This window comes from Fictibacillus enclensis, from assembly GCF_030123385.1.
GTDB classification, from domain to species: Bacteria; Bacillota; Bacilli; order Bacillales; family Fictibacillaceae; genus Fictibacillus_C; species Fictibacillus_C enclensis.
The window spans coordinates 4,889,167-4,946,837 of the sequence record NZ_CP126109.1 but is presented as its reverse complement, the minus strand read 5'-3'; the positions used below and the strand labels follow the sequence as shown (position 1 = coordinate 4,946,837).

General features: G+C 46.2%; 47 protein-coding genes, 1 pseudogene and 1 riboswitch (2 of these 49 only partly in view). Of the genes and pseudogenes, 41 read left to right on the top strand and 7 right to left on the bottom strand.

The features are described from left to right. The 3 genes and pseudogenes from QNH15_RS25385 to QNH15_RS25375 all read left to right on the top strand — a co-directional run. On the top strand, nt 1-429 hold the end of the coding sequence (locus tag QNH15_RS25385; protein WP_283891545.1) for an HD domain-containing protein. Its footprint begins 858 nt before the window's first position; 429 of the gene's 1,287 nt are visible here — the last part of the coding sequence; its start codon lies beyond the left edge, outside the window; its stop codon occupies nt 427-429. 27 nt (nt 430-456) lie between these two features. Beyond that, nucleotides 457-963: a YwgA family protein gene (locus tag QNH15_RS25380; RefSeq protein WP_283891543.1), complete on the top strand. Its 507-nt coding sequence runs from the start codon at nt 457-459 to the stop codon at nt 961-963. Between the two features lie 455 nt (nt 964-1,418). Beyond that, a pseudogene (locus tag QNH15_RS25375) lies at nt 1,419-5,756 on the top strand (S8 family serine peptidase). Nucleotides 5,757-5,896: 140 nt separating this feature from the next. On the opposite strand, the gene QNH15_RS25370 reads toward QNH15_RS25375, so the two are convergent. After that, on the bottom strand, nt 5,897-7,210 hold the full coding sequence (locus QNH15_RS25370) for an NCS2 family permease (protein ID WP_283891541.1): 1,314 nt from the start codon (nt 7,208-7,210) through the stop codon (nt 5,897-5,899). A gap of 210 nt (nt 7,211-7,420) precedes the next feature. Between QNH15_RS25370 and QNH15_RS25365 the strand changes: the two genes are divergently transcribed. After that, on the top strand, nt 7,421-7,948 hold the full coding sequence (locus tag QNH15_RS25365) for a YwhD family protein (RefSeq protein WP_283895761.1): 528 nt from the start codon (nt 7,421-7,423) through the stop codon (nt 7,946-7,948). 659 nt (nt 7,949-8,607) lie between these two features. Here the strand turns inward: QNH15_RS25365 and QNH15_RS25360 are convergent. Continuing rightward, the gene (locus QNH15_RS25360) at nt 8,608-10,674 is read right to left on the bottom strand and encodes a transglycosylase domain-containing protein (RefSeq protein WP_283891539.1); all 2,067 of its coding nucleotides are present in this window, start codon (nt 10,672-10,674) and stop codon (nt 8,608-8,610) included. A 125-nt stretch (nt 10,675-10,799) separates the two neighbouring features. Between QNH15_RS25360 and QNH15_RS25355 the strand changes: the two genes are divergently transcribed. The 9 genes from QNH15_RS25355 to QNH15_RS25315 all read left to right on the top strand — a co-directional run bounded on the left by QNH15_RS25355 (nt 10,800) and on the right by QNH15_RS25315 (nt 20,767). Beyond that, entirely contained in the window at nt 10,800-12,089 is a 1,290-nt protein-coding gene (locus QNH15_RS25355) for an amidohydrolase (RefSeq protein WP_283891537.1), read from the top strand. A 512-nt stretch (nt 12,090-12,601) separates the two neighbouring features. Further along, nucleotides 12,602-13,537, top strand: coding sequence for a ketopantoate reductase family protein (locus tag QNH15_RS25350; protein WP_283891535.1), 936 nt, complete (start codon nt 12,602-12,604; stop codon nt 13,535-13,537). Nucleotides 13,538-13,668: 131 nt separating this feature from the next. Next, a complete protein-coding gene (speE, locus tag QNH15_RS25345; protein WP_061973392.1) occupies nt 13,669-14,496 on the top strand; it encodes a polyamine aminopropyltransferase in 828 nt (275 codons plus the stop codon). 163 nt (nt 14,497-14,659) lie between these two features. Continuing rightward, on the top strand, nt 14,660-15,538 hold the full coding sequence (gene speB / locus QNH15_RS25340) for an agmatinase (protein WP_283891534.1): 879 nt from the start codon (nt 14,660-14,662) through the stop codon (nt 15,536-15,538). Nucleotides 15,539-15,669: 131 nt separating this feature from the next. Further along, a complete protein-coding gene (locus QNH15_RS25335; RefSeq protein ID WP_283891533.1) occupies nt 15,670-17,424 on the top strand; it encodes a PAS domain-containing sensor histidine kinase in 1,755 nt (584 codons plus the stop codon). A gap of 172 nt (nt 17,425-17,596) precedes the next feature. Then, nucleotides 17,597-18,040 carry a YwiB family protein gene (locus tag QNH15_RS25330; protein ID WP_283891532.1) on the top strand — a complete coding sequence of 148 codons (444 nt, stop codon included), beginning with the start codon at nt 17,597-17,599 and terminating at the stop codon, nt 18,038-18,040. After that, nucleotides 18,037-19,707, top strand: coding sequence for an arginine--tRNA ligase (gene argS / locus QNH15_RS25325; RefSeq protein ID WP_283891531.1), 1,671 nt, complete (start codon nt 18,037-18,039; stop codon nt 19,705-19,707). The genes QNH15_RS25330 and argS overlap by 4 nt, the downstream gene beginning before the upstream one ends. A 114-nt stretch (nt 19,708-19,821) precedes the next feature. Beyond that, on the top strand, nt 19,822-19,992 hold the full coding sequence (locus QNH15_RS25320) for a XapX domain-containing protein (RefSeq protein WP_061973405.1): 171 nt from the start codon (nt 19,822-19,824) through the stop codon (nt 19,990-19,992). Between the two features lie 19 nt (nt 19,993-20,011). Beyond that, nucleotides 20,012-20,767 (top strand): alpha/beta fold hydrolase, encoded by a 756-nt coding sequence (locus QNH15_RS25315; RefSeq protein WP_283891530.1) that lies wholly within the window; start codon nt 20,012-20,014, stop codon nt 20,765-20,767. On the opposite strand, the gene uvsE is transcribed toward QNH15_RS25315, so the two are convergent. Then, on the bottom strand, nt 20,760-21,713 hold the full coding sequence (gene uvsE, locus QNH15_RS25310; protein ID WP_283891528.1) for a UV DNA damage repair endonuclease UvsE: 954 nt from the start codon (nt 21,711-21,713) through the stop codon (nt 20,760-20,762). The two genes, QNH15_RS25315 and uvsE, sit on opposite strands and share 8 nt — an antisense overlap. 65 nt (nt 21,714-21,778) lie before the next feature. After that, nucleotides 21,779-22,969: a cardiolipin synthase gene (gene cls, locus QNH15_RS25305; RefSeq protein ID WP_283891526.1), complete on the bottom strand. Its 1,191-nt coding sequence runs from the start codon at nt 22,967-22,969 to the stop codon at nt 21,779-21,781. Nucleotides 22,970-23,179: 210 nt separating this feature from the next. Between cls and QNH15_RS25300 the strand changes: the two genes are divergently transcribed. From QNH15_RS25300 to pyrG, 10 genes are all read left to right on the top strand, one after another. Further along, nucleotides 23,180-25,321, top strand: coding sequence for a heterodisulfide reductase-related iron-sulfur binding cluster (locus tag QNH15_RS25300; RefSeq protein WP_283895760.1), 2,142 nt, complete (start codon nt 23,180-23,182; stop codon nt 25,319-25,321). A gap of 367 nt (nt 25,322-25,688) precedes the next feature. Then, nucleotides 25,689-26,870, top strand: a complete 1,182-nt coding sequence (locus tag QNH15_RS25295; protein ID WP_283891524.1) for an acetyl-CoA C-acetyltransferase — start codon at nt 25,689-25,691, stop codon at nt 26,868-26,870. Between the two features lie 19 nt (nt 26,871-26,889). Next, entirely contained in the window at nt 26,890-27,741 is an 852-nt protein-coding gene (locus QNH15_RS25290; protein ID WP_283891522.1) for a 3-hydroxybutyryl-CoA dehydrogenase, read from the top strand. A 31-nt stretch (nt 27,742-27,772) separates the two neighbouring features. After that, on the top strand, nt 27,773-28,915 hold the full coding sequence (locus QNH15_RS25285) for an acyl-CoA dehydrogenase (RefSeq protein ID WP_283891520.1): 1,143 nt from the start codon (nt 27,773-27,775) through the stop codon (nt 28,913-28,915). An 18-nt stretch (nt 28,916-28,933) separates the two neighbouring features. Continuing rightward, entirely contained in the window at nt 28,934-30,076 is a 1,143-nt protein-coding gene (locus tag QNH15_RS25280) for an acyl-CoA dehydrogenase (RefSeq protein ID WP_283891518.1), read from the top strand. A gap of 10 nt (nt 30,077-30,086) precedes the next feature. Continuing rightward, nucleotides 30,087-31,040 (top strand): methylmalonyl Co-A mutase-associated GTPase MeaB, encoded by a 954-nt coding sequence (gene meaB / locus QNH15_RS25275; RefSeq protein WP_283891517.1) that lies wholly within the window; start codon nt 30,087-30,089, stop codon nt 31,038-31,040. 5 nt (nt 31,041-31,045) lie between these two features. Further along, nucleotides 31,046-31,678, top strand: a complete 633-nt coding sequence (locus QNH15_RS25270) for a TetR/AcrR family transcriptional regulator (RefSeq protein ID WP_283891515.1) — start codon at nt 31,046-31,048, stop codon at nt 31,676-31,678. A gap of 34 nt (nt 31,679-31,712) precedes the next feature. Next, nucleotides 31,713-34,973: a fused isobutyryl-CoA mutase/GTPase IcmF gene (gene icmF, locus QNH15_RS25265; RefSeq protein ID WP_283891513.1), complete on the top strand. Its 3,261-nt coding sequence runs from the start codon at nt 31,713-31,715 to the stop codon at nt 34,971-34,973. A gap of 198 nt (nt 34,974-35,171) precedes the next feature. Continuing rightward, complete coding sequence (gene rpoE, locus QNH15_RS25260; RefSeq protein ID WP_283891512.1) at nt 35,172-35,756, top strand: DNA-directed RNA polymerase subunit delta; 585 nt, start codon at nt 35,172-35,174, stop codon at nt 35,754-35,756. Between the two features lie 266 nt (nt 35,757-36,022). After that, nucleotides 36,023-37,624 carry a CTP synthase gene (gene pyrG, locus QNH15_RS25255; protein WP_283891510.1) on the top strand — a complete coding sequence of 534 codons (1,602 nt, stop codon included), beginning with the start codon at nt 36,023-36,025 and terminating at the stop codon, nt 37,622-37,624. 320 nt (nt 37,625-37,944) lie between these two features. Here pyrG and QNH15_RS25250 read toward each other — a convergent pair whose 3' ends face one another. Further along, nucleotides 37,945-38,472, bottom strand: coding sequence for a DUF2529 family protein (locus tag QNH15_RS25250; RefSeq protein ID WP_283891508.1), 528 nt, complete (start codon nt 38,470-38,472; stop codon nt 37,945-37,947). A 148-nt stretch (nt 38,473-38,620) separates the two neighbouring features. Between QNH15_RS25250 and QNH15_RS25245 the strand changes: the two genes are divergently transcribed. The 9 genes from QNH15_RS25245 to QNH15_RS25205 all read left to right on the top strand — a co-directional run bounded on the left by QNH15_RS25245 (nt 38,621) and on the right by QNH15_RS25205 (nt 47,102). Continuing rightward, the gene (locus tag QNH15_RS25245; RefSeq protein WP_129478789.1) at nt 38,621-38,989 is read left to right on the top strand and encodes a response regulator; all 369 of its coding nucleotides are present in this window, start codon (nt 38,621-38,623) and stop codon (nt 38,987-38,989) included. Between the two features lie 208 nt (nt 38,990-39,197). After that, complete coding sequence (gene fba / locus QNH15_RS25240; protein ID WP_283891505.1) at nt 39,198-40,061, top strand: class II fructose-1,6-bisphosphate aldolase; 864 nt, start codon at nt 39,198-39,200, stop codon at nt 40,059-40,061. 201 nt (nt 40,062-40,262) lie between these two features. After that, nucleotides 40,263-40,913, top strand: coding sequence for a fructose-6-phosphate aldolase (fsa, locus tag QNH15_RS25235; RefSeq protein WP_061973444.1), 651 nt, complete (start codon nt 40,263-40,265; stop codon nt 40,911-40,913). Nucleotides 40,914-41,068: 155 nt separating this feature from the next. Continuing rightward, the gene (murA, locus tag QNH15_RS25230; RefSeq protein ID WP_283891503.1) at nt 41,069-42,361 is read left to right on the top strand and encodes a UDP-N-acetylglucosamine 1-carboxyvinyltransferase; all 1,293 of its coding nucleotides are present in this window, start codon (nt 41,069-41,071) and stop codon (nt 42,359-42,361) included. Nucleotides 42,362-42,839: 478 nt separating this feature from the next. Continuing rightward, on the top strand, nt 42,840-43,808 hold the full coding sequence (gene glpX, locus QNH15_RS25225) for a class II fructose-bisphosphatase (protein ID WP_061973448.1): 969 nt from the start codon (nt 42,840-42,842) through the stop codon (nt 43,806-43,808). Nucleotides 43,809-44,115: 307 nt separating this feature from the next. After that, a complete protein-coding gene (gene rho / locus QNH15_RS25220) occupies nt 44,116-45,405 on the top strand; it encodes a transcription termination factor Rho (RefSeq protein ID WP_283891502.1) in 1,290 nt (429 codons plus the stop codon). Nucleotides 45,406-45,517: 112 nt separating this feature from the next. Next, a complete protein-coding gene (locus QNH15_RS25215; RefSeq protein ID WP_061973452.1) occupies nt 45,518-45,763 on the top strand; it encodes a type B 50S ribosomal protein L31 in 246 nt (81 codons plus the stop codon). A gap of 151 nt (nt 45,764-45,914) precedes the next feature. Continuing rightward, nucleotides 45,915-46,532 (top strand): thymidine kinase, encoded by a 618-nt coding sequence (locus QNH15_RS25210; RefSeq protein WP_061973454.1) that lies wholly within the window; start codon nt 45,915-45,917, stop codon nt 46,530-46,532. 114 nt (nt 46,533-46,646) lie between these two features. Further along, nucleotides 46,647-47,102 carry a hypothetical protein gene (locus QNH15_RS25205; protein WP_283891500.1) on the top strand — a complete coding sequence of 152 codons (456 nt, stop codon included), beginning with the start codon at nt 46,647-46,649 and terminating at the stop codon, nt 47,100-47,102. An 89-nt stretch (nt 47,103-47,191) separates the two neighbouring features. Here the strand turns inward: QNH15_RS25205 and QNH15_RS25200 are convergent, their stop codons facing one another. Then, entirely contained in the window at nt 47,192-48,526 is a 1,335-nt protein-coding gene (locus QNH15_RS25200) for an FAD-dependent oxidoreductase (protein WP_283891498.1), read from the bottom strand. A gap of 174 nt (nt 48,527-48,700) precedes the next feature. Here QNH15_RS25200 and QNH15_RS25195 point away from each other — a divergent pair, with 174 nt between their 5' ends. From QNH15_RS25195 to QNH15_RS25155, 9 genes are all read left to right on the top strand, one after another. After that, nucleotides 48,701-49,030 carry a hypothetical protein gene (locus QNH15_RS25195; RefSeq protein ID WP_283891497.1) on the top strand — a complete coding sequence of 110 codons (330 nt, stop codon included), beginning with the start codon at nt 48,701-48,703 and terminating at the stop codon, nt 49,028-49,030. 60 nt (nt 49,031-49,090) lie between these two features. Further along, a complete protein-coding gene (locus QNH15_RS25190; protein WP_283891495.1) occupies nt 49,091-49,741 on the top strand; it encodes an MOSC domain-containing protein in 651 nt (216 codons plus the stop codon). 113 nt (nt 49,742-49,854) lie between these two features. Then, nucleotides 49,855-50,928, top strand: coding sequence for a peptide chain release factor 1 (gene prfA, locus QNH15_RS25185; protein ID WP_283891494.1), 1,074 nt, complete (start codon nt 49,855-49,857; stop codon nt 50,926-50,928). A gap of 1 nt (nt 50,929) precedes the next feature. Further along, entirely contained in the window at nt 50,930-51,808 is an 879-nt protein-coding gene (prmC, locus tag QNH15_RS25180; RefSeq protein WP_283891493.1) for a peptide chain release factor N(5)-glutamine methyltransferase, read from the top strand. Nucleotides 51,809-51,850: 42 nt separating this feature from the next. After that, nucleotides 51,851-51,946, top strand: a riboswitch (SAM riboswitch). Nucleotides 51,947-52,028: 82 nt separating this feature from the next. After that, complete coding sequence (locus tag QNH15_RS25175; protein WP_283891492.1) at nt 52,029-53,081, top strand: LLM class flavin-dependent oxidoreductase; 1,053 nt, start codon at nt 52,029-52,031, stop codon at nt 53,079-53,081. A 21-nt stretch (nt 53,082-53,102) separates the two neighbouring features. Continuing rightward, nucleotides 53,103-54,053 (top strand): ATP-grasp domain-containing protein, encoded by a 951-nt coding sequence (locus QNH15_RS25170; RefSeq protein ID WP_283891491.1) that lies wholly within the window; start codon nt 53,103-53,105, stop codon nt 54,051-54,053. Nucleotides 54,054-54,319: 266 nt separating this feature from the next. Next, on the top strand, nt 54,320-54,994 hold the full coding sequence (gene spoIIR, locus QNH15_RS25165; protein WP_283891489.1) for a stage II sporulation protein R: 675 nt from the start codon (nt 54,320-54,322) through the stop codon (nt 54,992-54,994). A gap of 67 nt (nt 54,995-55,061) precedes the next feature. After that, entirely contained in the window at nt 55,062-55,505 is a 444-nt protein-coding gene (locus tag QNH15_RS25160) for a GNAT family N-acetyltransferase (protein ID WP_283891487.1), read from the top strand. A 106-nt stretch (nt 55,506-55,611) separates the two neighbouring features. After that, the gene (locus tag QNH15_RS25155) at nt 55,612-56,664 is read left to right on the top strand and encodes an L-threonylcarbamoyladenylate synthase (RefSeq protein ID WP_283891485.1); all 1,053 of its coding nucleotides are present in this window, start codon (nt 55,612-55,614) and stop codon (nt 56,662-56,664) included. Nucleotides 56,665-56,790: 126 nt separating this feature from the next. Here the strand turns inward: QNH15_RS25155 and QNH15_RS25150 are convergent, their stop codons facing one another. Beyond that, nucleotides 56,791-57,671, bottom strand: the 3' portion of a protein-coding gene (locus QNH15_RS25150) for an IS1182 family transposase (protein WP_283889030.1). It continues 469 nt past the right edge of the window; the window shows 881 of its 1,350 coding nt (coding positions 470-1,350); the start codon falls outside the window, past its right edge; the stop codon is at nt 56,791-56,793.

Genomic DNA, 57,671 nt, shown 5'->3' with positions numbered 1-57,671 from the left:
GGAGTCATGCAGTATTATTTCCAGATATGGCTGGAGGAGGAAGACGGCATTCTTCGTGATTTGTGCAGACGATTCCTTGACCGAAAGCTTTTCAAATACTCGGAGATGGTTTCTGTCTCGGAAGTTCTTAAGCTGTCCGACTATCTGGAAGAGGCAGGAATTGACCCAAAATACTACCTTGTGATCGACTCTTCCTCCGATTTGCCATATGACTTTTACCGTCCGGGGGAAAAAGAGGAAAGGCTGCCTATTAACCTTTTAAAAGCCAATGGTGAAGTACGTGAACTTTCCAGGGAATCGGATGTGGTGGAAGCCATTTCCGGAAAAAGAAGAACCGACCACAAGCTGTATTATCCGGCAGATCTGATTGAGCAAATAAATGACAGCCAATTAAAGAAAAAAATAAAACACATACTGAAAAAAGGATGATAAGGATTTACGTTAGGGGGAAAAAATGTGTTTGATGATCATTTAAAGGTCATAACCGTTATTAAGGAAGCAGGAGAAGTCGTTGGCCGAAAAAAGCTGCAAAAAATGATTTATATTGCCAAGAAGCTTAACTTTCCTTTTCAGGAAAAGTACGAGTTTCATTTTTACGGACCCTATTCCGAGGAGCTGACACTGCGCGTGGAGGAGCTCTGCAATCTGGGCTATCTTTTAGAGAAAAAAGAAAAGGTGAGCGGCTATTCGCAATACCGCTATTCCCTGAATGAAGAGGGAGAAGGCTTTTTGGCCAGCTACGGAACATCCATACCGAAGCTCGGTGAATGCATCAGGACGATGAACGAACAGTCTTCCCGGTTCCTGGAATTGGTTTCTACAATTCTGTTCTTTTACCATTTGCCTGTAGAGGAAGTCACAGAGAAGATTCATACGTTAAAAGCCAAGCAAAGATATACGAAAGAGGAAATTCAGGAAGGCTACAAGTTTATCAGCCAACTCGAAGGTTGTATCATGCAATAGCTCTTTATTCCTTTTGACGATCGTAAAATCAACTGACTTTCATGAGAGAAGGTCAGTTTTTTTGTGCGTAATAAGCGAAAAGAAATGGTCCATAGTACCCGAACGATGCAGAGCAATACCTTAGACATGGATAGAAGGGTATAAGAGCCTTTTAGAATTGGAAAATGGTACATTTATACCTGGGAAAATGAGCGGTAAGTTTGATGCGGAAATTCATAATTATTTTACATTTTTTCTCTGAAAGTCAGAAACTGCCTATGAAAAAGTGCCTATAACCCCAGTCATCCCTTTTACTTATTTTTACAAAAATGGTAACTTACAAGTAGCTTCCATATTTTTCTTCCCTTATTATTAAACTAACTTCCAGACTCTTGCGCAAAAAGTGATTAGCAGAGGAGGGTAGTTTTTTTATTGTTTAGGTTCGGTGGTAAATACGAAGGGAGGACGTTTTACGAATGAAAGTCAAACATCTTCGCTTATTCAGTATCATCATGTGCCTAAGTCTGCTGATTCCTTTGATGCTTCCAAAACAGGCGGCTGTGTCCGCGGAGACGAAGCCTTATGTCTCCGTGAACAAGAGTAAAGCCTCTGGGGGAGTTAAAGTCAGCAGCAAACTGAAAAAACAGTTCGACGATCAGGATCAGGTGACGTTCCTGATCAAGTTCAAAGAGCAGGCGGATACACAAAAAGCTGCAAAAGAAGCTCAAAAGCTTGCGAAGAAGCAAAAGCTTAGCGCCTTTAAGACAGAACTGAACAAACGATCTGCGGTGGTCTCTTTGTTGAGAGCGACAGCGGACCAAACACAAAGCGGCGTTAAAGAATACTTAACGAAGCAAAAGAAGGAAGGGAACGCGAAAAACATCCGCTCCTATTTCATCGTGAACGCCATGGCGGTTACAGCAACCAAAGAAGTCATGGAGAAAGTCGCGTCTTTTCCCGAAGTTGACAAAGTCCTTCCAAATGAAATCAGACAGATTCAGCCGGTCAAGGAAACGGATGCCAAGCCGATTCCTACTGTAGACGCTGCAAAAGCAGCTAAAAAGAGTGAAAAGCAAAAAGAAACAAAAGCTGATACAGCTTCAGTGGAATGGAACATTGACCGGGTTGGAGCACCACAGGTTTGGGCAATGGGCATCGATGGTGCAGGCACAGTGGTGGCCAACATTGATACCGGTGTGCAATGGGACCATCCGGCATTAAAAGAAAAATACCGTGGCTATAATGCAGCCGACGGCTCGGTTAACCATGAATATAACTGGTTTGATGCGACAGCCGGACGCGCTGCACCTTATGATGATGACAACCACGGAACACATACCATGGGCACTATGGTCGGCAGTGAAGGCAACAATCAAATTGGTGTCGCTCCTGGCGCCAAATGGATTGCGGTAAAAGCGTTCACTCCGGCAGGCGGAACGGATGCAGACCTGCTCGAAGCAGGACAATGGATTATTGCTCCGACGGATGCTCAAGGAAACCCTCATCCAGAAAAAGCGCCGGATGTGGTCAACAACTCCTGGGGAGGCGGCCCTGGAATTGATGACTGGTATCGACAAATGGTACAAAACTGGCGTGCAGCCGAAATTTTCCCCGAATTTTCTGCAGGTAATACAACATTAACGAACCCAGGGGGCCCTGGATCTGTGGCCAACCCTGCAAACTACCCTGAATCCTTTGCCACAGGGGCAATAGATATCAACAATAAACTCGCTTCCTTCTCTTTGCGCGGACCATCTCCATACGGCGGCATCATGAAGCCGGAAATTTCAGCACCGGGTGTGAATATCCGTTCTTCTGTTCCTGGCGGGAACTATGAAGGTGGATGGAATGGAACATCCATGGCCGGACCGCATGTGTAAGCAGCTGTAGCGCTTCTAAGGCAGGTAAATGCCAGTCTTTCGGTAGCTGACATTGAACAAATACTTAAAGAAACAGCTGTTCCTTTAACAGACAATGATTATCCTGAAAGCCCGAACAATGGATATGGACACGGACTTCTGAACGTGTTTGATGCTGTATCATCCATTATCAGCGGGCTCGGTAAAGTAAAAGGAACCGTATTAAAAGAGGGAGTGGATTCGGAAGCACCAACCTACACGCATGAAGCACCTCAAGAAACATATGCGGGCATGGATCTTCCGCTCACCATCACAGCAAAAGACAACATCAGCATTTCCTCTGTCACTCTTCAATATCAGGATGGTGACGGGAATTGGCAGTCTGTTGAAGCGGATCGAACGGGCGGGAATTATGAGGAAGGCACCTATACCGCGATCCTTCCTGGTGATGCGATTGCTGTCCCATCCCTGACATACCGATGGAAAATTGTTGACTATGGCCAGCATGAAGTCACAACAGATTCCTATAACGTAAATGTACTACCTGGAATCAGCGTTGGATATTCGACTGATTTTGAATCAGAACCTGTGGGCTGGACGTTTTCCGGTACCCTTAACACCTGGGAGTGGGGAACACCAACTTCAGGACCTGGTAATGCTGCGTCAGGCACAAAGGTATACGGAACCAACCTTGACGGCAATTACGACAACAGCGCAAACATGGCGCTGAAAATGCCGCCGATCGACCTTGGAGACGGTCCGGCATACCTACAGTTCAAACACTGGTATGAAATTGAAAACAACTATGACTATGCTCAAGTTTTTGTTTCAACCGATCAGCAAAACTGGACAGAAAAAGCACGTTTTACAAACAAGAGCAATGCATGGATCAACGGACAGGTGGACCTGTCGGAGTATGCCAATCAGCGCATCTATGTTGCCTTTAATCTGAAAACGGATGGCAGTGTAGTCAAGCCGGGCTGGTACCTGGATGACGTTAAACTCGCTGCAGCTCCAACTACACTGAAAGATACAGGCAAACAGAAAACAGATGCAGATGTGAAGGCATCAGCGAAAGAAAAAGTGGATCCAAGCAAAATTCAGCCTGTAAACACGCTGAAAATTAAGAAAGCGGAAGGAAAAGGGCTGGTGGCTGCACCGAACGGCCTTCCGATTCCAGCTGTTGTCAGTGTACTGGAAACCGGACGTTCAACAACAACCAACCCTGCAAACGGCACCTATTCTCTGACCCATGCAGCAGGTGACTACACCCTTGTTGCCGAGTCCTACGGCTACCGTTCGGCTCAGCAAAATGTCACCATTCCAGCGGATGGAGAAGTGGTAAAGTATTTCGTACTCGAAGAGATTCCTAAAGGTACGATCTCCGGAACGGTAACCAATGAACAAACTGGTGCACCGATTAAGGGTGCCACGGTTTATGTGATGGAAGATGCTGCTGTTCAGCCAGTAAAAACGGATGAAAACGGCAATTACAGCTTAACAGCCTATGAAGGAGCCTATACCCTTAAAGTTATGGCTGCTGGATATTACGGAGAAGATACCCAGGTAACCGTTAAGGGGAATGAAACGACAGACAAAGATTTTACGCTTAAACCGTTTATTACCGCACCTGGCGGAGAAATTGCCTATGATGATGGCACAGCAGAAAACGCTCATGCCTTCTATGACGCTGGTAACGGCTGGGCGGTTAAAATGCCACTGCCTGCGGGCAAAGACCAAGCTGTAGTAACAGGCGGTAAATTCCGCTTCTGGGATACGGAATGGCCGGTACCGGGCGGAAACAAAGCGCAAGTGGCTGTTTATGATGCGAGCGGCCCTGATGGCGCACCTGGTAAAAAGCTTGCCGGTCCGATCAATTTCACTGCACAAAGAAATGGTGACTGGTCGACGGTTGATCTTTCCAGCTACGGCATTCAGGTGACGGGCGACTTCTATATGGTCTACTTCCAGGTGGACCCGAATCCAAATGCGCCTGGTCTTGGTACCGATGAAGACGGAACAAATGCTGGACGAAGCTGGCAATATGTTGGCGGAGCATGGTCCCCATCCCCGGCCGATGAAGGAAACTACATGATCCGTGCCCTGGTGGACTATGAAGTCACTGCTCCGGTGATTACTTCTCCTGCAGACGGCAGCTTTACCAATCAAGAGACTGTAAAAGTAGAAGGGCAAACCGTCCCTGGAGTTAATGTCCACATTTTGAAGGACGGTAAGAAAGCGGCTGAATCAACAGCTGGTGAGGACGGCAAATTTGCAGCTGATGTGACTCTTTCCAACGGTGAAAATGTGCTGACTGCCAAAGTTGTAACGGACCGCGGAAGCACGGATGAATCCGCTCCGGTAAAAGTAACACTGGACCAGAAGAAGCCGGTGCTGACCATCGACAGCCCTGCAAATGGATTAAAGACAAATAAAGAAACGGTTACCGTAAAAGGGAAGGTCACAGAGGAAAACCTTGATTCTGTGAAAGTAAACGGAAAGAAAGTAACCGTGAAAGATGATGGAACCTATTCTTATCGCATGATGCTTGACCTTGGTGAAAATGTAATCAAGGTAAAAGCGACAGATAAAGCGGGCAATGCAGTAACCAAAAAGGTCACTGTCTACGCTCAGTATGAAGAGCTTGTCCTCGAGAATGTAAAGCCGGATAAAAATAAGAGTCTGAAGGTCGGCCAATCCGTTAAAATCGAGTTTGACAGCTCTGAAGATCTGGAGGCGACATTTGTGATCCACATGCCTTTGACAAACACAAAGGCAGCTACAAGCAACGCCACTGAGCTTCCAATGCGCGAAACGTCCCCTGGCCACTATGAGGGGTACTACACAGCGACGTCCAACGTAAGGGCGACGGGAGCAACGGTGGAAGTCAGAGCGCAAGACGATTACGGCAACACGGCAAGTGAGATAGCGAAAGGAAAACTGAATATCAACTAGCATTTTTGCATTTTTGCATAAAAAGAAAGCCTGCTGAATGGTGATCAGCAGGCTTCTTTTTATGTTTGCGGCCGGCAAAGGGACTGCGTGGGAAGCGCTCCAGCGCTTGTCGGGGCTGAACGGCTGTTTTAGCTTTTTTCTTAATGCGGTAAAAATGCGAGCTGATAGAAAAACAAAACAGCAAATAAATAAACGAGGAATGGAACTTCACGCCATTTTCCGCGGGCAATTTTTAGCAGCGGGTAAGAAATGAAGCCAAACGCAATTCCGGTTGCGATACTTGATGTCAGCGGCATGGTCAAAATAATGATAAACGCTGGGAACGCTTCGTCCAGCTGCTCCCAATTAATTTTACCAAGCGCTCCGAGCATCAGGCTGCCAACAATAATCAATGTCGGTGCTGTGATGGCTGAAAGGCCGGAAATGGCACTAACAAGCGGCGAGAAAAAGGCGGCAATTATAAACAGTACAGCAACGGTTACCGAAGTTAATCCAGTACGGCCGCCGACTGCTACACCTGAAGTTGATTCAATATAGGCACTTGTCGGGCTTGTCCCGAGCGCGGCCCCTACTGTTGTTGCTACAGAATCGGCAAGAAGTGCTTCACGTGCTTTGGGCATTTTGTTATTTTTCATCAAACCAGCCTGTTCAGCGACACCTACCATCGTTCCTGTCGTATCAAAAATGGTAACGAGAAGGAAGGAGAAAACCACTGCAAACAGTCCATACTGAAACACATCGGCAAAAGCGGTCATCGGGTTGCCGAAGATAAATAATTCTTTCGGCATTGCAGGGACAGACATAAAACCATTAAATTTTAACTGATGCGTAAAATATGCAATAATTCCAGTAATGATCATTCCGAAGAAAAGAGCGCCGTTCACATTGAGTGCCATCAGAATGAGCGTAATCGCCAAACCTGCCAAAGCAAGCATGACAGATGGTGAATGAAGGTCACCGAGCGCCACCAGATTTTCCTTATGGGCGGTAATGATACCGGTCATTCGCATGCCGATAAACGCGATAAAAAGGCCGATTCCTGCGGTAATCCCGTATTTTAAATTAGCGGGAATGGCTTCAATCAATTTTTCGCGAAACGGTGTCAGCGACAAAATAACAAAGATAATTCCGGCGACAAAAACCGCTCCAAAAGCCGTCTGATAGGAAATGTTGGTGTGCGTTCCTACCACGGAAAAAGCGAAATAGGCATTCAGCCCCATACCGGGAGCAATGGCGATCGGCAGGTTGGCGAACAGGGCCATCCACAATGTTCCGACCACAGTAGCGATGATGGTTGCCATAAAGACTGTATTAAACGGAACACCCGCTGAATGAAGCACGATCGGATTGACGACAACGATATAGACCATGGTCAAAAAAGTTGTGATCCCGGCAATCACTTCTTGCTTTGCGGTCGTTCCGCGTTCTTTTAGTTTAAAGAAAGAAGAAAACATGGAAGTACCTCCAAAAATACGAACGATTTTTAAATACTTAATTATAATATTCGTTTTTAGGTTTCGATGCAACCCATTTATACTCGTTATCCTTATGTATTCTTACCCCTTTTAAGGTCTGTGATACCAGACGGGAAAGGCTCATGGACTTAAAATGGAGAGATTTGTGGTAAAATAAAAACAGAACTGATGTGACTCGGGAGGTTTATGATGAAAGATATTTTCGGATCTAATCCAGATAAAAATAAAAAAGGAATGGGCTTTACCATTTTAAGCGGCGATTCCACCAGCGGTCATGGCGGCTATGGTGTAGGTGCATTAAGCCTGGACCATATGACTCCGGTTATCGTCGATCCTGTAGATGGAGACGCCTATGTTGATATGGGTGCCATGCATGCCAGAAGTGATATTGAAAAGCGGATTAAATTTACGCCTGACCGCTCCAATACACCAAACCCGCGTCCATACTGGCTCGTTTGGGTAACAATCAACAGAAATGAAGAAGGCCCATACTACTATGGTGTGACCGCTTGTGAAATGCAGATTGATGCGGAGGCGCGCCGGGGCTATAAAAGCCTGCCGGAGCACGTGAACCGCATGGATAAATCGTTGAAAGGCTATGTGATCGTGGACGATATGGATGACAAGTCCAAAAGATTGCTTGGAGAATTTCTAAAGAACCACGATGAAGCTATGTTCAACCGCTCTTCTGCCGAAGTTAGGAAATTATTGCCATAAAATTGGAAGAGTTATGAACTCTTTTTGAACATTTTATAAATAACTTGTGACAATTCTCGTTCATACAGTAAACTGAAGCTAGCATTGCACACACAATGTTGCTAGGACAATAAGCAGCCCGGGAGCTCTTCGTGAGCACCCGGGCTGTTTATTTTGTGTTTGCATTTTATGAAAAATCTGTTTCCTCATCCCTTGTTGCTCGTAAGTGGTTAATTTCCGTTCCAGGATGCTCGCTTTTACCGGCGCGAGCGCCTACTTTCGCAGGGCGGGCGCTGAGCCCATCAGGCGCAAGCGCCTTCTTGGTCTCACCTGTCCCGCTTTTCCCGTAGGACAAGGAACACTTCGGCAGCGAGCCATCGCACGCAGAAAATGTGAAGTTCATTTTCGAGGAGTCTCGCACCTTGCACTCCAATCAACTGTTCAATGTAGTTATTTACGTTTTTTTTAGCGGTCTGATAGAAAAAAGTTTTGAAAATGACGTGATATGCAAGTAAGTCGTGTTGAACCGCAACTATTTTGGCCAGTACCGCAAGTAAATCGTGTCGAACCGCAACTATTTTGGCCAGTACCGGCAAGTAAATCGTGTCGAACCGCAACTAATTGGGCCAACACCGCAACTAATCAGCCCCGCACCGTATTAATCACTCGAACTCCACCCCTTAATGCCACCAAGGGAAGACTTTCTGGAACCAGCCTTTTCGTTTATGATCGAGTCCGTCTGAGCCCATGGGAAGGTCGCCGGCATGTTCATTGCAGTATTCGGTGGGTTCTGTTCCCTTAATATAGTACGTTTTTCTTTTGATCGGGCAATTTTTCGTCGCAAGCTTCCCGTTTTTCGGGTTGACCATCACCCCTACTACCCCTTTTGGCTTCTTGAACGCCATGGCGGGTTCATCCTTTAAGGCATCTTCCATATAATGCACCCAAATTTTCTTCGAATAGCTGCCGTCATTGATCCGGTTGATCTCTTTCCCCTGGTCGTATCCAATCCATACACCTGTCGTCAACTGTGGCGTAAACCCGACCATCCAGCTGTCGGTCGGTGTGGAGCCCGATTTTCCCGCAGCCGGGCGGGTTAAATATTGATCGATGCTCGCGCCGGTAACCTTGGCGTAATCATTCAGCTTTTCATCAAACATGCCTTTCATCAGATCGGTCATAACGAATGCCGCTTTTTTGTCGAGCACTTGTTTTTGTTTGTAATGATGCTCATAAAGAACGCGGCCTTTGTTGTCGGTAATTTCCTTGATAAAAACAGGTTCCACCCTTTTGCCGCCATTCGCAAAAAGATTGTACGCATTGGTCATTTCCATCACGCTTACGTTTTTTGTGCCAAGCGCAAGGGACGGCACACTGGCCAGCGGGCTTTTGATGCCAAACTGGCGTGCTGCCTTGACCAGCTTTTTCGGCCCGAGAAAAAGGTTGGTTTTTACCGCATAGATGTTGTCCGATAGAGCGAGTGCCTCAGACAAGGTAATAAAGTCGTAGGCATACAGGTTATTGTAGTTTTTCGGTTTATAATCCTGCTGCCCGTCTCCCATGGCAAAAGAGGTGGGCTCACTTTTAATGGCAGTCGACGGTGTATAGCCGTTTTTCAGCGCCGTATAGTACAAAAATGGCTTAAACGTAGAGCCGGGGGCGCGTTTTGCCTGGATGGCCCGGTCAAACGGGCTTTCGGCATAATTCCTTCCTCCCACCAGCGCTTTCACATCACCATTTCTAGGATCCATGGACACCAGAGCCGTTTGGATTGAGGAATCTGGATCGATCCTCTCTTCAATCTCCTTTTCTGCGGCCTTTTGCATGGAGACATCGAGCGTTGTATAGATGTGAAGGCCGCCAAGCTCAATCTGCTTGGGGTCCATTTTTAACTCTTTTTTCAGGACTTTCATCACTTCGGCTTGGAAGTACGGCGCAATTTTAGGCTTTTGCACCTCTTTTTCGGCCACTATGGTAAGCGGCGCAGCGGCAGCTTCCTGTACTTCTTTTTTGGACAGGTAGCGATTGTTCTCCATCGCCTTTAAAATGATCGCCTGCCGCTCTTTGGCCCGGTCCTCATGATAAAGCGGTGAGTAATAGCCGGGACCTTTTGGCACTCCGGCCAGCATGGCAGCCTCGGAAATACTGAGGTGGCTCGCATCCTTTCCAAAATAAAAGGCGGAGGCGCTCTGGATTCCATAGGTGCCATGACCGTAATAGATGGTATTTAAATAGCCTTCAAGGATTTGATTCTTGGAATAATTCATCTCCAGCCGGATGGTATAAAACGCCTCCATCCCTTTTCGGAGCCAGGTCTTCTCATGTGTTAAAAAGAGATTCCGTGCGAATTGCTGGGTGATGGTGCTTGCTCCCTGTACTTTTGCTCCTGCCCTCAGGTCCGCCAAAAGGGCTGCCGCAATCCGCTTAAAATCAAATCCGTGATGTTCATAAAAATTTTTGTCTTCAATGGAAAGCGTGGCTTCAATCAAAGCAGGACTCATCTTATTCAGCGGCACCCATGTCCGTTTTTGCCCGGAGTTGCTGATTTCCCCGATTTCTTCCCCGCTGCTCGAATGAATCACAGTGGTTTGCGGTACGAGCAAAGGCGGAGGCCCCATCCATTTAGCCAAAAGAAGTACACCCGTCAGACAAACAGCCATGGCTGCGCACAAAATGGCAGCCAGTTTGCCCGCCAATTTTACTTTTTGTAATCTGCTGTACTCCTTCCAGTGTTTAAGCCAGGACACGGAAACCCCCTCCTTATCATTATCTGTTTCTAGTATGGGATAACGAGAGCTCTTCTAAACGTGGAAAGAGGGGGAAATGTTATACTAGTTCCATAACGAACGAAGGAAAGCAGGAGGGTTATACATTGATTCTGAAGAATGCGCGCTATTTAATAGAAAACAACGGAACGTGGAGCGAACGGCAGGAGGATTTGCTCATCGAAGGAAATACGATTCAAGACATCGGAAATCTTGAACCGTTATATGACCAGCATGAAGTATGGGACGTGAAAGATTATTTGATCCTCCCAGGCCTTGTCAACGGGCATCAGCATACGCCGATGTCGCTTCTTCGCTGTTATAGTGATGATCTTCCGTTAATGGAGTGGCTGAATAAAAAAATGCTCCCTGCGGAAATGAAAATGACAAGTGAGGACCGGTATTGGGGCGCAATGCTGTCCATGGCTGAAATGATAAAAAGCGGAACTACGGCATATGCGGACATGTACATCGATATGGATACCCTTGCAGCCGCTGTGCAGGAAACAGGCATTCGCGCTTCTCTTTCCCGGGGCATGATCGCCATGGATTCCAATTACAGTGACCGCATCGAGGAGTCTCGCAATCTTGTGAAGAAATGGCACGGACAGGTCGAAGGAAGAATCACCGTCATGATTGCGCCTCATTCTCCTTATATGTGTCCGCCGGACTTTCTGCGGGATGCAGTAGTACTGGCAAAAGAACAAAACGTACCACTGCACACCCACCTCGCAGAAACGGCAGATGAGCGGAACATGATCCAGGAGCGCCATGGCATGAGTCCGGTCCAATATTTGCAGAAGGCTGGCTTTTTTGAAAACACCCGTGTCAACCTCGCTCATGGTGTGCATTTTACAGAAGACGACCTGTCCATACTGGAAGGGCTCACAGGCGGAGTTATTCATAATCCGGTGAGCAATGCAAAGCTCGCCTGCGGCACAGCGGATCTTGTGGAGCTCACCAAAAGAGGAATCAAAGTGGGCCTCGGAACAGATGGACCGGGCAGTGCGAGTACACTGGACATGTTTATGGAGATGAAAGCTGCCGCCTGGATGCAGAAGCTGCTGCAGGAAGATGCTTCCGCACTGAACGCCCATGAAATATTGACGATGGCGACGAGAAATGGAGCAGAAATTCTTGGAATCGGGCAAGAAACCGGAAGCATTGAGGTTGGTAAAAAAGCAGACCTGCTGTTTATGAACATGAACCAGCCACACCTTGTGCCAGCCCACCAGGATCCTTCCCTTTTGGTGTATGCGGCGGCAGGACAGGATGTGGATTCGGTCATGATAGATGGAAAATTGATCATGAAGCATCGTGAACTGTTGACAATGGATGAAGAAAAAGTGATGTTTGAAGCGAAGCGCCGTGCGGAAGACCTGATCAGCCGCATATAAAACGGACCTCCGCCGGTAAATTTTGAAAAAAATAGTATGATTATAGCAGAAATGCAGCAAAATAATACCGCTGGCATGCAGGCCAGCGGCGGGCAATAGTCGGTTTTCCCCAGGATGTCGGCTACCATTTTAACAAAACGAAAAAAGATAGACCGTTTTCGTGAGTTGGGGCTCGAGGGCGGTCTATTTTTTATGCGACAAAACAGAAACGATCAGCGACGCAAAAGCGACGGCAAACATCAGCGCTTCAAATATCGTCAGAGGCATCACCCCCTTTCGTGCAAAGCCTGTACACGATTGGTTGCAGCTTGCTAAAGAGAGTGCGCCGACCACCCAAAGGACCCTTTACTATTGTCTTCCCATTATGCCAACTTGTTAGGGGTTGCATTCAACTTCCAAAAAGATTGGAAAAAAGACGGCTGCCTGCAGGGCGGTTCTTTTGGGTATCGCAGGTTTCTTGCGTTACTATGAAAGAGAGAAATTTCTGACTATAACAAAGGCAGGGTGATGATATGAATATTGTAATGTTTGGAGCAGGAGCGCTTGGAGCTTATTATGGTGGCCGATGGGCCGAGGCGGGGCAAAACGTCTCTTTTTTGGTACGGGAAAAAAGGAAAAAGCAAATTGAGGAGCAAGGGCTTATCATCCATAGTGTAGCCGGGGATTATCAACTGGACCACCCCAAGCTGATCGTAGATCCAGACGAGGCAGAAGCATGTGATCTTCTGGTGCTTTCGGTGAAAGGCTATCATTTAAATGATACACTTCCCGTTTTAAAAAAGTTTGTTGCCAGGGGAGCGCGTGTACTGCCATTATTGAACGGGATCGAACACATTTACAGATTGCAGGAGGAGCTCGGTGAAGAGGCGGTGCTTGGCGGATTGGCATTTATCATTGCTACCCTTGATGAAAAAGGGCATGTCGTACATACGAGTGAGTCGCATGACATTGTTTACGGGCCGCTCCATCCATCTCAGGAAAATCTGTGCACAGAACTGGAGCAGGTGATGCAAAACAGCAACATGAAGGGGAACCTGAGCCCCACGATCAGTAAAAGTCTTTGGCAAAAATATATGTTCATCACTGCTTTTTCAGGAGTAACAACGGCAGCCAACCTGCCGATCGGAAGAATAAGAGAACAGGAGGATACGCTGCTGCTGTTCCGTTCGGTGCTTCATGAAATGGCAACCCTGGCAAACACGTTTGATATCGATTTAAGGGATGAGGATATCGAGGAAACGATGAGCCGGGTGAGTGGTCTCTCCTTTGAAGCAACTTCCTCCATGCATCAGGACAGGAGAAAGGGCTTGAATCTTGAAGTCGACCATCTACAGGGAGGAGCGCTCCGTCTGGCCAAACAAAGCGGGCTCAGCCTTCCGCATATCGAAACACTGCACGCACTGATCAAGCCCTTTGAATCAGGCAATCTCACAACAGGAACAAAGTAGGCGGCCTTTCATAGGCTCATACAGGGTTTAGCATAAATTGCGTGTGGAATAACAAAAAAGTAAATGCTATAATCGTAATGTTTGTTAAAAGAACAACGATGCCTGGCATTTCAGATAGAGGAGTGATGACTGTGGAACTATGGTTCACGGAAAAACAGACGAAAAACTTTGGAATTACTGCTAAGATCAAACGTACATATGTGACGGAGCAAACAGAATTCCAAAAGCTTGATATGGTAGAAACAGAAGAATTCGGCAACATGCTTATTCTGGACGGCATGGTTATGACCACCCAGAAAGATGAGTTTGTTTATCATGAAATGGTTGCCCATGTACCTTTGTTCACCCATCCAAACCCAAGACAGGTGTTGGTTGTTGGTGGCGGAGACGGCGGCGTAATCCGCGAAGTATTGAAGCATCCTTCTGTTGAAAAAGCGACACTTGTTGAAATCGATGGAAAAGTGATCGAGTATTCCAAGCAATATCTTCCTGAAATTGCGGGTGAGCTGGAAAACTCCCGTGTGGAAGTTAAAGTGGATGACGGTTTCATGCATATCGCAATGAGTGAAAATCAATACGATGTCATCATGGTTGATTCCACCGAGCCCGTAGGACCTGCAGCAAAGCTGTTTGAAAAAGGATTTTATGAAGGAATCTCCAAAGCGTTGAAAGAGGACGGAATTTTCGTAGCGCAAACGGACAACCCTTGGTTTACGCCTGAACTGATCTCTAAAGTATTCAAAGACGTAAGCGAGATTTTCCCGATTACCCGTCTTTATACTGCGAACATCCCAACGTATCCAAGCGGCCTTTGGACATTTACGATTGGTTCAAAGCAATACGATCCACTTGAAGTTAACGAAGAACGTTTCCATGACATCGAAACGAAGTACTGGACAAAAGAACTTCACAAAGCAGCCTTCGCGCTTCCGAAGTTCGTTGCAGATCTTATTAAATAATTATTTTTTTAAAAGATTGTTGCCTTAGAAAATAATCTTCATTGAACAGTTGATTGGAGTGGAAGGTGCGAGACTCCTGCGGAAAGCGAGCAACCTGGAACGAAAATCAACGACTCACAAGAGCAACAAAGGTCTGCAGAATGAGAAAGGGGCATATCACGCCATGAGATTTGACGAAGCCTATTCCGGCAACGTATTTATTTTAAGCAAACCCCATTTTGAAACAGCTGATGCTGTACTTTATGGAATGCCTATGGATTGGACGGTATCGTTCCGACCTGGTTCACGCTTTGGTCCGGCAAGAATCCGCGAAGCTTCCCTTGGGCTTGAAGAGTATAGTCCTTATGCGGACAAGCATTTGGAAGAAGTGAACTATTTTGATGCAGGCGATATTCCGCTTCCATTTGGAAATCCGCAGCGAAGCCTGGACCTTATTGAGGAATACATCACAACCCTGCTGGATGCCGGAAAATTTCCTCTGGGAATGGGCGGGGAACACCTTGTATCCTGGCCGATTTTTAAAGCATTGAACAAAAAATATGATGATTTTGCTATCATCCATATTGATGCCCATGCGGACCTTCGTGAGCATTATGAAGGCGAGCCGCTTTCTCACTCCACTCCGATCCGCAAGGCGTGCGGCCTGATCGGAGCTGAGAATGTTTATTCGTTTGGCATTCGTTCCGGGATGAGAGAAGAATTCCAGTTTGCCAAAGAGTCAGGCATGCACATGTACAAGTTTGATGTGGCAGAGCCGTTACGTAAGGTATTGCCAACACTTGCGGGCCGCAATGTTTATGTAACCATCGACATTGATGTCCTCGATCCCGCTCATGCACCGGGAACAGGAACAGCAGAAGCAGGTGGAATTTCGTCAAAAGAACTTCTTGAAGCCATTCAGCTGATTTCTGAATCCGATGTAAAGGTCATTGGAGCGGATCTGGTAGAAGTCGCTCCGATTTATGATCCTTCCGAGCAAACCCCAATCGCAGCCAGCAAATTTCTCCGTGAAATCCTGCTGGGATGGGTGGATAAAAAGTAACGTTTTGATAAAAGACGAAAAACCCGATGACCGGGATTTCGTCTTTTTTTGTCGAAAAAAGTTACAGATTTGTGTCAATTTTGGTATAGTTAAACCAAATGAACGTTTTGGCCGTGGAAAGGAGTGGGGGAATGGAAAACAAGCTTATACAATCACCAATGCCATTTATGGATCAATTGTCCGATGCCGTGTTGTTATTAACCAGGGACTATTTGATACAGGAAATGAATATGGCTGCCCAGCAACTGACCGGAAAATCCAATACAGAGATGGAAGGCCTCCCCATTTCGAAACTCCTTCCAGATTTTAATGATCAATTACAGGAACAGCGGGCTGTTGTTCCGGAAAATTTGCAGCAGGTGGTGGTCAAACTTGATGAGCTTGGTATGGACGGCGACTATCTGGTTTGCATTCTCAAACCCTGCATGCAGGATGACGATCTGGAAACCCAGTGCGATCCCCAAAAAGATTTGCTTGTCAGCCTGACCCATATCGTGCCCGATTTTATCGGGATAAAGGATGGAAAGGGCAAATTTGTCTATGCCAATAAATTTGCAGGAGAACTGTTTGGCTACTCCCATGTCGGATTTATCGGAAAAACAGATGCCGACCTTGGACGATTGATTCCCTGCTTTAAACCTGTATTTGACTATTGCATTCAAACCGACGAAACCGTGTGGCAGGAAGGGAAATTGAAGCGGTGTCTCGAAAAAATCCCGATGCCATCAGGTGACCGGGTATTTGACGTGTACAAAATACCAATGTTTACTGAGGAAGGAAAACGGAAAAATCTGCTGGTCTTTGGCCGGGAAATCACAGACCAGGTTTCTTCCCATGAAAAACTGCTGGAAAGCGAATCGCGATACAGATTGCTCGCAGAGAATTCGACAGACATGATTTCCACGCATACGATTGATGGAAATATGCAGTATGTTTCCCCTGCCTGCCAAGAGTTGGTGGGATATACACCACAGGAACTGTTGAAGAAGAAAGCGTTCGCCCTCTTTCATCCGGATGATATACGCCGTTCACTGGAAGCTCATAAGCAGCTGCTTGATGGCAAAGAGATTGGAAACTATCAATTAAGGCTGAAACATAAAAATGGTGAATTCCGATGGGTGGAAGCTGCCTGCCGCGGAATCAAGGATGAGAAAACAGGAGAAGTGATTGAAATCATCGCGGTTACCCGTGACATTTCAGAGCGGCTGGAAGCGGAGGAACTGTTAAGAAACTCTGATAAGCTTTCCATCGTTGGCCAGCTGGCGGCTTCGGTCGCCCATGAGATCCGTAATCCGCTCACCGCGTTGAAAGGATTCATACAGCTTTTCCAATCAAAAGGCATCGTGGACTGTGACAAATACTATGGGATTATGCTCGATGAACTGAATCGTATAGAACAAATTATTTCGGAGCTTTTGATTCTTGCCAAACCCCAGTCAAAGACAGTGGAGAATAAAGACATCAAAGAGTTAATCCATTACGTTGTCGCACTGCTCGACCGCCAGGCGCTCATTCATAACGTTCATATTGTGTGCGAATTGGAGGAAAAGCTGTCCCTCGTTCAGTGTGTGGAAAATGAGCTGAAGCAGGTTTTCATCAATCTTGTAAAAAACGCCATAGAAGCCATGCCGGACGGAGGCATTATTCACATCGACTGTGTGCAAAAAGGAGCAGACATCGAAGTGACAATCCAGGACCAGGGATGCGGCATACCGCCGGAGAGCCTAGAAAAGCTCGGTGAACCGTTTTATTCCACTAAGGAAAAAGGAACAGGGCTCGGGTTAATGACCAGCTTTAAGATCATCCAGGAGCATCACGGAAAAATTGATATTGAAAGCCATTCGGGCAAAGGGACGACCGTCAGAATCATACTTCCGGCTGCTTAATGCACTTTTCGTAAGAGAAGTGCGTTTTTTCTTTTTAAATGGCAGGGTAAGGTTGAAGAATTAGGGAAGAATCCTTTATAATAGTTGAGTTATATATAATGAAGCGTGAGGCAGAGGCTGTTGTAAGCGTTCTGTTCGAAATAGATTTTAAAATAAAAAGGACGGATCCGATATGGATGGACAAGGTGCAGGTATTGCGGTCAATTTAACACTGGAAACCGTCATACAGCATGCGCACGAAAAAGACGTACATACAGGAGAGGCTGAAGGGACGCTGTATAAAAAAGGAGACAGCACCTATCTCAGGTATTCCGAAGTTATAGAGGGCGCTGGATCGGTCAACAATGTGATTAAAATGAATCATGAAGGCATTGTGATTCTGAGAAGCGGCAGTGTAACCATGCGGCAGAAGTTTCTGATCGGTCAGACCACCCAGGGAATGTATGATACGCCTTATGGACAGCTGTGGATGGAGACCACCACACACCAGATGAATTTTCGCTGGAACCAGCAGGCAAAAAAAGGTGACTTAACCCTGAATTACGGACTTGTATTACAGGGAGAGGATACAGGAAGATATACAATAAAGATAAAATTTCAGGAGGCAGAAGCATGAACGTTGTAGATCAGGTAAAGCTCCTTTTAAAGAAGGAGATTGAGGAAGCGGTAATAAAAGCCGGATTGGCCGAAAGAGAGCAGCTTCCTGAAGTTGTTTTGGAGACGCCAAAGGATAAATCACACGGGGACTATGCGACCAATATGGCCATGCAGCTGGCGCGCATCGCAAAAAAAGCGCCTAGAGTGATTGCGGAAGAAATTCTTCAAAACTTCGATAAAAGCAAAGCGTCCATCAGTAAGCTGGAAATTGCGGGACCTGGATTCATCAACTTTTATATGGACAATGCCTATTTAACTGAATTGATCCCTGCAATCCTTGGAGCAGGAGAGAATTACGGAAGAACAGATTACGGGCAAGGCAAAAAGGTACAGGTCGAGTTTGTATCGGCGAATCCGACGGGCAACCTTCACCTTGGCCATGCGCGTGGAGCGGCTGTAGGTGATTCTCTGTGCAATATTCTTGATACTGCCGGTTTTGAAGTTTCCCGTGAATTTTATATCAATGATGCAGGAAACCAGATCAATAACCTGGCCTATTCCATCGAAGCGAGATATTTTCAGGCCCTGGGGCAGGAAAAGGAAATGCCTCAGGATGGTTATTTTGGAAAAGACATCATTGAATTTGGGAAGGACCTGGTTGCAGAATTCGGAGATAAGTGGGCAACTGCGGACGAGAAGGAACGGTTTAATTTCTTCCGCAAGTATGGTCTCGAAAAAGAGCTGGAGAAAATCAAAATCGACCTCGGTGAATTTCGGGTGAACTTTGATGTCTGGTATTCTGAAACCTCTTTGTACGAGTCCGGCAAAATTGACAAAGCACTCACAAAGCTGAAAGAAGCAGGTGTGGTCTATGAAAAAGACGGTGCAACCTGGTTCAGAACGACCGATTTCGGAGATGACAAAGACCGTGTATTGATTAAGAATGATGGATCTTATACCTACTTAACGCCTGATATTTCGTACCATCAGGACAAGCTTGACCGCGGATTCGAAAAATTGATCAATATTTGGGGAGCCGACCACCATGGCTATATTCCGCGTATGAAAGCAGCGATTGAAGCGCTCGGGTATAACCGTGAACAGCTTGAAGTATTGATCATTCAGCTTGTATCCCTCTTCCAAAACGGGGAAAAAGTGAAAATGAGCAAGCGGACAGGTAAAGCCGTTACGCTGAAAGACTTAATGGAAGAAGTTGGCGTTGATGCGACCCGTTACTTCTTCGCGATGAGAAGCTCTGATACGCATCTTGATTTTGACATGGACCTTGCCGTTTCAAAATCGAATGAGAACCCTGTGTTTTACGTTCAATATGCACATGCCCGCGTATGCAGCATGCTGCGCCAAGGAGCAGAAATGGGCTTATCCTATGATGGAGAGCTCGACCTCTCGCAGATTTCTTCTGAAAAAGAGTTTGAACTTCTGAAAAAGCTTGGAGAATTCCCGGCAGCGATTGAAGAAGCAGCCGAAAAAATGCTGACACACCGAATGACCAATTATGTTTTTGAACTCGCTTCCGCCCTGCATAGCTTCTATAATGCAGAACGTGTGCTGGATGCCGATAACAAAGAAAAATCAACTGCCCGGTATGCCCTGATGAAGGCTACGCAAATTGCGATTGAAAATGCTCTTCGCATCGTTGGGGTTTCCGCACCGGAAAAAATGTAAACCATTAATGCTTTAAACCGGCTGTCATCGCAGCCGGTTTTTTATTGCCCGCATTCGGGAATGGGGATAAACCCTCTGCTGAGAGTGCACGATAAAACAGAGGAGGAATGGAACGTGAAACTTGTCATTTTATCACTCATTACCGGAGCGGCTGTTGGCATCATTTTTGCTTTGTTCAAACTGCCGATTCCTGCACCGCCTGCACTTTCAGGCATCGCCGGTATTGTTGGAATTTACATTGGATATCAGCTGTACCAATGGGCTCTTTCCCATTTCATAAGGTAAGACCAAGGAGGAGACGGCAATGGAACAACGAGTGCGTACCTTTTATGAAGAATCAGGATCGGGCCAGCCGATAGTCTTTATTCACCCTCCGGCGCTGACTTCACGGATCTTCAAGTATCAGCATCAATTTTTTAGCAGTTCTTCACGGGTGATTACGTACGATTTGCGGGGACACGGAAACACGCCATGCCCAAATGATATGGTAACCATCCCTATGCTGGCGGAGGATTTGTTGGCACTGCTGGATAAACTCGGCGTGGAAAAAGCGGTGATTTGCGGCTATTCCGCGGGAGGCTCTGTTGCCCAGGAATTTGCCCTGCGGTATCCGGAACGGGTCAAAGGGCTCGTGCTTTCAGGCGGTTTTCCCCAAGTGGCTTCATGGCTGCCGCAAAGAGAATTCCGACTTGGAATATATTTGGCAGAGCACCACCCCGGTGTATTGGTGAACGGGCTGTCATGGACGCATCAAGTCACTTCTCAGGACGGCAGGGAAATTAAGGCGGAAAGTAAAAAAGGCAGCCCCAAACTTTGGCGCCGCCTTTATGAAGAAAGCCTGAATTACAGTTGCACAAAGCGATTATCCCATTTAGAGATGCCGCTTCTGTTATTTTACGGATCACGTTCGTTTTATTTTTTGCCTTATCGAAAGGTGTATCAAAAACTTGTCTCTCATGTGAAAACTATTATTGTTCCAGGGGCGTTTCACCAAATCCCGGTAAAGCAGCACCAATACTTCAACCGTGAGCTGTCACAATGGCTGACAGAGATTAGATAAGGAGCGTGCCGCCCGTCAACCGCTTGATGCCCCGCACCTTGCTCAAATCCTGAAGCAGCTGAATGAGAGCCAGATCCTTTTGTTTGGCTTCAATCATCACATCGAGCTCATCGGTATAGGCTTTCACCATTTTAAAAAAGGGCAGCACATAATCAGAGCCTACGAAGTCATGGTGGCTGCGATAGGCCTTTTCTGTTTTTGGTGAGGAAAGATGAACTTTTGGGGGGCGTCCCGTTCCCTTCCACGTGTCGATAAAACGCGGAAGGAGCTCCTCTAAAGGCACAGAGCCTGGATTGGCCATATGATGATGATAATCAAACATCATTGGAATGCCTTCCTTCTCACAGATATCCAGAGTTTCTGCAGTGGTATAGGTTTTATCATCATTCTCAAGCGTCATCGCTTTTTTTACGGGTGCCGGAAGTTTTTTGATATTTTCATAGAATCGGGCGATGGATGAGTCTTTATCTCCATAAGTTCCGCCAACATGAATATTGATCCGTGCTTCCTTTTCCAGTCCCATGGCTTCCAACATGGCATAGTGATATTCCATGTCTTTTATGGCATTGTTCGTCACCTGCTCTCTTTCACTGGTAAACAGCGTGAACTGGTTAGGATGCATGCTCACCCGAAGACCATTGGCTTTCACAAGGTCACCAATGGCCCTGAATTCCTCACGGGTATACTTCAAATAATCCCAATTAACCTCGGGATGAGTGGCGAGCGGAACAATGGAAGACGACATCCGGTACAAAGGAAATTCGGAAGCAATATTATAATGAACAATCCGCAGTGTATTTTTTAAGTTGGTTTTTGTTAGTTGAATCAGCCGCTGTTCTCGTTCTTCTTTTTCCAGTTTGGACCAGGTGGCAAAGGTCATCGTTTTGGATGGCGATGAATCAAAAAGGGTAAGAGCGGTAGATACGTAGCCGAAAGATGCAATCATTAGAGCAGCTCCTTAACTCGAGTATTACTAACTCATTCACCTAATCCGAATACAGTAAACAAAACTTATAAAAAAGGTGAAAAAACTTTAGCAAACAGGATTTTTGTTTTTTTCCAATAGGACATTCGCTCCCAGACGGTCATAGTAAGGGTTTCCGAACGGTCCAAATCTTCTTTGATCGCCTTTTTTGCCTCCTCGATCAGATGTCGGTCTTCAAAAATACAATTGACCTCTGAATTGGTAAAAAAACTTCGCTGATCAAAGTTGGTTGTTCCAATATCGCAAATTTTGTCATCCACCAAAAATACTTTCGCATGAAAAAAACCTTCATAGTATTCCTCAATTTTGCAGCCTGCGTTCAGCAGGTCTTTAAAATAAAAATACGAGGCTTCCTTGACCAGCAGATGATCTGACTTCATGGGCACAAGCAGCGTAACCTCTACTCCACGCTTGATGGCTTGAAGAAGCGCATTTTGAAGCGGTCGGTCAGGAATAAAATAGGGAGAGCCGATGGTGATGCTGGTTTGAGCCTGATTAATGTGCTGCAGCCAAAAAGAATAAATAGCCTTGGCTGAAAAAAGGGTGTTGATTTTGACTGGACCTTTTTCAAGCTCTGGAAAATACTCGCTGCCGTTGATTTTTTCTCCGCTGGCTGCCTCCCAGTCCATCATAAATTGTTGTTGAAAGGTATGGATGACCGGCCCGCTCAGCTGCAAATGATAATCCCGCCAATAGCCGAGCTTCGGATCCCTGCCCAAATATTCATCCCCCACATTAAATCCGCCCATAAACCCTCTGCTTCCGTCGATAATTGTAATTTTCCGGTGATTCCTGCGGTTCAGTTTATAAAAAAAGTAGGGAAAGCCCGGCGTAAAGCTGTAGGCAAATTGAACACCGGCTTTTTTTAGTTCCTTAATTGCCTTCTTTTTAAGAAAAAAGCTGCCCATATAATCCACCAGAAGCCGGACATTGACGCCTTCTTTTGCTTTTTTCTTCAGAAGAGAGGACATCTCTTGACCGATGCAGTCCTCGTGATAGATATAAAATTGAATATGCACATGATGGCGGGCTTTTTCAATTTCCTCGAACAATGTATCGAAAAATTGTGTGCCTGTGGTCAGCAGTGCCGCCTTCCCGCTGCAGGAGGAAGGCGTTTCGATGTCATGCCGCTGAACGTTTTTTCTTCCCAGGTGAAAATCGAGCCAGATAAAAAAGACCAGAAGCAGTAATAGGATAAGAACAATAACAGCAATCACGATAACCCTTCCTCCCTTTCATAGGATCAGTGGTGTTTAGTCTATCCAAAAGGAAGAGAAAAAATTTTTTAAATAAAATTGACTGAATGCTCATTCATTTCTTTTTTTATGATATAATGGGTTCAGAAAATTCAACCCTTTTTGAATAATAAATCAAGATGTACCATGGAAAAGGGGAAAGCTACAGACAAAGGTGAAGGGAGCATAATGATGAACGGCCTGCTGATTTTAAACTGGATTGCCTTTATTCTTGTAACCGCTTACGCCATTTATTTATTTACCTATGTGGTCAAAACGCGGTACGAATTCATCAAAATGGGGAAAAAAGTGGAATTCGACCATACTGTCCAGGAACGCATAAAAGCGGTGCTGGTCAATGTGTTCGGTCAGAAAAAGCTTTTAAAAGATAAAAAGAGCGGCGCGATCCATGTCATGTTTTTCTATGGATTTCTCCTCGTTCAATTTGGTGCGATTGATTTTATTTGGAAAGGGCTTGCTCCTGGATCGCACCTGCCATTGGGACCGGTTTATCCTGCTTTCACGTTTTTCCAGGAAATCGTTACGTTTGTAATCCTGGTTGCCGTCGTATGGGCGTTTTACCGCAGATATGTGGAAAAGCTTGTCCGTCTGAAACGCGGGTTTAAAGCAGGGCTTGTACTGCTTTTCATTGGCGGTCTCATGCTTTCGGTGCTTCTTGGCAATGCCATGGAAATTCTTTGGCACAATCTCGAGCTTCACTGGACTGCACCGATTGCTTCAGGCCTGGCGTATCTTTTTGGAGGGTTGCCGGAGCCTGCCGTTGTGACTGTGTTTTTTATCGCCTGGTGGGTTCACTTACTGTTCCTGCTGACGTTCCTCGTCTATGTTCCGCAATCAAAGCATGCTCACTTGATCGCGGGCCCGCTCAATGTGTGGCTTGGGCGAAAGGATAAGGTAGGAAAGCTGTCATCCATCAATTTTGAGGATGAAACGCAGGAAGTGTTCGGGGTTAACCGAGTGGAAGACTTTAACCAGAAACAATTGGTTGATCTGTATGCCTGTGTAGAATGTGGACGCTGTACCAATGTATGTCCGGCGACCGGGACAGGCAAAATGCTTTCGCCGATGGATATGATTATAAAAATAAGAGATCACCTTACTGAAAAAGGAGCGGCTGTCACCTCACGCACACCGTGGATGCCTGCATTTGCTTTTTCAAATACGAGAGGCAATCAAATTGCTTTTGAAGCAGCAGGAAAGGGTGCTGCAGCGAAAGAAATGGCTGCAGCCACTGAAGGCAGCTCAGCCTTTAAATTTGATTACAACATCGAACTGATCGGGGAGGTCATGACCGAGGAAGAGATCTGGGCATGTACAACCTGCAGAAACTGTGAAGATCAATGTCCGGTGATGAATGAGCACGTGGATAAGATTATTGATATGCGGCGTTATCTTGTTCTAACGGAAGGTAAAGTGGATGCTGACGCCAAACGCGCCATTCAAAATATCGAAAAACAAGGAAATCCGTGGGGAATCTCGAAGAAAGAAAGAGAGAACTGGCGGGAGCTTCGCGAAGACGTTGCCATTCCGACCGTAAAAGAAGTGGAGAAGGCCGGGGAAGAGTTTGAATACCTATTCTGGGTCAGCTCAATGGGAGCTTACGATAACCGAAGCCAGAAGATTGCCCTTGCTTTCGCTAAAATCATGAATGAAGCAGGAGTGAAATTTGCCATCCTTGGCAACAAGGAGAAAAACTCAGGAGACACACCAAGACGAATCGGAAATGAGTTCTTATTCCAGGAAATTTGCACCAGCAATGTTGCACTGTTTGAAAAGCACAATGTGAAGAAAATCATCACGATTGATCCGCACGCGTACAATACGTTTAAAAATGAGTACCCTGAATTCGGTTTTGATGGAGAGGTATATCATCATACCGAGCTCTTGGCAGAGTGGATCAAAGAAGGCAGAATTACACCGAAGTTTGAAGTCGATGAGGTCATTACGTACCATGATTCCTGCTACCTCGGCCGCTACAACGAAGTTTATGAACCACCACGTGAGATTTTAAAAGCCATCCCGGGCGTAAAGCTCGTTGAAATGAACCGCAATCGTCAAAACGGCATGTGCTGTGGCGCGGGCGGAGGCATGATGTGGATGGAAGAGAAAGCCGGCCAGCGTGTCAACGTGGCCCGTACCGAACAGGCGCTTGAGGTGAACCCGACCATGATTGGCAGCGGCTGCCCGTACTGCCTGACCATGCTCAGTGACGGAACCAAAGCCAAGGAAGTGGAAGACCAGGTACAAACGCTTGATGTCGTTGAGATTCTCGAACGTTCCCTATTCCAGCCTGAAAAAGCAGTCGTTCAATAAATTTTCGTAGTCCTTTGCTTGGGGAGCATTCTTATGAAGAAGCTTCAAGAATCAGTTAATTGGAGTGGAAGGTGCGAGACTCCTACGGGAAAAGCGGGATAGATGAGACCAGGAAGGCGTTTCGCCGGTCCCCAGGATCAAGCGACGAGGAAGTAGGCGATTACGCCGCCCAGGCTCAGCGCCCGCCCGAGGAAAGCGAGCAGCCTGAAACGGAAATTAACCCTCCCATCCACCAGGCTTTTGAAGCGAGTTATAAAAGGAGAGAAACCTGCTGTCCTTTGGGCTGCAGGTTACTCCTTGGAATAGGGGCGACCGAGCGTTCGCTCAGTACAAGTTGAAAGCGTTTACTATAAGGGAGGCAATCAGAATGGCGAAAACAGTAATTGTCAGTGGTGTCCGAACACCCGTTGGAAAATTTGGAGGAGGATTAAGCACCCTGTCGGCTTCCGATCTTGGCGCAGTGGCCGTTAAGGAGGCGCTAAAGAGAGCGGATGTTAAGGCAGATCAGGTCGGTGAGCTGATCATGGGCTGTGTGCTTCAGGGCGGACAGGGGCAAATTCCTTCACGCCAGGCTGCTCAAAAAGCAGGACTGCCCTGGGAAGTAAAGACAGAAACCATCAACAAAGTTTGTGCATCCGGTATGCGAAGTGTCACCATGGGAGATCAGATTATCCGTGCGGGAGATGAAGACCTGATTGTTGCAGGTGGAATGGAATCCATGAGCAATGCTCCGTACATTCTTCCAAAGGCGCGCTGGGGCTACCGAATGGGGGATGGCCAGGTGAAAGACTTGATGACGCATGACGGCCTCACCTGCTCTTTTACAGGCGTACACATGGGTACCTATGGAAACGACGTGGCAAAGGAAATGGAAATTTCCCGAGAAAAACAGGATGAGTGGGCACTGCGCAGTCATCAAAGGGCTGTTACCGCTACGGACAACGGAACCTTTGCAGAAGAAATAATTTCAGTGGAGGTCCCTCAGCGAAAGGGAGATCCGGTCGTTGTTTCAGCCGATGAGGCACCAAGAAAGGACACCTCTCTTGAACGGTTATCCAAGCTTGCTCCCGTTTTTTCTGCTGATGGATCCATTACGGCCGGAAATGCACCGGGCGTAAATGACGGAGCGGCGGCGCTCGTTCTCATGTCAGAGGAAAGGGCCGAAAAAGAGGAAAAAGAAATCATGGCCACCATTCTTGGACACACCGCCATTGCGGTGGAAGCGAAGGACTTCCCGAAAACGCCGGGTCTGGTCATCAATGAATTGTTGAAAAAAACAGGGAAGTCCCTGGATGATATTGATTTGTTTGAGATTAACGAAGCATTTGCGGCTGTTGCGCTGACAAGCGCGGAGCTTGCCGGACTGGATTTGGAGAAGGTGAATGTAAACGGCGGAGCGGTGGCACTTGGACACCCGATCGGCGCCAGCGGTGCAAGAATCATTGTTTCATTGATTCATGAGTTAAAACGCCGGGGCGGCGGACTCGGAATCGCATCGATCTGTTCTGGAGGCGGGCAAGGCGACGCTATCCTGCTTGAAGTGAATTAATTAAAAGGGGGATTTATTCATGAACGTTCAAACCATCATGGTCATCGGAGCAGGACAAATGGGCTCAGGCATTGCGCAGGTTTGCGCCACGGCCAATTTTAAAGTGTACCTTCACGACCTGAAGGAAGAATACGTCCAAAAGGGAGTGGCATCGATCGCAGCCCAACTGTCGCGCCAGGTGGACAAAGGCCGGATGACGCCGGAAGACCGGGACGGTGTTTTAGACCGTCTCCTTCCATCCACCAGCATCCAAAACGCTGCGGAAGCCGATTTGATCATTGAGGCTGTTGTGGAAAACATGGATGTGAAAACGCAGGTATTTAAAATGCTGGATGAGATGGCACCGGAGCATGCGATCCTTGCGAGCAATACCTCCTCCCTTCCGATTACTGAAATTGCAGCGGTTACGAAGCGGCCGGAGAAAGTCATCGGCATGCACTTTATGAATCCGGTACCGGTCATGAAACTCGTAGAGATTATCCGCGGGCTGCAAACAAGCGATGAAGTATACGAAACGATAGAATCCATCACCAAAAAAATCGGTAAGGTTCCAGTGGAAGTGCAGGATTTTCCCGGCTTTATCTCCAACAGGATTTTAATGCCGATGATCAATGAGGCTATTTTTGCTCTATATGAAGGTGTGGCAGAACCAGAAGCCATAGATGAAATTATGAAACTCGGAATGAACCATCCAATGGGACCGCTCACATTGGCTGACTTCATCGGCCTCGACACCTGTCTTTATATCATGGAAACCCTTCATGAAGGGTTTGGAGACGATAAATACCGCCCATGTCCGCTTTTACGTAAATATGTAAAGGCAGGCTGGCTCGGAAAGAAAACCGGCAAGGGGTTCTACACGTATAACTGAGGGCAGAAAAGCGTGACAGGGGGAATGAAACGTGAATCTCACGTTTACAGAAGAACAGCTCATGATGCAAAAGATGGTGCGGGATTTTGCACAGAAAGAAATTGCACCCATCATCGATGAGATGGATGAAAAAGATCAGTTTCCAACAGCGATTATAAAAAAAATGGCAGGTCTTGGCCTGATGGGCATTCCCATTCCCGAGGAATATGGCGGCGCAGGCATGGATTATACTTCTTACATCATCGCCATTCATGAGTTGTCGAAGGTAAGTGCCTCGGTTGGGGTTATCCTTTCCGTGCATACAAGTGTCGGAACCAACCCGATTCTCTATTTCGGAAATGAAGAACAAAAGCAGCGGTTTATTCCAAAGCTTGCGACCGGTGAATACCTCGGAGCTTTTGCCCTGACCGAGCAGGGAGCAGGGTCTGATGCGGCCGCTCTCAAAACAAAAGCGGTTAAAAAAGGCGATAAGTACATCCTGGATGGCTCCAAAATTTTCATTACAAACGCAGGGGCTGCAGATACGTATATCGTATTCGCTTCCACCTCACCGGAGGCAGGATCAAGGGGAATCTCCGCCTTTGTGGTTGAAAAAAATACCCCGGGCTTCTCCATAGGAAAAAAGGAAAAGAAAATGGGGCTGAACGGGTCCAATACCTGTGAAATTATCTTTGAGCAGGCAGAAGTGCCTGTGGAAAACCGTCTTGGAGAAGAGGGCGAAGGTTTTAAAATTGCCCTGAGCAATCTGGAGGCAGGAAGAATCGGCATTGCTGCCCAGTCGCTGGGAATTGCGGATGCAGGACTTCAATACTCCGTTGAATATGCAAAACAGCGCAAGCAGTTTGGAAAACCGATCGGTGCCCAGCAAGGCCTCGCCTTTATGCTTGCAGATATGGCTACAAAAGTGGAAGCGGCCAAACTGCTGACCTATCGCGCAGCACACTTGCGTAATCTCGGCATTCCTTGCAAAAAAGAAGCGTCCATGGCCAAACTTGTCGCTTCACAAACGGCCATGAAAGTAGCCATTGATGCCATACAGGTTCATGGCGGCTATGGCTATACGAAGGAATATCCGGCAGAACGGCTGTTTCGAGATGCGAAGGTTTGTGAAATTTATGAAGGAACGAGTGAAATTCAACGAATCGTACTAAGCAAGCAACTATTAGAAGATTAAACCGGGAGGCATGAGAACATGCAGTTTCAACTTTCTGAAGAACACGATATGATCCGTAAAATGGTGCGGGACTTTGCGAAAAATGAAGTAGAGCCAACAGCGGCAGAGCGGGATGAAGAAGAGCGTTTTGACCGGCATCTTTTTGACCAAATGGCGGAGCTTGGCCTGGCAGGCATTCCCTGGCCGGAAGAATACGGCGGGATTGGCGGCGACTATCTTGGCTATGTGATTGCGGTTGAGGAGCTTTCCCGAGTATGCGCATCCACAGGGGTAACTTTATCCGCCCATACATCGCTTGCGGGATGGCCCATTTTTAAATTTGGATCAGAAGAACAAAAGCAGAAGTTTCTGCGTCCGATGGCAGAAGGCAAGAAAATGGGAGCCTATGGCCTGACTGAACCAGGGTCGGGGTCCGATGCATCCAACATGAAAACCACTGCCCAAAAAGACGGTGATGACTACATTATCAACGGTTCTAAAATTTTCATTACCAATGCGGGTGAGGCAGAGATTTATGTGGTGTTTGCCATGACAGATCCAACTGCCGGGCACCGCGGCATCTCCGCTTTTATCATTGAAAAGGGAGCACCAGGTTTTTCTTTTGGCAAAAAGGAAAAGAAACTCGGCATTCGCTCTTCGCCAACACTTGAATTGATCATGGAGGACTGCAGAGTCCCTGCAGAGAACATGCTTGGGAAAGAAGGCGAGGGCTTTAAAATCGCCATGATGACATTGGATGGCGGGCGCAACGGCATCGCAGCACAAGCTGTCGGAATCGCACAGGGGGCATTGGACGCGGCAGTCAACTATGCCAAAGAAAGAAGGCAGTTTGGCAAATCGATCGGCCAGAACCAGGGGATCGGCTTCAAACTGGCTGATATGGCCACCAAGGTGGAAGCGGCGAGACTTCTGACCTATCAGGCGGCATGGCGTGAGAGTCAGGGATTGCCTTATGGAAAAGAATCGGCCATGTCCAAACTGTATGCCGGCGATATCGCGATGGAAGTTACAACCGATGCTGTACAAGTATTCGGTGGATACGGGTATACAAAAGAGTATCCTGTTGAACGGTATATGCGTGATGCGAAAATTACACAAATCTATGAAGGAACACAGGAAATCCAGCGGCTGGTCATTTCCAAAATGCTGCTGAAAGATTAAGGAGGAAACCATGCATCCTTTGGCCGAACGCATACAAAACAAAGATGAACGGGCACTTGCGAGAGCCATTTCCTACGTTGAAAACGATCACGCTGAAAAGCTGGATTTGTTAAAAGATATTCATGCGATGCAAAAGAAGGCCCATTATGTAGGTCTGACCGGCTCGCCTGGTGCGGGCAAAAGCTCTCTGGTCAACCGGCTGATCACTTATCTTCGCAGGCAAAACCTGACGGTCGGGGTTGTGGCAGTTGATCCGACCAGCCCGTTCAGCGGAGGTGCGATTTTGGGAGACCGGGTTCGCATGAGTGAGCACTTTACAGATCCTGATGTTTTTATTCGCAGCATGGGGACACGGGGCAGCCTCGGCGGCCTCGCGAGAACGACAAAGGAAACCGTTCGGCTGATGGATGCATTCGGCTTTGATGTCATTTTGATTGAGACGGTCGGAGTCGGCCAATCAGAGCTTGATATCATGAAGATTGCTGACAGTATTGCCGTCGTTTTAAACCCGGGAAGCGGGGATGTGGTCCAGGTCTTTAAAGCAGGGATTATGGAAATTGCCGACTTGTTCATTGTGAACAAAGCGGACCTTCCTGGTGTGCCCAAACTGCTATCCGAACTTGATGCCATGCTTGATCTGGTTAAGCATGATGCGCCTTACCGGCCTCCTGTGGTCCAGACCATTTCCGTACAGAACAAAGGCCTTGAAGAGGTATGGGGCGAGCTGAAAGCACATCGTACCTATCTGGAGACGAGCGGTGAGGGAGAAGAGAGGCGGGCGCGCCGCCTGAAACAGGAAGTGATTGAAGTCGTTCACTATGAACTGATGCGGACTCTTCTTTTAAAAGAAGAGGCGGATGGTTACCGGTGGGTAGCAGACGTGCAGGATGGAAGGCTCGATCCGTATACAGCCGCAGGGAAGATCCTTGAACGATGGGATAAAAACCAGGACGGAAAGGAGTGACCCCATTGGCAAGAAAGGAAGTACCTTCGCTGGTTAAGGATGAAAAACTCATCCAAAAGAGGCGGGGTGAAATGGTCAAAGCAGCGGTCAATCTGTTTAAAGAAAATGGCTTTCACCGGACGACAACAAGGGAAATTGCAAAAGCATCCGGTTTCAGCATCGGCACGCTTTATGAATATATCCGGTCAAAGGAAGATATTTTATACTTGGTTTGTGACAGCATCTATGAAGGGGTCAGGGAAAAGCTCAACGAGCAGATCGGAATGACAGAAGGCAGCATTGATCATGTAAAAAAAGCGATCGCTGTTTATTTTAACGTGGTGGATGAAATGCAGGATGAAGTGCTGGTCATGTATCAGGAAGTCAAATCACTGTCACGGGAAGCATTGCCTTATGTTTTGAAAAAGGAACTGGAAATGACGACGATTTTTGAGGAGCTCATCAAGCAGACTGTGGAGCAGGGAGAGCTTGATCTGTGCGAAGAGGAAGTCAAACTATTGGCTCACAACATATTGGTCCATGGCCAGATGTGGACGTTCCGCCGCTGGAGCCTCAGAAAAGAATATAGTTTGGAAGAGTACACAAAAATGCAGACCCATCTGCTGTTATATGGGGTCAAAAATAAAAGTTTCACTTGAGTGGGTATAAAGTGTCAGAGAGGAGCAGGGGTAAATGAGTAGTCCGGAAGTATATCAGCAAAAAAATCATATCCGTTTTGTAACCGCTTCCAGCTTGTTTGACGGTCATGATGCGTCCATTAACATCATGAGGCGCATTTTGCAGTCGAGCGGTGCCGAAGTTATTCATCTGGGGCATAACCGGTCGGTGGATGAAGTCGTAAGCGCAGCCATTCAGGAAGATGCACAAGGCATTGCAATCTCCTCCTATCAAGGGGGGCATGTGGAATACTTCAAATACATGATCGACCTTTTGAAAGAACGGGGAGCAAGCCACATTAAGGTGTTTGGCGGAGGAGGCGGTGTCATTATTCCGCCGGAAATAAAAGAGCTGCACAGCTACGGCGTGACCCGCCTCTTCTCGCCGGAAGACGGCAGAATCAACGGTCTGCAGGGCATGATTAATTTGATGCTGCAGGAATGCGATTTTCAGACGGTTACCGAGATTACGGATGAACTGGAGAAGCTTCCTGAAAAAGAGAGCAGGGCAGTTGCCCGTTTGATCACAGTGGCTGAAAACAGCGAAATGGCTCCGAAAGAAACGGCAGCCACGGCTGAAGAAGTGCTTCAGCAGGTGAAAACCTCACAGCAAAACGTACCTGTCCTCGGGATTACCGGAACAGGAGGGGCCGGTAAGAGCTCCTTGACGGATGAACTGGTCCGCCGTTTTGTGAATGAATTTGAAGACAAGACAGTGGCCATTATCTCCATCGATCCGACCAAGCAAAAAACAGGAGGTGCTTTGCTGGGTGACCGTATCCGCATGAACTCCATTTACAATCCAAGGGTTTATATGCGGAGTCTGGCAACCCGTGGTTCACGCTCCGAACTGTCGGCAGCCATAAGGGATGCGCTGTCGATCGTCAAGGCTGCAGGGTATGACCTCGTGATCGTGGAAACCAGCGGTATCGGCCAGGGGGATGCAGGGATTGTCGATATTTCAGACGTATCCATGTATGTGATGACCAGTGAATTTGGTGCACCTTCCCAGCTGGAAAAAATCGATATGATTGATTATGCCGATCTTATTGCGATTAATAAATATGAGCGCAAAGGCTCAGAGGATGCGCTTCGGGATGTGAGAAAACAGTACCAGCGCTCCCGCCAGTGGTTTGAAAAAGAACTGGATGACATGCCGGTCTATGGGACGATCGCCAGCCAGTTCAATGACCAGGGGACAAACACATTATTCCGGGCGTTAATTGAAACGTTGAATGAAAAATGCTCATTGGGCTGGCAGTTGAAGCCGTTGGCAGAAGAAATCGTCGCTAAACGAAATGTCATCATTCCCGGCGAGCGGAGCCAGTACTTAAATGACCTGGTTTATACGATCAGGGATTATTACAAAACAATGGATGAACAGGTGAAATATGCCCGCAAGAGCTATCAGCTGAAAGGCTCCATTGAAACCATTCAGGAAATTAACAGCGATGGCGAAGTGATCCCGGTACTGGAGGAAACAAGAAGGCAAGTGGAAGAAAACCTTCTTCCGTTTTCTAAAAAGACGCTTGAAAACTGGCCAAAACTGAAGGAACAGTACAGCGGCACGGAATTTGTAACGAAGATCAGAGACAAAGAAATCGTAACGGAGCTTACGACTAAAAGTCTTTCTGGCTTAAACATCCCGAAAGTCTCCCTTCCCAAGTATGAAGACTGGGGAGAGATCCTCAAGTGGACCATGAAGGAAAATGTACCTGGCGCTTTTCCGTATACAGCAGGTGTATTCCCGTTCAAACGAAAAGGGGAGGATCCGAAGCGGCAGTTTGCCGGAGAAGGAACGCCCGAGCGGACGAACCGCCGCTTCCATTATCTATCCAAGGACGATGACGCCAAACGGTTGAGCACGGCGTTTGACTCAGTGACCCTGTATGGGGAGGACCCGGATTACCGCCCGGATATTTACGGAAAAGTAGGCGAAAGCGGAGTCAGCATCTGTACACTGGACGACATGAAAAAGCTGTATGACGGTTTTGATTTGACGGCACCGAGCACGTCCGTTTCAATGACCATCAACGGGCCGGCACCCATTATTTTGGCCATGTTCATGAATACAGCCATTGAACAGCAGGTGCGAAAATTTGAGGAAGAGCATGGACGCAAGCCGGATGAAAAGGAACTACTGGACGTAAAAGAGAGAACACTCGCAAGCGTCCGCGGGACCGTGCAGGCGGATATCCTGAAAGAAGACCAGGGACAGAATACGTGTATTTTTTCAACGGAATTTGCCCTCCGGATGATGGGGGATATACAGCAGTACTTTATTGATCATAACGTACGAAACTATTATTCCGTTTCCATTTCGGGTTATCATATTGCGGAAGCGGGAGCGAACCCGATTACCCAGCTGGCCTTTACACTTGCCAACGGGTTCACGTACGTGGAATACTACCTCAGCCGCGGCATGAAGATCGATGATTTTGCGCCAAATCTCTCTTTCTTCTTCTCCAACGGACTGGATCCAGAATATGCAGTCATCGGCCGCGTAGCCCGAAGAATTTGGGCCACTGTCATGAAGAATAAATACGGAGCAAACGAACGAAGCCAAAAGCTGAAGTATCATGTGCAAACCTCCGGTAGATCGCTTCATGCCCAGGAAATTGACTTTAACGATATCCGTACGACGCTGCAGGCCTTGATGGCGTTATACGACAATTGTAATTCGCTTCACACCAATTCCTATGATGAAGCGATTACGACGCCAACGGAAGAATCGGTGCGAAGAGCTATGGCTATCCAGCTCATTATTACAAAGGAACTTGGTCTTGCCCGCAATGAAAACTCCCTTCAGGGCTCCTTTATCATCGAAGAGCTGACAGACCTCGTAGAAGATGCCGTCTTGCAGGAGTTTGAACGGCTGAATACGAGAGGCGGCGTTTTGGGCTCCATGGAAACCCAGTATCAGCGCGGAAAAATTCAGGAAGAATCCATGTACTACGAAATGAAAAAACATAACGGAGAGCTTCCGATTATCGGTGTGAATACGTACCTGAACCCTAACCCGCCGAAAGATGAAGAGTTTAACATGCAGCTGGCGAGGGCAACAAAAGAAGAAAAAGAGCAGCAAATCGCTCATTTAAATGATTTTAAACAGAAAAATGCAGACCGCTCGGAAGAGGCGCTTCGTAAGCTTCAGACAACCGCACTTAACGGCGGAAACATCTTTGAAGAACTGATGGAGACCGTCAAAGCAGCCTCCCTTGGCCAAATCACCAGTGCACTATATGAAGTAGGCGGCAAATACCGTAGAAATATGTAAACGAATATCGGAAAAAGAGGAGAATAGCATCCTCTTTTTCTATTTTTTTAACCAGTTGCACTGATTAGGAAAAAAAGATATCATTCATCTAGCATATCCTTGGAAGATTTGTTTATAATGAAGAGTATAATTCTTCTAGAACTAAACGTATGCATCCATAATATAAATAGATTTATTGATTTGAAAGGAAGTGCCAACTTGAGTTTAATCAAAACGCGTTCAAAAGAAGAAATCATGGAAATGGCCATGGTTGAAATTGCTTTTGAAATTTTGAAAGAGGAAAAAGACACCATTTCTTTTTATGAGCTTGTACAGCGCATTAAAGATTTGAAAGGTATTTCTGACGCTGCAGTGCAGCGTCGTCTTTCTCATTTTTATACGGATATGAACATCGATGGGCGATTTGTTTCACTTGGAGATAACAAGTGGGGCCTCAAAGCCTGGTATCCGATCGAAAGCAGTGAGGAAGAACTGGGGAATACAAACAAGCCGACCAAGCGCAAAAAAGTCGTTGCTGAAGATGAGGACTTCGATGAATACGATGAAGATTTCGAAGATGAAGACTTTGATGCACTTGAGGTGGATGATGAGTTTGCCAAAGCAAGCAGCAGCGATGACGACGATGAAGATGAAGATGAAGATGAAGATGAAGACTTGGATGAGGACTTCGGCGATATCGCAGACAGCGATGAAGAGCTGGATGAAGATATAGAGGACGAGGAAGACCAAGCCGCTGAAGAGGAATTATACGAAGTAGAAGAGGAAGACGAAGAAGACCGCTAGTTAGCAGAACCGGCTGTGCAGATGCACGCCGGTTTTCTTTATTAGTTCTTGACAAGTTTCGCGAAAGCCGATAGAATCATTTTTGGGCTAAACGTATATATAATTCGATTATTGCAGATAAAAACAAAAGTGCCCCCATTAATTGGGGAGGAGTCACTTTTGTTTTTTTTTATTTTATAGCTTCTTTTTTTCTTATTCGTTTATTCTGCTTGAAACAGAGGCGGAGGGAAATACTTACTAGTGATTATCCAGAGGGGGAATAAAGAATGGCAAAGTATATTTTTGTAACAGGCGGAGTGGTTTCGTCTCTTGGAAAGGGAATTACAGCGGCATCGTTGGGCCGCTTGCTAAAAAATAGAGGCGTCAAGGTTACAACTCAAAAGTTTGACCCGTACATTAACGTCGATCCTGGAACGATGAGTCCTTATCAGCATGGAGAAGTGTTTGTAACGGATGATGGTGCGGAAACGGACCTTGACCTTGGCCATTACGAGCGTTTTATCGATATCAATTTGAATAAATTCAGCTCCGTTACAACTGGAAAAATTTACTCTACCGTTTTGCGTAAGGAACGACGAGGAGAGTATTTGGGTGGTACGGTTCAGGTTATCCCTCATGTCACCAATGAAATTAAAGAGCGCGTTTTCCGTGCCGGACGGGAAACAAACGCTGATGTTGTGATTACCGAAATCGGCGGAACCGTCGGCGACATCGAAAGCTTGCCTTTTTTGGAAGCCATCCGCCAAATCAAGAGTGACGTAGGTTCTGAGAATGTCATGTATATCCATTGTACGCTCATTCCTTATATTAAAGCGGCAGGTGAACTGAAAACCAAGCCAACACAACACAGTGTTAAAGAGCTTCGCAGCCTTGGAATTCAGCCAAACATCATTGTTGTCCGTACGGAAATGCCTGTTTCCGATGATATGAAGGAAAAAATCGCGCTGTTCTGTGACATCAATCCAAAAGCAGTCATTGAAGCACGTGATGCAGACACCTTGTACCGTGTTCCAATGGATTTGCAGGAACAGAAAATGGATCAGATTGTATGTGAGCACTTGAAGCTGGATTGCCGGGAAGCCGATATGGGCGAATGGAAAGCGCTGATCGACCGTGTACTGAACCTTTCCGGAAAAGCGAAGATTGCGCTGGTAGGTAAATATGTAGCCCTTCAGGACGCTTATATTTCGGTAGTAGAGTCGTTGCGGCATGCAGGATACTATCATGATGCGGATATTGATATCGAATGGATCAATTCAGAAGATGTGACAAAAGAAAACGTCAACGATATTCTAAAAGATGTAGATGGAGTCCTTGTTCCTGGCGGATTTGGTGATCGTGGTGTTGAAGGGAAAATTCTTGCCATTCAGTTTGCCCGCGAAAACAAGGTCCCTTATCTTGGAATTTGTCTTGGCATGCAGCTTGCTTCTGTAGAGTTTGCCCGTAATGTGCTAGGAATGGACAATGCTCATTCTACAGAGCTGCTTCCAACGACTGATTTTCCTATTATTGACTTGCTTCCTGAACAAAAAGATATCGAGGATCTTGGAGGAACGCTCCGCCTCGGACTTTACCCTTGCAAGCTGGATGAAGGAACAAAAGCTTATGATGCGTATCAGGATGAAGTGGTTTACGAGCGTCACCGCCATCGTTATGAATTTAACAACGAATACCGTGAGCAAATGGAAAAGCAAGGCTTTGTCTTCTCCGGAACAAGCCCTGATGGACGTTTGGTGGAAATTGTCGAGCTCAAGGACCACCCTTGGTTTGTAGCATCCCAATTCCATCCTGAATTTATTTCACGTCCTACCCGTCCGCAGCCTTTATTCCGTGAATTTATTGGAGCAGCGCTTCAACAGAAGAAATAAGAAATCCTATACGAAAAACCCCTGGCTATTCGGAGCCGGGGGTTTTTATTCGTTGATCAGCTCGCTGGCCCTTTGGAGGTAAGCCGCAGTTTTTTGAGAGGGGAAACTGCAGTGGGTAAAGGGCCACGTGCTTCGGTTGTGCCAACCTGCTTGGTGAATCCTGCTGCAGGCACGGGATAAAGAAGAGTCTGTGTGAGGTTTATGTTTTTAGAAGAATGGTGAAACGAACAAAGGGGGCTGGTGAAGTTTAGGACCTTAGTCCCACCTCTATTCAAAATTTCGCGAATAAGCGACAATATCCTTCAAAGTTTTTAATTTTTTTATTCATACTCCTCCAATATTTCTTTTGCAGTCAAACAGATCACATGGTAAGCAAAAAGGCCCGCCATGGCAGAGGGAATGCCGGAACGTCCGCCATTTTCAAAAGGAACGAGTCCGCCTCTCAATTGTAAAGGAATATAGGAATCCCATTCCTCTTCTTGGGGTGCTCCCTCTTTTTTTCGGGTGGCAAGAAGGATGACAGGAGTTTCTGTCTGGTCTTTCACTTTACGTATAAGACCAAGCAGTCCCTCATCGTCCCGAAAGCCTGTTGCTGCAATGACAATATCTGTACTTGTCAACTCAGGAATATCAGAATCTGATAGCTCTTTGGCAGCAGGAAAGGCTTCAGCTCCGTTCAATCCTTCAGCAGCGATTGCTTTCATCTCATCTTTTGTCGCAAAATAAACGGTACCCCGGGTTATTAGTGTCTGGGCAAGTAAACGCGCTGCATCTTCAATGGCATACTCGCTTTCTTGCTGTATTTTTGTAAATATACCATTAAGCTGGGTCGAAAATATTTTTTGCATAAAATCTCCTTTTTACAGGTTTTTGTATGAATGTAGTATATCTCATTCATTTTTTTATTTCACTTCAAGCAGCAGGAATTTGGCAAACCTTGCCGAATAAGGTTTAGAATAAGAATGTTGAACGAAAAATAAGGCAGAGGTGAGCAGGTTGGGTAAAATACTAATTGTTGATGACCAGTACGGGATTCGAATTCTTCTTAATGAAATTTTTCAAAAGGAAGGGTATCAGACATTTCAGGCAGCAAATGGCGTGCAAGCTTTGGCGATCGTTCAAAAAGAAAGTCCTGACCTCGTGATTTTGGATATGAAAATTCCGGGAATGGATGGGTTAGAAATTCTTCGCAGAGTTAAAAAGCTGGATGCTTCAATACAAGTCATCATCATGACAGCATACGGTGAGCTGGACATGATCCATGAAGCGATCAAGCTTGGGGCAATTACTCACTTTGCAAAGCCGTTTGACATTGATGAGATCCGGGCAGCTGTAAGGAAAGAATTACCAATTAATGCCGGGTAATGCAAAATTCTTTTAAACATTGACATATCGGCAATGGTAGCGCTTGCACGCAAAAAGCCTGATTTATTGCGGTTTTCAAGCGCTATTGGTATGCTATAATGGATTTGAAAATATACTATGCATGTTTAACATATGGCATTTTCGGAAAGTGAACGAAGATGGTTCTTTTCCGTTTTTTTGTGCCAAAAGCAAAGGGAGGACATGAAAGATGCCTTTAGTTTCAATGAAGGAAATGCTCGAAAAAGGAAAAGCCGAAGGATATGCAGTCGGTCAATTCAACATCAACAACCTTGAATTTACCCAAGCGATCCTAAAAGCTGCTCAAGAAGAAAACTCTCCAGTTATTCTTGGGGTATCAGAAGGTGCTGCTCGTTACATGGGTGGTTTTAAGCTTGTTGTCAGCATGGTTAAAGCACTCATGGAAGAATATAAAATTACCGTTCCGGTTGCTATCCATCTTGACCATGGTTCCAGCTACCAAAAATGCGCAGAAGCAATCCATGCTGGATTTACTTCTGTCATGATCGACGGATCTCACTTCCCATTGGAAGAAAACATCGAATTAACTAAAAAAGTAGTTGAGCTTGCTCACTTCCACGGCGTATCTGTTGAAGCAGAACTTGGCCGCATCGGCGGACAGGAAGATGACCTTGTGGTGGATGATGCTGAAGCTGCTTATGCCATTCCTTCTGAATGTGATCAGCTTGTTCGTGAAACTGGTGTGGACTGCTTTGCTCCTGCACTTGGAAGTGTACATGGTCCTTACAAAGGGGAACCAAACCTTGGTTTCGACCGCATGAAAGAAGTTAACGAATTAACTGGTGTGCCTCTTGTGCTTCACGGCGGGACAGGCATCCCAACCCACGATATCCAAAAAGCGATTTCTTTGGGAACAGCAAAAATTAATGTAAACACTGAAAACCAAATTGCGTCTTTCAATGCAGTAAAAGAATTTGTTGCTGCTAACCCAGACAAATACGATCCTCGTAAATACCTTACTGCAGCCCGTGATGCGATCCAGGAAACAGTTAAAGGTAAAATGCGCGAGTTCGGTTCTTCAAACAAGGCGTAAGTAATATACAGAAGCAAAAAAGGTATTCGCTTTTTTTGCTGACTGCTATGAAACCGCCTATACATGATAGGCGGTTTCATTTACAATAAAAAGTGTTAAAAGCATTAAATTCGGGTATGAAAGTTGTTGTGTGGAAAAGACTAAAGAAGATTTTAGACTGACGTCTGCCCAACACTTAAATTTTTAGGAGTGAATTAAATCATGAAATTTTTTATTGATACAGCAAATATTGATGAAATCCGGGAAGCGCATGACCTTGGTATTTTATCCGGGGTTACAACCAACCCAACACTTGTAGCAAAAGAAGGCGTGGATTTCCACAGCCGAATCAAAGAAATTGCTGAGCTTGTTCCGGGTTCTGTAAGTGCGGAAGTCGTATCCTTAAATGCTGAGGAAATGGTTGCAGAAGGTAAAGAACTTGCTGCAATTGCTCCAAACGTTACTGTTAAAGTGCCGATGACGACTGAAGGTCTAAAAGCAGTAAAAGCTTTCAGCGACATGAACATCAAAACAAACGTTACATTGATCTTCAACGCAAACCAGGCATTGCTTGCAGCACGAGCTGGAGCAACTTATGTATCACCATTCCTTGGAAGACTCGATGATATTGGTCAGGATGGATTGAAACTGATTACTGAGATCTCAGAAATCTTTGCCATTCATGAACTTCCGACCCAGATCATCGCGGCATCTGTTCGTCATCCCATCCATGTAACTCAAGCGGCTCTTGGCGGTGCACATATCGCTACAATCCCGCTTAAAGTTATTAAGAGCCTCACTAACCACCCATTAACAGATCAGGGTATAGAGCGTTTCCTTAGCGATTGGGAAGCTGTTAAAAACCGCGGATAGATCTGAATAAGACCTATACAAGCACCACCTTTTGTGGTGCTTGTTTTTGGTTTTTTCCATTAAATGAGATTTAATTAGCATGATATTCCAGTTGTCCGAGAATACTACAACAAAAGACAACCGTCAGATATGCTTGATGCAGAAGGGAGCAGACCATGGAACAAAAGCTTATGATAGAAGGGGGTTATCCCCTGGAAGGAACCGTTCATATCAGCGGAGCCAAAAACAGTGCAGTCGCGTTAATCCCAGCTACCATTCTTGCAGAATCCCAAGTCATCATTGATCAGCTGCCTAACATATCAGATGTTCACTTACTTAGAGCATTGCTTGAAGAAATCGGGGGAGAAGCCGAACTCGATGAGAATAACACATTAACGGTCAATCCGGAAAAAATGATTGCCATGCCATTGCCCAATGGCAAGGTAAAGAAGCTGAGGGCTTCTTATTATTTGATGGGTGCGATGCTGGGCCGGTTTAAAAAAGCGGTTATTGGCTTGCCTGGAGGATGCAACCTGGGGCCAAGACCGATTGACCAGCATATTAAAGGTTTTGAAGCATTGGGCGCAAAAGTGACCAATGAACAAGGAGCCATCTACCTACGTGCAGATGAACTTATTGGAGCACGAATCTATTTAGATGTGGTGAGTGTTGGCGCAACGATTAATATTATGCTGGCGGCTGTAAGGGCCAAAGGACAGACGATTATTGAGAATGCGGCTAAGGAACCGGAAATTATCGATGTGGCCACTCTGCTTACAAGCATGGGAGCCAAAATAAAAGGTGCGGGTACAGATGTAATCCGGATCGATGGTGTCGATCACCTGCATGGCTGCCGCCATTCCATTATTCCGGACCGCATTGAGGCAGGCACTTACATGATCCTGGCTGCAGCAGTCGGCCAGCAGGTTGTTATAGACAATGTCATTCCTCTGCATTTGGAATCATTGATTGCCAAACTTCGCGAAATGGGTATACAGATTGAAACGAAGGACGATCAGGTTCTGATTCATAGCAGTAATGGGCCGTTGAAAAGTGTCGACATTAAAACGTTGGTCTATCCTGGTTTCCCTACGGATCTTCAACAGCCGTTCACTTCGCTCCTTACTAAGGCTGAAGGAACAAGCCTTGTAACGGATACGATTTATTCCGCACGATTTAAGCATATTGATGAATTGCGAAGAATGGGTGCGAATGTAAAAGTAGAGGGCAGGTCTGCCATTATTAATGGACAAGCCCGTCTTGAGGGAGCGAAGGTAAAAGCCAGCGACCTGAGAGCGGGAGCTGCCCTTGTGGTTGCAGGCCTCATGGCGGAAGGTATCACAGAGGTTTCCGGACTTGAACATATCGACCGCGGTTATGAGTCCCTTGTTGATAAGCTGGTTGGACTCGGTGCGAAAATTTGGCGCGAGAATCTTGATATCGAGGAACTTGAAGAAGTCGAAAAATAAGGGCGGATTTCGGTCGAAATTCCGTCCTGCACTGTTATTTGTCTCAGACCGCTCAATCTCTAACCGTTCACTTCAGCATTTCTTTGTTCAGCTTCAGTGAACAGAGACTCGGTCATTTCACTCTTTCACCCAACACAAAAAGCGTGTTGATGTTCAAGAGTTCCAATGCCGTTCGTCTCTAATCGTTCACTTCAGCATTTCTTTGTTCAGCTTCAATGGCCAAAAGCTCGATTGTTTCACTCTCTCACAAAATACAAAAAGCGTATATGTGTTCAAGAGTTCCAACACTTCTCGCTTTTGAACGGCCATCTCAGCATTTCACTGTCCAGCTTCAGTGAACAGAGACTCGGTCATTTCACTCTTTCACCCAACACAAAAAGCGTGTTGATGTTCAAGAGTTCTAATGCCATTCGTCTCTAATCGTTCACTTCAGCATTTCAAATTACTGTAAGCGTTTAACAAGGGGGATAATTTTACAATGGAACGTAGTTTATCAATGGAACTAGTACGTGTAACAGAAGCTGCTGCACTTGCTTCCGCCCGATGGATGGGCCGGGGTGTCAAGGATGAGGCAGATGATGCAGCAACAACAGCCATGCGGGATGTTTTTGATACAGTCCCTATGAAGGGAACGGTTGTTATTGGAGAGGGAGAAATGGATGAAGCTCCAATGCTGTATATCGGTGAAAAACTAGGTACGGGTTATGGACCGCGTGTGGATGTGGCCGTTGACCCGCTGGAAGGAACAAACATTGTGGCTTCCGGTACCTGGAATGCGCTGGCTGTTTTGGCTGTAGCAGACCATGGAAACCTGCTGCATGCACCGGATATGTATATGGATAAGATTGCAGTGGGTCCTGAAGCTGTGGGGATGATTGACATCAATGCCCCAACCATCGACAACTTGAGAGCGGTAGCGAAAGCCCGTAATAAGGATGTCGAGGATTTGGTGGCCATCGTTCTAAACCGTCCACGGCATGAAAAAGTCATTCAGGAAATCAGAGAAGCGGGAGCAAGGATCAAGCTGATTTCCGACGGCGATGTCGCCGCGGCCATTAATACCGCGTTTGAAGGAACAGGTGTTGATATTTTATTCGGTTCCGGAGGAGCACCTGAAGGAGTTATCGCTGCTGTCGCGCTTAAATGCCTTGGTGGAGAACTGCAAGGTAAATTGCTCCCTCAGGATGAAGCAGAGCTGGAGCGATGCCGAAAAATGGGGATTACTGATATTGATAAGGTACTCCGCATGGAAGATCTCGTAAAGGGCGATGATGCGATATTTGCTGCAACGGGTGTAACGGACGGGGAGCTTTTAAAAGGCGTCCAGTTTAAAGGAACCGTCGGAACAACACATTCCGTTGTTATGCGTGCAAAATCGGGTACCGTCCGCTTTATTGATGGCAGACACAGTCTCAAAAAGAAACCAGACCTTGTTATAAAACCATAAACATTGCAAAAAACGTCGGCGCTTTTGGAGCCTCTGCACACTAACTTCTATAAAGATGTGCAGAGGAAAGCGTCCGGCATTTTTGCTTTTTGCGGTGTTCTTCTTTATTGGACTTGATTAAAGTCAGTATTTGTGGTTAAAATATGAAGTATTGTATTTATTCATAGATTTTAATTATCCACTTTTTCGGTTATTACTTCAAAATGTATCCTTCCAACCCTTCATTTCTGTTGCCCTGTTCTTTCAATTAAACGATCAAAAACAGGAAATAAACGATTGAGAAAATAGAATAAAGTGTGGTGTCAAAATGGGTTTAATATTATCTGAATTAGAAACAAAAAAATTAAAAGAACTATATGAATTAGCACGACAATATAAAGTACCGTATTATGGAAAACTGACAAAAAGGGAATTGATGTTTTCCATTCTAAAAGCACAGGCTGAGCAGGATGGCTATTCATTTATGGAAGGGATTCTGGAAGTCATTCCTAACGAGGGATTTGGGTTTTTACGTCCGATCAACTACTCGCCAAGCTCTCAGGATATTTATATTTCTGCTTCCCAGATCCGCCGTTTTGATTTAAGAAACGGGGATAAAGTTTCCGGCAAAGTCCGTCCTCCGAAGGAAAATGAAAGATATTATGGCTTGCTTCAGGTTGAAGCGGTAAATGGTGAGGATCCTGATACAGCTAAGGAACGTGTGCATTTTCCTGCATTGACAGCGCTGTATCCGGAAAAGAAAATGGTGCTTGAAACCGGGCGCACCAATCTTTCAACCCGCATTATGGATATGATTGCCCCTGTTGGCTTCGGTCAGCGTGGATTGATTGTGGCTCCTCCTAAAGCAGGAAAAACAAGCTTGCTGAAAGAGGTTGCGCACAGTATCTCCACCAATCACCCGGATACAGAACTAATCGTTTTGCTTATTGATGAACGTCCGGAAGAAGTAACCGACATTGAACGTTCCGTTAAGGGAGATGTGGTGAGCTCCACATTTGATGAGGTGCCTGAAAACCACATCAAAGTCGCAGAGCTTGTACTTGATCGCGCTATGCGCCTGGTTGAACATAAAAAAGATGTGGTTATCCTTTTAGATAGTATTACCCGACTGGCTCGAGCCTACAACCTGGTTATTCCGCCGAGCGGGCGTACGCTGTCCGGAGGTATTGATCCGGCTGCCTTCCACCGTCCAAAACGCTTTTTTGGAGCGGCGCGTAACATCGAGGAAGGTGGCAGTCTGACCATTTTGGCGACAGCGCTGATTGAGACTGGCTCCCGTATGGATGATGTGATTTATGAGGAATTTAAAGGGACAGGCAACATGGAGCTGCATTTGGACAGGAAACTGGCCGAACGCCGTATTTTCCCTGCCATTGATATCCGCCGGTCAGGAACACGAAAAGAAGAAATGCTTATTCAGAAGGATCACCTTGAATCTTTGTGGGCGATCCGCAAGACGATGGATGATTCCTATGACTTCGTAGACACCTTTATGAAGCGTTTACGAAAGACCACCAATAATGAAGAATTTTTCGATATGTTTGAAGCTGAAAAATCAGGCTCGAACAAGCGCGTGAAGTCTTTGTCGAATTCCTGAAGAATATAAGGAAATTGCGGTTGCAAAACAACCAGCGCCCTGTTATACTACTGCTATGTGCTTATTTTAACTCTGGATTCACAGGATTCAGGGCAGAAGGAGTTGAGAACGAATGAAGCCAAATTTACATCCTGACTATAAAAAAGTTGTATTTATGGATGCAAGCAGCGGTTACAAGTTCTTGTCCGGCTCTACAATGTCTTCTAACGAAACCATTGAATGGGAAGATGGAAATACTTATCCTGTAATTAAAGTGGATGTTAGTTCCGATACACACCCATTCTACACTGGTCGTCAGAAGTTTACAGATGTTGGCGGACGTGTTGACCGTTTCAAAAAGAAATACAATCTTAAGTAATATGCTGCAAGTTGTAAGGGGCAAGAGAACTTCTTGCTCCTTTTTTTTGTAAATTTATGCGAAATTCCGCTGTTTTTCAGGCATTGCAGGTACGAACGAACGTACATAATATAGAATGTATTCATAAATGAACATGGGAAGGAGAACGAACATGTATGTAATGAAGCATAATGGCTGGGTTGAAGTCATTTGCGGGAGCATGTTTTCGGGGAAATCCGAAGAACTGATTCGCAGGGTCCGCCGGGCGAAATATGGAAAGCTTGAAGTGCAGGTGTTCAAGCCGGTGATTGACAACCGTTACAGTGAAGAGTCGGTGGTTTCCCATAACGGAACAGCTGTTATTGCCAAGCCTGTTGAAAAGTCTGTCGATATCCTGAAAAAGGTTTCTCCTGACACGGAAGTAGTAGCAATTGATGAAATTCAATTCTTTGATGAAGATGTGATTTCAGTTGTTCAGGAATTGGCAGACCATGGCATTCGGGTGATTGTTGCGGGTCTTGACCAGGATTTCAGAGGCGAACCGTTCGGTCCCATGCCCAAGCTAATGGCGCTTGCTGAAACGGTGACAAAGCTTCAGGCGATTTGCATGGTATGCGGATCTCCGGCAAGCCGCACGCAACGGCTCATTAATGGGAAGCCTGCTTCTTATGATGATCCCATTATTCTTGTGGGCGCTTCGGAATCGTACGAGCCGCGCTGCCGTCATTGTCATGAAGTGCCGGGAAAGCCTAATACTCTGCTCACCAGCCTTGTTGAGCAGTCTGAATAAAAAGGGATGGTTCTCTTGAGGGTGGTGATTGCACCTTCTGGAGAACCATCCTTTTTTTGTCTGTATGTTTTGCAGAATACTCACAAACCCTATTACCTAAGGGAGGTGTTTTCTGTGAAAAAGACGGGAATTTTTATCATTCTATCCGTACTGCTGAGTGCCTGTTCTCCCGTTTCCAAAGATCATTTTGAGCCCACGGCCAATGAATCGAATAAAAACATAAAAGACAACATTTGGGGCCATGGCATCGTCAACTATCATGCCACTAAAAATAATCCCCGATTCAATTACAGTTCGGAAACGAATAAAAACCCGAATGATTATCAAAAAATGAACACGGCCCGTTTTGATATTTCGGATGACCAGGATAAGATTCGCGAGGCTGTGATCAGTAAAACAGGCAGAAATCCACAAATGGTCACAATCAATGGGAACTACGCTCATATTCATGTGAATGTCCCTGCGAGCATGTCATCTCGAAAAAAGGCGAAAATGCGCCGGGATATTGTAACTGCTGTTGAACGGGCAGTGCCACGCTATAAATTTTCTGTTAAGATTGACAGCAGATAAAAAGGAACATTTAGTGATGGTTGATAATACAAAGCATTACCAATAGAAAAACGGCAAACACATAAGCGCTTGCCCAGCCTTTGCCGTTTTTATTTTTTTGCCCTTCTTGCTGCCTGCTGAATCGGATCCCACACCCCATTATAAGGCGGGGCATAACAAAGATCCAAGTCCTCCAGCTCATGCAGATCCATTCCGTGATAAATGGCAGTGGCCAATACATCGACCCTTTTATCCACCCCGTGTTTTCCGATAAACTGTCCGCCAAGTATTCTCTGGTTGTTTGCATCAAATACCAGTTTTACTTGCAGTGGCTCAACACCGGGAAAATACCCTGCAATATCTTTAGCGTGTGTGGTGACGGTATCGACTGGAAAACGCAGCTTTTCTGCTTCTTTTACAGAGATGCCGGTTTTGCCGAGCGACAGCTCCATGAATTTTATGATGGAAGAGCCAACAATTCCTTTGAACGTTTTCCGTTTTCCCGCCATGTTCAGTCCGGCGATCCGGCCCTGTTTGTTTGCGGTCGTGCCAAGCGGGATGTGGTCGTCGACTTCTTTAATGAGGTGGTAATGGCTTGCGCAGTCTCCCGCTGCATAGATATCTTTTACGTTGGTTTCCATATACCGATTGACGAGGATTGCTCCGCTTTCGTGAAGCCGGACCTCCGTATTCTGAATCATGGAAACGTTGGGTTTAACGCCTGCCGCCACGATCACCATGTCGGTCGGATAGTCGCGTTTGTCTGTTTTAACGAATTGAACGCGGTCATCTCCTTTTAAGCGCTGAACTTCTTCATTCAGGCAAACCTCAATGTTATGCTTTTTTGCTTCTTCCAGAATCAGTTCGGCCATGTCGGGATCAAATATCGAGCCAAGCTGATTTCCCCGTTGAATAATCCTGACTTTTTTGCCGAGAAATTTTAAATTCTCGGCCACTTCCAGGCCGATATAACCACCGCCGATAATGGTCACATCCTGAATAGAAGCGTCCATGTCTTTGATGATCCCTTCAACATCTGGAATGGTCTTTACAACATGAACCCCTGGCAGTTGTCTGCCTTCCCATGGCGGCAAAACAGGGCTGACTCCTGTTGCGATAAGAAGCTTGTCATAGGAGAAGGTAAACTCTTCTTTTGTTTTTGTATGTACGCCATAAATTTTCTTTTCTGTCGGGTCAACGCCAACCACTTCATGGAAGGTTCTCGCATCCATACCATACTTTTCTCTGAAGGTGGCTACATCACGGGCAACCAGTAATTCCGAAGAGGGAATCAGCCCGCTGATCACATAGGGAAGCCCGCATTGTCCGTAGGAATAAATGCCTCCCTTTTCAAATACTGTGATTCTCGCCTCCGGATCATTCCTGACAATCTGCATGGCCGCACTCATTCCGGCCGCATCTCCGCCAATGATACAATAGTTCATGGGCCATCCCCTTTCTGTTCTGCTATAGTATTCCCTATTGCTTTCTTTTAATCTTATTCATAAAGGATTTTCTCTATGAATCATGGGGTATCCTCTTTAATCAATTGCATTCGCTCCAGTACCATCAAGAACCTATCGTTCCTGTCGAACATTGATAGTAGAGAGGTGTAGAAAATGTTGGATATTCTATCAAACGGAACAGATTGGAACGAACCTTGTGTTCCAATCACCACACTTATTAAAAAGCTAAACGAAAAGCCTCTGGACCCGATCTATGAATCCATGGGGAATTTTATTGTAAAAGTGAATCCTGTCACGGATACGCAGCATGATATTCGGCATAAAGGCTGTACCCAGTTCTTTGGTCACTTTGCTACCATACCCTTTGTTTTTAATATCATAACAGATGAAAAAGTTGTGATTGAAGAGCTGACAAAGGCGATCCGCATCAATCAGCAGCGTCTCGATTATGAAGCGCTGAAAAATCATACATCCATGTATTAAAAAGATTTACCAGGCGCATCTCTATAGAGTACGATAAAAGAAAAAACGAGGTGTACATACTTGGAAGGGACACTGGTCGCATTAAATACCGGAAAAGCAGGCACGATTGAATGGCAGGGGAAAGGGGTAAGCTCAGCTATCAATAAAGAGAAGGTGCAGAAGCCGCTCTATCTGTCCAGACTGAATTTTGAAGGTGATGTTCAGGCGGATACGGTTCATCATGGCGGTCCGGAAAAAGCGGTTTGTGTTTACTCGCATGACCATTACTCGTATTGGGAAAAGGGACTGGGCATTTCTCTTTCAATCCCCACTTTTGGTGAAAACCTTACCGTCAAAGGTCTGACTGAAGATCAGGTGTTTATCGGAGATATCTTTAAGCTCGGAGAGGCAGCTGTCCAGGTTTGTCAGCCCCGTCAGCCGTGTTTTAAAGTTGCAGCGAAACTGAATCAGCCGTTCATGGTGAAGTGGATTCAGGACACCGGATATTCGGGTTATTACATGCGGGTGCTTGAAGAAGGCAGGGTCAACCCTGAGGATAGTCTGGTGCTTCAAGAAAAAAATGCGCGCGGCATTTCTGTCGAGTTTGTAAACAGAATCTTATATCAAGACAAAGAAAATAAAGAAGGAGTGAAACTTCTGTCAGAGCTCGATGAGCTTGCGGAAGGTGTCAGGTCCTCCATGAAGAAGCGATTGCAGTCATTCCCGGGATAAGTGGCACAGCCCGGGTTTTTTGTTTGCCATAAAACGGTGCCTGAAGCCTTTTGACTGCTTCATCCCCCTGTATTATAATTAGAATGTTATGCCATTAAAATGAGGTGAAAAGCGTGTTAGAACGTTTAGAAACGATAGAAGCCCGATACGATAAGCTAAATGAGCTTTTGAGTGACCCTGAGGTCATTAACGATACGAATAAATTAAGAGAATATTCCAAGGAACAATCTTCCCTTCAGGAGACGGTAGCAGTATACCGCGAATATAAGGAAGCAAAGGAAGGCTTGGATGAAGCCAAAGTCATGCTTGAAGACAAGCTGGATGCCGAAATGACGGCCATGGTGAAAGAAGAAATTTCCGAACTCGAAGAAAAAATTGAAGAATACACCCAGCAGCTAAAAATCTTGCTGCTTCCTAAAGACCCGAACGATGACAAAAACGTTATCGTTGAGGTTCGTGGGGCGGCCGGTGGAGACGAGGCTGCACTGTTTGCTGGGGATCTCTATAAAATGTACAGCCGTTATGCTGAAATGCAGGGCTGGAAAACAGAAGTAATCGAAGCAAGCTATACCGAGCTTGGCGGCTATAAAGAGATCATTTTCATGGTGAATGGAGATGGTGCCTATTCCAAGCTGAAATACGAAAATGGCGCACATCGTGTACAGCGTGTCCCTGCTACGGAATCCGGCGGGCGTATCCATACATCCACAGCCACGGTAGCGATTCTTCCGGAAGCAGAAGAAGTAGAAGTGGAGATTCATGAAAAAGATGTCCGCGTAGATACCTTTACTTCAAGCGGACCGGGGGGACAGTCTGTTAACACGACCCAGTCCGCCGTTCGTCTTACACATATTCCAACAGGAACCGTTGTGTCCTGTCAGGATGAAAAATCACAGATCAAGAATAAAGAAAAAGCGATGAAGGTTCTCCGTGCCCGTGTGTACGATAAAATTCAGCAGGAAAAACAAAAGGAATATGATGAAAACCGAAAGTCTGCCGTGGGAACGGGAGACCGTTCAGAGCGAATCCGCACCTACAATTTCCCGCAAAACCGTGTAACCGACCACCGAATCGGACTGACTCTTCAAAAATTGGACCAGATCTTGCTCGGCAAGCTGGATGAGTTTATTGATGCTCTCATTACAGAAGACCAGACCAGCTTGATGAAGGCTCAGACGGAAGCGTAAAATGGAAAATAGGAAACGGCATGAAGCCCTGAACTGGGCTTCATCTTTTTTAAAAGAAAAGAAACGCGAACCAGAAGCGGGAGAACTGCTGCTGCGCCATGTGCTCGGTGATCTCAGCCGGACCGAGCTGCTCATGGGATTGAATGATCCCATGACAGAGGCTCAGCGAGCATCATTTGAAGCAGCGGTAAAACAACATGGTGAAGGTGTGCCTGTCCAGTATATTACGGGCTATGAAGAGTTTTACGGACGCAGGTTCATCGTAAACCGGGAAGTCCTCATTCCAAGGCCCGAAACCGAAGAACTTGTATATGAAGTACTCAAGCGTGCAGAAACACGGTTTGGGGATCAAAAGGAGATTCAGACCATCGATGTTGGCACAGGCAGTGGGGCGATTGCGATCACTTTAGCATTGGAAAATCGGAGCCTCTCTGTGTCCTCGGTTGATATTGCCGCAGAATCGATTGAAGTGGCAAAAGAAAACAGCCGGCGTTTGGGCGCGGACGTCCGTTTCCTTCATGGGGACCTCCTGCAGCCGTGGATCGAAAAAGGCGAAAAGGCGGACATTGTTGTCTCCAATCCCCCTTACATTCCTGACTGGGAAATAGAGGGGCTTGAAACGATCGTTAAGGATCAGGAACCGATGAGGGCGCTCAGCGGCGGCCAGGACGGTTATGTTTTTTACAGAAGGTTTATGGAGGAATTGCCACAAGTGCTGAAGCCAAAAGCGATTGTTGCTTTTGAAGTCGGCCATGACCAGGGCCAGACGGTAGCGGAGATGCTGCGAATTACCTTCCCGGGAGCCGACGTGGTCACTGTGCGGGACATCAGCCAAAAGGAACGCATGGTTATTGCAGAAATTGGGTTTTCAAAATATTGACGCAAGTCCTACTTTTGTTGTAGGATTACTATAATAAAATAAATCTTATCCAGAGTGGTGGAGGGACTGGCCCTATGAAACCCGGCAACCCGTTTGAAGGTGCTAAATCCAGCAGGAACACATCCTGAAAGATAAGATTGAAGCGGCGGAAACTTCTTCTTATCTAAGAAGAAGTTTTTTTGTGTTTTTTTCGTTTTAATAAAGCAGAGGAGAGAAAGAGATGAGATTTGGATTTTGGCTACCCATATTCGGCGGCTGGCTTAGAAACGTGGAAGACGAAAATATGCCTCCGACCTTTGATTATGCAAAACAAGTGATTCAGTCGGCGGAAAAATGGGGATACGATACTACACTGATTGCGGAGCTTTATCTGAATGATATAAAAGGACCGGAACAGGACGCGTTAGAAGCATGGACAACGGCGGCCGGTCTGGCTGCAGTTACAGAAAAGATTGAAATCATGACCGCGGTTCGCCCCGGATTCCATAACCCGGCGGTTACTGCCAAAATGGCTGCCAACATTGATCAGATCAGCGGCGGAAGATTTACCTTGAATGTGGTTTCTGCCTGGTGGGAAGAAGAGGCGAAGCAGTATGGCGGCGTCTTTACCGCCCATGATGAGCGCTATGAACGAACACAGGAGTTCATCGATGTCCTAAAAGGCCTTTGGACTGAAGAAACCTTTAATTATAAAGGGAAGTACTATGAGCTTGCCAAAACAAAACTGTCGCCTAAACCGGTGCAACGGCCTAATCCTGTCCTCTATGCCGGCGGTGAGAGCGAACGTGGAAAACAGGTTATCTCTTCTTCCTGTGATGCCTATGTCATGCATGGGGGCACTGTTGAGGAGATCCATACCAAGATTACAGATATGAAAAACCGTAGAGCCCAGACGGAAAAAGAGGCCTTGTCTTCGTTTGGAATGGCCGCTTACGTCATCTGCAGGGATACCGAGGAAGAAGCACAGGCAGAGCTCGAGCGAATCACGGATGTGAAAGAAACGAGCGGCTATGCAGGCTTTAAGGATTTTACAAGCAAGTCTCAGCTTGAGCAGCAGATTCAGCTGCAGGATTATTCTGTTTCCAACCGGGGTCTGCGCCCGAACCTGATCGGAACGCCTGAGCAAATCGCGAAGCGGATTGTTGAATATGAAGAAGCCGGACTAAAGCTTTTGCTGCTTCAGTTCTCACCACAGCTGGAGGAAATGGAGCGATTTTCAAAGCAAGTCATGCCGTTAGTGGAAAAATACAACCAGGAAAAGGCGTTAAGCTAGAAGAGAAGAGGAGAGATGAAATTGAAAAAAGTATACATCATTCACGAAAACGATGAATGGACCAACCATTTAATTAAGCGGCTGGACGAGTTAGAAGTACCATACGAAACCTGGCATCTGGATCAGGGCACGGTTAACCTGTCCGAAACACCTCCTGAAGGCATTTTTTACAGCCGCATGAGCGCTTCCTCCCATACACGGGGACACCGTTACGCTCCTGAACTTGCTGCCAGTGTGATTGCCTGGCTCGAGCGCCATGGCAGAAAAGTGCTGAACGGCAGCCGTGCTCTGCAGCTGGAGGTCAGCAAAGTGGCACAGTATCTCGAATTGGAAGCGCATGGAGTGAAAACACCGAAAACCATTGCAGCTGCAGGCAAGGAACAAATTTTGCAGGCGGCGGAACAATTCAGCGGCCAGCCGTTCATTACGAAGCACAACCGTGCAGGAAAGGGACTCGGTGTACAGCTTTTTCATTCCTATCAGGGATTGAAGGATTATGTACTTGGCCCGGATTTCGAGGAGCCGGTTGATGGTATTACGCTTATTCAGCAATACATCGAGTCACCGGAGTCCTACATCACACGATGCGAGTTTGTTGGCGGAAAGTTTGTATATGCGGTACGGGTAGATACGTCTGAAGGATTTGAACTCTGTCCGGCAGATGCCTGCCAGATTGGGGACTTGTTCTGCCCGGTTGGAGAAGAAGCTCCAGCTAAACCAAAGTTTCAGATTCAGCAGGACTTCGCGGAAAGCATTATTGATAAATATGAACAGGTACTGGCAGATAACAACATCCAGGTGGCCGGTATTGAATTTATTAAAGACGCAGACGGTACGATTTATACGTATGACATCAATACGAATACCAACTATAATTCGGACGCTGAAGCGGCAGCAGGAAAATATGGAATGCTCGAGCTTGCCAAATTCTTAAAAAGTGAATTGAATCAAGTAAACCCGGTCCTTGTTTAAGGACAACATAAAGAGCCTCCCGCTAAGCGGGAGGCTCTTCGTTTTCATCATCTACATGAAAAAGGGGGTGATAGGGATGTCTTTACTATAGCAGACCCGGTCTTTAAGAAAGGAATTATGTGACCTTTTTGATATGTTTAAGAAATTTGTGACATCCACATCCCGTTATTTGTCACTTTTTTTCGGGATTTGTTTGATAGTTTAGTAGTATGTTTTCTCCCCGCCCGGTCCACACTGAGGATAGAAAACGAAAGGGGAGCTTGATCATGAAACGTTCGAAAAAATCGGTTATGACGTTATTATTCTTATCGCTGATTGCGATGGTTCTGTTTTTTGAAACCCAGACGAAGGTGGCAAACGCGACGATGAATGAATCGGTTAAAATTCCGAGTGATGCCATCCGTCTCCGCATTCTGGCCAACAGTGATGCAGAAAAGGATCAGGCATTAAAAAGAAAGATCAGGGACAAGGTGAATGAGCAGATTACCACATGGGTGGGCGGTCTCGATTCACATGACCAGGCAGAAAAAGTGATTAACAAGCATTTGCCAGAGGTAAGAAAAGTAGTGGAGACGTATTTGCGAGAAGCTGGCCTGGATATTCCTTATAAAGTACAATTCAATAAAGAAGTTGCTTTTCCAACCAAAATGTACGGCAACTATATTTACCCTGCGGGCAAATATGAAGCTCTTCTGATCACGCTTGGCAAAGGCAAGGGAGCCAATTGGTGGTGTGTGCTTTTCCCTCCACTGTGCTTCCTGGATTTTGAAAATGGGGATGCCGTTAAAACCGATCAAAAGGGAGTAAAGGAAGTCGCTTCAGGAGCAGAGCAAGACGCGCCGGCTGTTCAAGAACCAAAAGAAGAAAAAGTGGAAGTGAAATTTTTTCTGGGAGAAGTCTTTACCTCTGTGGCCAATAAGATTGGCAGTCTGTTCTCTTAAAAGCCCTGCATAACTTTCATGGTTGTTTCATAGACTTTTAACAAAATACTAGAGGAGAGTGAGCGCCATGACCATTCGTTTGAGAGCGGCGATGCCGCATGAAGCAAGAAGTCTCGGTGATCTGGTTAAGCAGGCAGGTTTGGGCACGGATGGAATGAGGGAAGGGATTGGAAACTACCTTGTGGTGGAGAATGATAAAGGCGAAACCATTGGGACCGTAGGACTGGAACGGGTGGAAAAGGATGGTTTGCTCCGATCGTTTGTTTTAAAGAAGGAATATTCCAATGAACAGATATTTTTGCGATTGATCCAGCGGATTTTGCTATACTGTAAGGAAAAAGGAGTAGAGACACTTTATTTGCTGACAAAGGCTGCTCATCTTTTTGAGCCTCTGTCATTTCGGCCAGTGCCGGCAGAAAAGGTTCCTGCTCATGTAGAAAATACCGCCCATTATAAAAAAACAGCCGAAAAGGATGTGGTCCTGCTGTATTGCAGCCTGCAGGAAAATTAATTATCCACAATTTATGCACAATAAATCGTCTTTTGTGTATAAATTGTGGATAATAGGCGTGAAAGGCTGTAAAAATGGAAAGCGGCGGTTTGAAAGGATAGTGGGAATGAAGGAGTTTACTACAAACATATGGTCTGTGGATAAAGAAAGCGATTCGCTTACAGGCCATCCACAAATTATACAAGCTTCCCTGTGGATAAAAAATAATGAGGTCATTGCTTTCCCCACGGAAACCGTATATGGACTGGGGGGAAATGCGGAGAGCGATGAAGCGATTGAAAAGATTTTTGCGGCGAAGGGAAGGCCGAGCGACAATCCTCTTATTGTTCATATCTCAAGTCTAGACCAACTGGAAGGTTTGGTGGCGGAAATTCCAAAGCGGGCGCAAATGCTGATGGAAGCCTTTTGGCCAGGACCGCTAACCCTTGTTTTGCCCAAAGGAGAAAAGGTAGCCCGACGTGTGACAGCAGGGCTGTCCACAGTGGGGGTAAGGATGCCGGATCATCCTGTCGCGTTGGAGCTGATCAGTGAAAGCGGGCTGCCGCTCGCAGCACCAAGCGCAAATATTTCGGGAAGGCCATCGCCAACAACCGCCCAGCATGTTTATGAAGATTTGAAGGGGCGAATTGTGGGTATTTTGGATGGCGGTCCAACCGGTGTGGGAGTGGAATCCACGGTGGTTGACTGTACATCCGAAAAACTGACCATTCTGCGGCCTGGCGGAGTGACCAGGGAACAGCTTGAAGAAGTGGCTGGTGAAACTGCCATGGATCCGGGTCTTGTTTCTCCGGATACGTCGGCGCCAAAGTCGCCGGGCATGAAATACACACACTATGCACCAAATGCCCCGCTTTACCTGGTGGATGGATCACCGGCATTTATTCAGAAGCTTGTGGATAAGGAAAAAGCAAAAGGAAGAAAAACAGGTGTATTGTCATGTAATGAGCACACACACCTTTACCAGGCGGATACGGTCATACCTTGTGGGTCCCATGACGCGCTTGAAAGTGTGGCTCATCATCTTTATGATGCATTGCGTGCATTTAACGAGAGCGAGGCCGAGATTATTTTCAGTGAGGTCTTTCCGAAAAAAGGCGTGGGTACTGCCATTATGAACCGTCTTGAGAAATCGGCCGGAGGAAAAATAATAACAGAATGAAAAAAACAGGGCGGCTGCCCTGCCAGCTTGTGGAGAAAGCTCTGTTTTTTCTCCACAAGCTTTTTTATTTGTTTAGAATTACTGCCCTGTTGTGTGATTTCTCTGAAGAAAAAGATCCTCACACACCTAGCCAAGCTTGGCTAGGTGTGTGGCGATCTTTTTCATATTCTGACAGGCTGCTGTGAGAAGCACCTGCTCACTCGCATTCTGTAATCCCCTCAACCTGCAATAGCGAAGCCCATGCAGCTCTTTCGAATCTGCGAAGCTTCGCTCCACCTTTTCTTTTCTAAATTTATAAAGCATCTTTCCAGAAGCCGACAGTCTGTTGTCGCGTACTTTTTCTTTATGTTCTTCCCAGACATGGCGCGTTACGACTTTTTGTTTGTTTTTTGAACGCGTGCACTCATTTAATAGTGGGCATTCTGCGCATAGCTTGGGATCCGATTTATACTCCTGATATCCTTCCCTTGTGGTTGTGCAGTAGACGAGTTCCTGGCCATTGGGACAAACATATACTTCCCGTTCTTTATCGTATGTAAATTTCCATTTCGGCATCAGCCCTTTTGTTGGGTGGTATCTGCGGTGGGCGATCACCCCGAAAATCGTCCGGTCATAAAGTCCCTTACAAATCGGAGTGGTGAGATAGCCTGAATCTAAAGCCACAGCTTCTACCCCTAATTGAAATCGTTCGATTTGGCGGTCTAAACGAGAAAGGTAAGGCACAGAATCATGCACGTTCCCAGGGGTGACATAGGCATCGGTGATAATATTGAATTTCATATCGGTCGTTCTATGATCTAAATAACAGAACATTTCTTGTTTATGGTCTCGCGACATAAAACCACAATCGGGATCAGTCGTACTTTTGCGAATTTGCTTCTTTTCTTTCACCTCCTCTTTCTCTTTTAAGGGCTTTTTTCCGTGCTTTTCTCTGTCCTCCTCGACCGCCTGATTTAATTCTTCAATGTATCCTCTTGTTTCTGCTTCCACTTCTTCTCTTGTGAATT

Excerpts from the sequence above, each read along its gene's own strand:
- QNH15_RS25370 (WP_283891541.1), bottom strand. The coding sequence starts at position 7,210 with ATGTTTTCTTCTTTCTTTAAACTAAAAGAACGCGGAACGACCGCAAAG.
- QNH15_RS25365 (WP_283895761.1), top strand. The coding sequence starts at position 7,421 with ATGAAAGATATTTTCGGATCTAATCCAGATAAAAATAAAAAAGGAATG.
- QNH15_RS25350 (WP_283891535.1), top strand. The coding sequence starts at position 12,602 with ATGAATATTGTAATGTTTGGAGCAGGAGCGCTTGGAGCTTATTATGGT.
- speB (WP_283891534.1), top strand. The coding sequence starts at position 14,660 with ATGAGATTTGACGAAGCCTATTCCGGCAACGTATTTATTTTAAGCAAA.
- QNH15_RS25335 (WP_283891533.1), top strand. The coding sequence starts at position 15,670 with ATGGAAAACAAGCTTATACAATCACCAATGCCATTTATGGATCAATTG.
- QNH15_RS25330 (WP_283891532.1), top strand. The coding sequence starts at position 17,597 with ATGGATGGACAAGGTGCAGGTATTGCGGTCAATTTAACACTGGAAACC.
- argS (WP_283891531.1), top strand. The coding sequence starts at position 18,037 with ATGAACGTTGTAGATCAGGTAAAGCTCCTTTTAAAGAAGGAGATTGAG.
- QNH15_RS25315 (WP_283891530.1), top strand. The coding sequence starts at position 20,012 with ATGGAACAACGAGTGCGTACCTTTTATGAAGAATCAGGATCGGGCCAG.
- uvsE (WP_283891528.1), bottom strand. The coding sequence starts at position 21,713 with ATGATTGCATCTTTCGGCTACGTATCTACCGCTCTTACCCTTTTTGAT.
- QNH15_RS25300 (WP_283895760.1), top strand. The coding sequence starts at position 23,180 with ATGAACGGCCTGCTGATTTTAAACTGGATTGCCTTTATTCTTGTAACC.
- QNH15_RS25295 (WP_283891524.1), top strand. The coding sequence starts at position 25,689 with ATGGCGAAAACAGTAATTGTCAGTGGTGTCCGAACACCCGTTGGAAAA.
- QNH15_RS25290 (WP_283891522.1), top strand. The coding sequence starts at position 26,890 with ATGAACGTTCAAACCATCATGGTCATCGGAGCAGGACAAATGGGCTCA.
- QNH15_RS25280 (WP_283891518.1), top strand. The coding sequence starts at position 28,934 with ATGCAGTTTCAACTTTCTGAAGAACACGATATGATCCGTAAAATGGTG.
- meaB (WP_283891517.1), top strand. The coding sequence starts at position 30,087 with ATGCATCCTTTGGCCGAACGCATACAAAACAAAGATGAACGGGCACTT.
- icmF (WP_283891513.1), top strand. The coding sequence starts at position 31,713 with ATGAGTAGTCCGGAAGTATATCAGCAAAAAAATCATATCCGTTTTGTA.
- pyrG (WP_283891510.1), top strand. The coding sequence starts at position 36,023 with ATGGCAAAGTATATTTTTGTAACAGGCGGAGTGGTTTCGTCTCTTGGA.
- QNH15_RS25250 (WP_283891508.1), bottom strand. The coding sequence starts at position 38,472 with ATGCAAAAAATATTTTCGACCCAGCTTAATGGTATATTTACAAAAATA.
- fba (WP_283891505.1), top strand. The coding sequence starts at position 39,198 with ATGCCTTTAGTTTCAATGAAGGAAATGCTCGAAAAAGGAAAAGCCGAA.
- fsa (WP_061973444.1), top strand. The coding sequence starts at position 40,263 with ATGAAATTTTTTATTGATACAGCAAATATTGATGAAATCCGGGAAGCG.
- murA (WP_283891503.1), top strand. The coding sequence starts at position 41,069 with ATGGAACAAAAGCTTATGATAGAAGGGGGTTATCCCCTGGAAGGAACC.
- glpX (WP_061973448.1), top strand. The coding sequence starts at position 42,840 with ATGGAACGTAGTTTATCAATGGAACTAGTACGTGTAACAGAAGCTGCT.
- rho (WP_283891502.1), top strand. The coding sequence starts at position 44,116 with ATGGGTTTAATATTATCTGAATTAGAAACAAAAAAATTAAAAGAACTA.
- QNH15_RS25215 (WP_061973452.1), top strand. The coding sequence starts at position 45,518 with ATGAAGCCAAATTTACATCCTGACTATAAAAAAGTTGTATTTATGGAT.
- QNH15_RS25210 (WP_061973454.1), top strand. The coding sequence starts at position 45,915 with ATGTATGTAATGAAGCATAATGGCTGGGTTGAAGTCATTTGCGGGAGC.
- QNH15_RS25200 (WP_283891498.1), bottom strand. The coding sequence starts at position 48,526 with ATGAACTATTGTATCATTGGCGGAGATGCGGCCGGAATGAGTGCGGCC.
- QNH15_RS25195 (WP_283891497.1), top strand. The coding sequence starts at position 48,701 with ATGTTGGATATTCTATCAAACGGAACAGATTGGAACGAACCTTGTGTT.
- prmC (WP_283891493.1), top strand. The coding sequence starts at position 50,930 with ATGGAAAATAGGAAACGGCATGAAGCCCTGAACTGGGCTTCATCTTTT.
- QNH15_RS25175 (WP_283891492.1), top strand. The coding sequence starts at position 52,029 with ATGAGATTTGGATTTTGGCTACCCATATTCGGCGGCTGGCTTAGAAAC.
- spoIIR (WP_283891489.1), top strand. The coding sequence starts at position 54,320 with ATGAAACGTTCGAAAAAATCGGTTATGACGTTATTATTCTTATCGCTG.
- QNH15_RS25160 (WP_283891487.1), top strand. The coding sequence starts at position 55,062 with ATGACCATTCGTTTGAGAGCGGCGATGCCGCATGAAGCAAGAAGTCTC.
- QNH15_RS25155 (WP_283891485.1), top strand. The coding sequence starts at position 55,612 with ATGAAGGAGTTTACTACAAACATATGGTCTGTGGATAAAGAAAGCGAT.